The organism is Streptomyces sp. NPDC042336, from assembly GCF_055581985.1.
On record NZ_JBVJEA010000007.1, the window covers coordinates 1 to 54,063 of the forward strand.

At 72.4% G+C, this 54,063-nt stretch carries 60 protein-coding genes (1 of these 60 only partly in view); 29 read left to right on the top strand and 31 right to left on the bottom strand.

What is annotated here, in order from left to right:
- Positions 1-260 precede the first annotated feature (260 nt).
- The 5 genes from ACZ6IM_RS16790 to ACZ6IM_RS16810 form a co-directional block, all read right to left on the bottom strand.
- The gene (locus tag ACZ6IM_RS16790; protein ID WP_469557231.1) at positions 261-1,703 is read right to left on the bottom strand and encodes an amino acid permease; all 1,443 of its coding nucleotides are present in this window, start codon (positions 1,701-1,703) and stop codon (positions 261-263) included.
- Between the two features lie 56 nt (positions 1,704-1,759).
- Positions 1,760-3,136 (bottom strand): diaminopimelate decarboxylase, encoded by a 1,377-nt coding sequence (locus ACZ6IM_RS16795; protein ID WP_469557232.1) that lies wholly within the window; start codon positions 3,134-3,136, stop codon positions 1,760-1,762.
- Positions 3,137-3,347: 211 nt separating this feature from the next.
- Positions 3,348-5,015, bottom strand: a complete 1,668-nt coding sequence (locus ACZ6IM_RS16800) for a PucR family transcriptional regulator (protein ID WP_469557233.1) — start codon at positions 5,013-5,015, stop codon at positions 3,348-3,350.
- 81 nt (positions 5,016-5,096) lie between these two features.
- A complete protein-coding gene (locus tag ACZ6IM_RS16805; protein WP_052838764.1) occupies positions 5,097-5,537 on the bottom strand; it encodes an OsmC family protein in 441 nt (146 codons plus the stop codon).
- 99 nt (positions 5,538-5,636) lie between these two features.
- Positions 5,637-6,230 (bottom strand): TetR/AcrR family transcriptional regulator, encoded by a 594-nt coding sequence (locus tag ACZ6IM_RS16810; protein ID WP_052838625.1) that lies wholly within the window; start codon positions 6,228-6,230, stop codon positions 5,637-5,639.
- A gap of 71 nt (positions 6,231-6,301) precedes the next feature.
- Between ACZ6IM_RS16810 and ACZ6IM_RS16815 the strand changes: the two genes are divergently transcribed.
- The gene (locus ACZ6IM_RS16815; protein WP_469557234.1) at positions 6,302-6,862 is read left to right on the top strand and encodes a GNAT family N-acetyltransferase; all 561 of its coding nucleotides are present in this window, start codon (positions 6,302-6,304) and stop codon (positions 6,860-6,862) included.
- A gap of 362 nt (positions 6,863-7,224) precedes the next feature.
- Here ACZ6IM_RS16815 and ACZ6IM_RS16820 read toward each other — a convergent pair whose 3' ends face one another.
- The gene (locus ACZ6IM_RS16820; protein WP_469557236.1) at positions 7,225-7,362 is read right to left on the bottom strand and encodes a hypothetical protein; all 138 of its coding nucleotides are present in this window, start codon (positions 7,360-7,362) and stop codon (positions 7,225-7,227) included.
- Positions 7,356-7,637: a hypothetical protein gene (locus tag ACZ6IM_RS16825; protein ID WP_469557238.1), complete on the bottom strand. Its 282-nt coding sequence runs from the start codon at positions 7,635-7,637 to the stop codon at positions 7,356-7,358. The genes ACZ6IM_RS16820 and ACZ6IM_RS16825 overlap by 7 nt, the downstream gene beginning before the upstream one ends.
- 319 nt (positions 7,638-7,956) lie before the next feature.
- Here ACZ6IM_RS16825 and ACZ6IM_RS16830 point away from each other — a divergent pair, with 319 nt between their 5' ends.
- From ACZ6IM_RS16830 to ACZ6IM_RS16845, 4 genes are all read left to right on the top strand, one after another.
- Positions 7,957-9,078: an FAD-dependent oxidoreductase gene (locus ACZ6IM_RS16830; RefSeq protein WP_469557240.1), complete on the top strand. Its 1,122-nt coding sequence runs from the start codon at positions 7,957-7,959 to the stop codon at positions 9,076-9,078.
- Between the two features lie 99 nt (positions 9,079-9,177).
- Positions 9,178-9,636: an SRPBCC family protein gene (locus ACZ6IM_RS16835; RefSeq protein WP_052838629.1), complete on the top strand. Its 459-nt coding sequence runs from the start codon at positions 9,178-9,180 to the stop codon at positions 9,634-9,636.
- A gap of 32 nt (positions 9,637-9,668) precedes the next feature.
- Positions 9,669-9,971, top strand: a complete 303-nt coding sequence (locus ACZ6IM_RS16840; protein ID WP_052838630.1) for a winged helix-turn-helix domain-containing protein — start codon at positions 9,669-9,671, stop codon at positions 9,969-9,971.
- Positions 9,968-10,360, top strand: a complete 393-nt coding sequence (locus ACZ6IM_RS16845) for a VOC family protein (protein WP_052838631.1) — start codon at positions 9,968-9,970, stop codon at positions 10,358-10,360. The genes ACZ6IM_RS16840 and ACZ6IM_RS16845 overlap by 4 nt, the downstream gene beginning before the upstream one ends.
- A 21-nt stretch (positions 10,361-10,381) precedes the next feature.
- On the opposite strand, the gene ACZ6IM_RS16850 is transcribed toward ACZ6IM_RS16845, so the two are convergent.
- Together ACZ6IM_RS16850 and ACZ6IM_RS16855 are read right to left on the bottom strand one after the other, a co-directional pair.
- Positions 10,382-11,065, bottom strand: a complete 684-nt coding sequence (locus tag ACZ6IM_RS16850; protein ID WP_052838632.1) for a hypothetical protein — start codon at positions 11,063-11,065, stop codon at positions 10,382-10,384.
- A 96-nt stretch (positions 11,066-11,161) separates the two neighbouring features.
- Positions 11,162-11,713, bottom strand: coding sequence for a GNAT family N-acetyltransferase (locus ACZ6IM_RS16855; RefSeq protein WP_052838633.1), 552 nt, complete (start codon positions 11,711-11,713; stop codon positions 11,162-11,164).
- Between the two features lie 50 nt (positions 11,714-11,763).
- Here ACZ6IM_RS16855 and ACZ6IM_RS16860 point away from each other — a divergent pair, with 50 nt between their 5' ends.
- Positions 11,764-12,366, top strand: coding sequence for a TetR/AcrR family transcriptional regulator (locus ACZ6IM_RS16860; RefSeq protein WP_469557244.1), 603 nt, complete (start codon positions 11,764-11,766; stop codon positions 12,364-12,366).
- A 54-nt stretch (positions 12,367-12,420) separates the two neighbouring features.
- On the opposite strand, the gene ACZ6IM_RS16865 is transcribed toward ACZ6IM_RS16860, so the two are convergent.
- Both ACZ6IM_RS16865 and ACZ6IM_RS16870 read right to left on the bottom strand, forming a co-directional pair.
- On the bottom strand, positions 12,421-12,915 hold the full coding sequence (locus ACZ6IM_RS16865) for a potassium channel family protein (RefSeq protein WP_469557246.1): 495 nt from the start codon (positions 12,913-12,915) through the stop codon (positions 12,421-12,423).
- Between the two features lie 144 nt (positions 12,916-13,059).
- Complete coding sequence (locus ACZ6IM_RS16870) at positions 13,060-14,511, bottom strand: alpha/beta hydrolase (protein ID WP_052838636.1); 1,452 nt, start codon at positions 14,509-14,511, stop codon at positions 13,060-13,062.
- Positions 14,512-14,695: 184 nt separating this feature from the next.
- Here ACZ6IM_RS16870 and ACZ6IM_RS16875 point away from each other — a divergent pair, with 184 nt between their 5' ends.
- Positions 14,696-15,889, top strand: coding sequence for a sensor histidine kinase (locus ACZ6IM_RS16875; protein ID WP_469557248.1), 1,194 nt, complete (start codon positions 14,696-14,698; stop codon positions 15,887-15,889).
- Positions 15,890-16,567 carry a response regulator gene (locus tag ACZ6IM_RS16880; protein ID WP_052838637.1) on the top strand — a complete coding sequence of 226 codons (678 nt, stop codon included), beginning with the start codon at positions 15,890-15,892 and terminating at the stop codon, positions 16,565-16,567.
- Positions 16,568-16,610: 43 nt separating this feature from the next.
- On the opposite strand, the gene ACZ6IM_RS16885 is transcribed toward ACZ6IM_RS16880, so the two are convergent.
- From ACZ6IM_RS16885 to folE, 3 genes are all read right to left on the bottom strand, one after another.
- Positions 16,611-17,363, bottom strand: a complete 753-nt coding sequence (locus ACZ6IM_RS16885) for a pyrimidine reductase family protein (RefSeq protein WP_469557250.1) — start codon at positions 17,361-17,363, stop codon at positions 16,611-16,613.
- On the bottom strand, positions 17,363-18,238 hold the full coding sequence (gene folP / locus ACZ6IM_RS16890; RefSeq protein ID WP_052838638.1) for a dihydropteroate synthase: 876 nt from the start codon (positions 18,236-18,238) through the stop codon (positions 17,363-17,365). The genes ACZ6IM_RS16885 and folP overlap by 1 nt, the downstream gene beginning before the upstream one ends.
- 70 nt (positions 18,239-18,308) lie before the next feature.
- Positions 18,309-18,905, bottom strand: coding sequence for a GTP cyclohydrolase I (gene folE, locus ACZ6IM_RS16895; protein ID WP_469557252.1), 597 nt, complete (start codon positions 18,903-18,905; stop codon positions 18,309-18,311).
- Positions 18,906-19,000: 95 nt separating this feature from the next.
- On the opposite strand from folE, the gene ACZ6IM_RS16900 reads away from it, so the two are divergent.
- On the top strand, positions 19,001-19,666 hold the full coding sequence (locus ACZ6IM_RS16900; protein WP_052838640.1) for a helix-turn-helix transcriptional regulator: 666 nt from the start codon (positions 19,001-19,003) through the stop codon (positions 19,664-19,666).
- 6 nt (positions 19,667-19,672) lie between these two features.
- Here ACZ6IM_RS16900 and ACZ6IM_RS16905 read toward each other — a convergent pair whose 3' ends face one another.
- The 3 genes from ACZ6IM_RS16905 to ACZ6IM_RS16915 form a co-directional block, all read right to left on the bottom strand.
- The gene (locus tag ACZ6IM_RS16905; RefSeq protein ID WP_469557254.1) at positions 19,673-19,966 is read right to left on the bottom strand and encodes a hypothetical protein; all 294 of its coding nucleotides are present in this window, start codon (positions 19,964-19,966) and stop codon (positions 19,673-19,675) included.
- Positions 19,967-20,527: 561 nt separating this feature from the next.
- A complete protein-coding gene (locus tag ACZ6IM_RS16910; protein WP_052838642.1) occupies positions 20,528-22,576 on the bottom strand; it encodes a CocE/NonD family hydrolase in 2,049 nt (682 codons plus the stop codon).
- Between the two features lie 16 nt (positions 22,577-22,592).
- Positions 22,593-23,897, bottom strand: coding sequence for an ATP-grasp domain-containing protein (locus ACZ6IM_RS16915; protein ID WP_469557257.1), 1,305 nt, complete (start codon positions 23,895-23,897; stop codon positions 22,593-22,595).
- Positions 23,898-24,049: 152 nt separating this feature from the next.
- On the opposite strand from ACZ6IM_RS16915, the gene ACZ6IM_RS16920 reads away from it, so the two are divergent.
- Positions 24,050-24,811: a ZIP family metal transporter gene (locus ACZ6IM_RS16920; RefSeq protein WP_052838644.1), complete on the top strand. Its 762-nt coding sequence runs from the start codon at positions 24,050-24,052 to the stop codon at positions 24,809-24,811.
- 94 nt (positions 24,812-24,905) lie between these two features.
- Here ACZ6IM_RS16920 and ACZ6IM_RS16925 read toward each other — a convergent pair whose 3' ends face one another.
- Both ACZ6IM_RS16925 and ACZ6IM_RS16930 read right to left on the bottom strand, forming a co-directional pair.
- The gene (locus ACZ6IM_RS16925) at positions 24,906-25,859 is read right to left on the bottom strand and encodes a phosphotransferase family protein (RefSeq protein ID WP_052838645.1); all 954 of its coding nucleotides are present in this window, start codon (positions 25,857-25,859) and stop codon (positions 24,906-24,908) included.
- Between the two features lie 54 nt (positions 25,860-25,913).
- Entirely contained in the window at positions 25,914-26,573 is a 660-nt protein-coding gene (locus ACZ6IM_RS16930; protein WP_052838646.1) for a hypothetical protein, read from the bottom strand.
- A 127-nt stretch (positions 26,574-26,700) separates the two neighbouring features.
- On the opposite strand from ACZ6IM_RS16930, the gene ACZ6IM_RS16935 reads away from it, so the two are divergent.
- From ACZ6IM_RS16935 to ACZ6IM_RS16945, 3 genes are all read left to right on the top strand, one after another.
- The gene (locus ACZ6IM_RS16935; protein WP_052838647.1) at positions 26,701-27,138 is read left to right on the top strand and encodes an Hsp20/alpha crystallin family protein; all 438 of its coding nucleotides are present in this window, start codon (positions 26,701-26,703) and stop codon (positions 27,136-27,138) included.
- 100 nt (positions 27,139-27,238) lie between these two features.
- A complete protein-coding gene (locus ACZ6IM_RS16940) occupies positions 27,239-27,670 on the top strand; it encodes a DUF2267 domain-containing protein (protein WP_469557259.1) in 432 nt (143 codons plus the stop codon).
- Positions 27,671-27,731: 61 nt separating this feature from the next.
- Entirely contained in the window at positions 27,732-28,172 is a 441-nt protein-coding gene (locus tag ACZ6IM_RS16945) for a DUF2267 domain-containing protein (protein ID WP_469557261.1), read from the top strand.
- 20 nt (positions 28,173-28,192) lie between these two features.
- Here the strand turns inward: ACZ6IM_RS16945 and ACZ6IM_RS16950 are convergent, their stop codons facing one another.
- The 4 genes from ACZ6IM_RS16950 to ACZ6IM_RS16965 all read right to left on the bottom strand — a co-directional run bounded on the left by ACZ6IM_RS16950 (position 28,193) and on the right by ACZ6IM_RS16965 (position 31,822).
- Positions 28,193-29,083: an SDR family oxidoreductase gene (locus ACZ6IM_RS16950; RefSeq protein ID WP_052838650.1), complete on the bottom strand. Its 891-nt coding sequence runs from the start codon at positions 29,081-29,083 to the stop codon at positions 28,193-28,195.
- Between the two features lie 123 nt (positions 29,084-29,206).
- Positions 29,207-29,818 carry an HD domain-containing protein gene (locus ACZ6IM_RS16955; RefSeq protein ID WP_469557263.1) on the bottom strand — a complete coding sequence of 204 codons (612 nt, stop codon included), beginning with the start codon at positions 29,816-29,818 and terminating at the stop codon, positions 29,207-29,209.
- Positions 29,815-30,759 (bottom strand): NADP-dependent oxidoreductase, encoded by a 945-nt coding sequence (locus ACZ6IM_RS16960; protein WP_052838651.1) that lies wholly within the window; start codon positions 30,757-30,759, stop codon positions 29,815-29,817. Before ACZ6IM_RS16960 ends, ACZ6IM_RS16955 begins: the two co-directional genes overlap by 4 nt.
- Positions 30,760-30,961: 202 nt before the next feature.
- A complete protein-coding gene (locus tag ACZ6IM_RS16965; RefSeq protein ID WP_052838768.1) occupies positions 30,962-31,822 on the bottom strand; it encodes a UbiA family prenyltransferase in 861 nt (286 codons plus the stop codon).
- On the opposite strand from ACZ6IM_RS16965, the gene ACZ6IM_RS16970 reads away from it, so the two are divergent.
- From ACZ6IM_RS16970 to ACZ6IM_RS16985, 4 genes are all read left to right on the top strand, one after another.
- Positions 31,823-33,040, top strand: a complete 1,218-nt coding sequence (locus tag ACZ6IM_RS16970) for a type III polyketide synthase (protein ID WP_469557266.1) — start codon at positions 31,823-31,825, stop codon at positions 33,038-33,040.
- Between the two features lie 9 nt (positions 33,041-33,049).
- Positions 33,050-33,565 (top strand): isoprenylcysteine carboxyl methyltransferase family protein, encoded by a 516-nt coding sequence (locus ACZ6IM_RS16975; RefSeq protein ID WP_052838652.1) that lies wholly within the window; start codon positions 33,050-33,052, stop codon positions 33,563-33,565.
- Positions 33,562-34,593 carry an NAD(P)/FAD-dependent oxidoreductase gene (locus ACZ6IM_RS16980; RefSeq protein ID WP_469557268.1) on the top strand — a complete coding sequence of 344 codons (1,032 nt, stop codon included), beginning with the start codon at positions 33,562-33,564 and terminating at the stop codon, positions 34,591-34,593. Before ACZ6IM_RS16975 ends, ACZ6IM_RS16980 begins: the two co-directional genes overlap by 4 nt.
- Before the next feature lie 252 nt (positions 34,594-34,845).
- Positions 34,846-35,271 (top strand): DUF6003 family protein, encoded by a 426-nt coding sequence (locus tag ACZ6IM_RS16985; protein WP_469557270.1) that lies wholly within the window; start codon positions 34,846-34,848, stop codon positions 35,269-35,271.
- A gap of 50 nt (positions 35,272-35,321) precedes the next feature.
- Here the strand turns inward: ACZ6IM_RS16985 and ACZ6IM_RS16990 are convergent, their stop codons facing one another.
- Both ACZ6IM_RS16990 and ACZ6IM_RS16995 read right to left on the bottom strand, forming a co-directional pair.
- Positions 35,322-35,594 carry a DUF4190 domain-containing protein gene (locus ACZ6IM_RS16990; protein WP_052838655.1) on the bottom strand — a complete coding sequence of 91 codons (273 nt, stop codon included), beginning with the start codon at positions 35,592-35,594 and terminating at the stop codon, positions 35,322-35,324.
- Positions 35,595-35,682: 88 nt separating this feature from the next.
- Positions 35,683-37,335 carry a TlrC/CarA/OleB/SrmB family ABC-F type ribosomal protection protein gene (locus ACZ6IM_RS16995; RefSeq protein WP_052838656.1) on the bottom strand — a complete coding sequence of 551 codons (1,653 nt, stop codon included), beginning with the start codon at positions 37,333-37,335 and terminating at the stop codon, positions 35,683-35,685.
- Between the two features lie 421 nt (positions 37,336-37,756).
- On the opposite strand from ACZ6IM_RS16995, the gene ACZ6IM_RS17000 reads away from it, so the two are divergent.
- The 3 genes from ACZ6IM_RS17000 to ACZ6IM_RS17010 all read left to right on the top strand — a co-directional run bounded on the left by ACZ6IM_RS17000 (position 37,757) and on the right by ACZ6IM_RS17010 (position 40,386).
- Positions 37,757-39,088: a hypothetical protein gene (locus ACZ6IM_RS17000; protein ID WP_052838657.1), complete on the top strand. Its 1,332-nt coding sequence runs from the start codon at positions 37,757-37,759 to the stop codon at positions 39,086-39,088.
- A 201-nt stretch (positions 39,089-39,289) separates the two neighbouring features.
- The gene (locus ACZ6IM_RS17005; protein WP_469557273.1) at positions 39,290-39,559 is read left to right on the top strand and encodes a DUF6355 family natural product biosynthesis protein; all 270 of its coding nucleotides are present in this window, start codon (positions 39,290-39,292) and stop codon (positions 39,557-39,559) included.
- Between the two features lie 89 nt (positions 39,560-39,648).
- Positions 39,649-40,386: a VOC family protein gene (locus ACZ6IM_RS17010; RefSeq protein WP_052838659.1), complete on the top strand. Its 738-nt coding sequence runs from the start codon at positions 39,649-39,651 to the stop codon at positions 40,384-40,386.
- A gap of 78 nt (positions 40,387-40,464) precedes the next feature.
- Here ACZ6IM_RS17010 and ACZ6IM_RS17015 read toward each other — a convergent pair whose 3' ends face one another.
- Together ACZ6IM_RS17015 and ACZ6IM_RS17020 are read right to left on the bottom strand one after the other, a co-directional pair.
- Entirely contained in the window at positions 40,465-41,301 is an 837-nt protein-coding gene (locus ACZ6IM_RS17015; RefSeq protein ID WP_469557276.1) for an esterase-like activity of phytase family protein, read from the bottom strand.
- Complete coding sequence (locus ACZ6IM_RS17020; RefSeq protein ID WP_469557278.1) at positions 41,190-42,809, bottom strand: hypothetical protein; 1,620 nt, start codon at positions 42,807-42,809, stop codon at positions 41,190-41,192. Before ACZ6IM_RS17020 ends, ACZ6IM_RS17015 begins: the two co-directional genes overlap by 112 nt.
- Before the next feature lie 273 nt (positions 42,810-43,082).
- On the opposite strand from ACZ6IM_RS17020, the gene ACZ6IM_RS17025 reads away from it, so the two are divergent.
- Both ACZ6IM_RS17025 and ACZ6IM_RS17030 read left to right on the top strand, forming a co-directional pair.
- Positions 43,083-43,820 carry a hypothetical protein gene (locus ACZ6IM_RS17025; RefSeq protein ID WP_052838661.1) on the top strand — a complete coding sequence of 246 codons (738 nt, stop codon included), beginning with the start codon at positions 43,083-43,085 and terminating at the stop codon, positions 43,818-43,820.
- A 125-nt stretch (positions 43,821-43,945) separates the two neighbouring features.
- Positions 43,946-44,914, top strand: coding sequence for a DUF3500 domain-containing protein (locus ACZ6IM_RS17030; protein WP_469557279.1), 969 nt, complete (start codon positions 43,946-43,948; stop codon positions 44,912-44,914).
- A gap of 6 nt (positions 44,915-44,920) precedes the next feature.
- Here ACZ6IM_RS17030 and ACZ6IM_RS17035 read toward each other — a convergent pair whose 3' ends face one another.
- Together ACZ6IM_RS17035 and ACZ6IM_RS17040 are read right to left on the bottom strand one after the other, a co-directional pair.
- Positions 44,921-45,202, bottom strand: a complete 282-nt coding sequence (locus tag ACZ6IM_RS17035) for a DUF1905 domain-containing protein (protein WP_052838770.1) — start codon at positions 45,200-45,202, stop codon at positions 44,921-44,923.
- Positions 45,203-45,353: 151 nt separating this feature from the next.
- Complete coding sequence (locus ACZ6IM_RS17040) at positions 45,354-45,986, bottom strand: dihydrofolate reductase family protein (protein ID WP_469557281.1); 633 nt, start codon at positions 45,984-45,986, stop codon at positions 45,354-45,356.
- Between the two features lie 275 nt (positions 45,987-46,261).
- Between ACZ6IM_RS17040 and ACZ6IM_RS17045 the strand changes: the two genes are divergently transcribed.
- Entirely contained in the window at positions 46,262-47,419 is a 1,158-nt protein-coding gene (locus ACZ6IM_RS17045) for an ROK family transcriptional regulator (protein WP_052838663.1), read from the top strand.
- Between the two features lie 110 nt (positions 47,420-47,529).
- Complete coding sequence (locus ACZ6IM_RS17050; protein ID WP_052838664.1) at positions 47,530-48,795, top strand: Gfo/Idh/MocA family protein; 1,266 nt, start codon at positions 47,530-47,532, stop codon at positions 48,793-48,795.
- On the opposite strand, the gene ACZ6IM_RS17055 is transcribed toward ACZ6IM_RS17050, so the two are convergent.
- Positions 48,780-49,379 carry a TetR/AcrR family transcriptional regulator gene (locus tag ACZ6IM_RS17055; RefSeq protein ID WP_052838772.1) on the bottom strand — a complete coding sequence of 200 codons (600 nt, stop codon included), beginning with the start codon at positions 49,377-49,379 and terminating at the stop codon, positions 48,780-48,782. The two genes, ACZ6IM_RS17050 and ACZ6IM_RS17055, sit on opposite strands and share 16 nt — an antisense overlap.
- A gap of 55 nt (positions 49,380-49,434) precedes the next feature.
- Between ACZ6IM_RS17055 and ACZ6IM_RS17060 the strand changes: the two genes are divergently transcribed.
- The 4 genes from ACZ6IM_RS17060 (at position 49,435) to ACZ6IM_RS17075 (ending at position 53,215) form a co-directional block, all read left to right on the top strand.
- Positions 49,435-49,899: an SRPBCC family protein gene (locus ACZ6IM_RS17060; protein WP_469557284.1), complete on the top strand. Its 465-nt coding sequence runs from the start codon at positions 49,435-49,437 to the stop codon at positions 49,897-49,899.
- Between the two features lie 153 nt (positions 49,900-50,052).
- Positions 50,053-51,438, top strand: a complete 1,386-nt coding sequence (locus ACZ6IM_RS17065; RefSeq protein WP_469557286.1) for a cellulase family glycosylhydrolase — start codon at positions 50,053-50,055, stop codon at positions 51,436-51,438.
- A gap of 125 nt (positions 51,439-51,563) precedes the next feature.
- Positions 51,564-52,139 (top strand): snapalysin family zinc-dependent metalloprotease, encoded by a 576-nt coding sequence (locus ACZ6IM_RS17070; RefSeq protein ID WP_469557288.1) that lies wholly within the window; start codon positions 51,564-51,566, stop codon positions 52,137-52,139.
- A 155-nt stretch (positions 52,140-52,294) separates the two neighbouring features.
- Entirely contained in the window at positions 52,295-53,215 is a 921-nt protein-coding gene (locus ACZ6IM_RS17075) for an endo-beta-N-acetylglucosaminidase H (RefSeq protein WP_469557290.1), read from the top strand.
- Positions 53,216-53,404: 189 nt separating this feature from the next.
- Here ACZ6IM_RS17075 and ACZ6IM_RS17080 read toward each other — a convergent pair whose 3' ends face one another.
- Positions 53,405-53,866, bottom strand: a complete 462-nt coding sequence (locus ACZ6IM_RS17080) for a MarR family winged helix-turn-helix transcriptional regulator (RefSeq protein WP_052838669.1) — start codon at positions 53,864-53,866, stop codon at positions 53,405-53,407.
- Positions 53,867-53,975: 109 nt separating this feature from the next.
- Between ACZ6IM_RS17080 and ACZ6IM_RS17085 the strand changes: the two genes are divergently transcribed.
- Positions 53,976-54,063, top strand: partial view of a quercetin 2,3-dioxygenase gene (locus ACZ6IM_RS17085; RefSeq protein WP_052838670.1) — the 5' portion only. The gene runs 470 nt beyond the window's last position; only the first 88 of its 558 coding nucleotides appear in the window; it begins with the start codon at positions 53,976-53,978; the stop codon falls past the right edge of the window.

Here is a 54,063-nt window from a genome sequence, read left to right on the forward strand (position 1 = left end):
AGCGCCGTCCGGTTGCTCAGTTTCTCGTCAGTGACGCGTTCGGTGGTGAGCGGTCTGCCGAGCAGACGCCGCTTGACGCGGTACATCGGCCGATCGAGAGTCATACGGCCATGAGACCTGGTGCCCGGCCCGGAACCGGGGAGAACACCACCGGCGGGCACCACACTCACTCACCGGGCCCCGTGCCCGGCCAGGAGCAGGCCCCGACCGGTGTGCCGCGCGACCGGTCGGGGCCTGCGCCCGGGCGCGGGGCGGCCCGCTCAGCGGGTGGGCAGGACCTGCGCGCCGGGTCCGTCCGTGACCGCTGCGCCGACGGCGCCCGGCGGGCGCTTGCCGCGGACCCTGCGCACCGCGTAGGCGATCAGGACGACGACCAGGCTGCCGATGCTGGTGAGCAGTTGGGTCCGCTGGTCGCCGATGACGGCCATGGCCACCAGGACGGCGGCGAAGCCCGCCATCACCACCCAGGTCAGGTAGGGGAAGAGCCACATGCGCAGTGAGAGCCGGTACGGCGCCTCGCGTTCCAGTCGGCGGCGCATCCGCAGCTGGGACGCCCCGATCATGAGGTACATGAAGATGGCGACGGCGCCGGAGGAGTTCACCAGGTAGCTGAACACGGTGTCCGGGGAGAGATAGGCGAACAGCACCGAGACCCAGCCGACCACGGTCCCGGCGAGGATCGCGCGGGCCGGGACGCTGCGCCTGTTCGTCGCCACCAGCCAGGCCGGGGCGTCGCCGTGCGTGGCGAGGGCGCGCAGCATGCGCGAGGAGACGTAGACCGAGGAATTGAGCACGCTCAGCACCGCGGTGAGGATCACGATGTCCATCACGAGGCCGGCGCCGGGCAGTCCGATGATGTTCCAGGCCGCCACGTAGGGGCTGGCGAGGACCTTGGCGCTGTCCCACGGCACGATGGTGACGACCAGGACGATCGATCCGACGTAGAAGAGGATGATCCGCCAGATGATGCCGGTAGTGGCACGGGCGACGGAGCGTTCCGGTTCCTTGCTCTCGGCCGCGGCGATGGTGACGATCTCCGCTCCGCCGAAGGCGAAGATGACCACGACGATCGCGGAGAAGATCGCGGTGAAGCCGTTGGGGGCGAAGCCGCCGTGCGCGGTCAGGTTCGAGAAGTCGAGCGAGGCCCCCGGCCAGGCGCCGAAGACGTGGAGTCCGCCGACGATGAGGAAGGCGACGATGGCGGCGACCTTGACGGAGGAGAACCAGAACTCGAATTCGCCGAAGGACTTCACCGACAGAAGATTGGTCGCGGTCATCACGACCATCAGGCCCATCGCCAGCACCCACAGCGGCAGTCCGATCCACGCGTGCAGGATCGCCGCCCCGGCGACGGCCTCGACGGCCACGATGATGACGTAGTAGTACCAGTACAGCCAGCCGATGGTGAAGCCCGCCCACGGGCCGATGGCGGTGCGCGCGTAGTCGGCGAACGAGCCGGAGGACGGCCTCGCCACGACCATCTCGCCGAGCATCCGCATCGTGCACAGAACGAGGGCGCCGGCCAGGCAGTACGACACGATCGCGGCGGGGCCGGCGGTCTTGATCACCGAACCGCTGCCGACGAACAGGCCGGCGCCGATCGCACCGCCGATCGCGATCATGGACATGTGGCGGTTGCGCAGCGAGCGGCTGAGTTCCGGCTGCGGGCCCCCCGGTTCTCCGTGCGACGCGGGGTTGGTCATGGCGGCTCCGGTCCTGGCGGCGGGTGAGACGGGCGCGGCGGGTTTCCTTCCGCGCGTCATTCGGCCACCTCCTCCGCCTGTGCCACGGCGGTGTCGGGGCGCAGCGACACCAGGGCGTCCGCTTGCGCGAGTCCGCTCTCCTCGACCACGTCGCGCACGCTCTGGGCCTCGCGCACGAGCGCGAAGGCGACCCGTCCGCCGGAATCCGTCCGGTAGCCGTACACAGCGGGTCGTGGCAGGGAGTTGTAGGAGAAGTGCGAGGAGAAGTAGTACGCCCCGGTGTCGTACAGCGCCACTACGTCGCCGGGCTCGACCACCGGCAGCTCACGCCCGGTCGCCGTCAGGTCGCCGGCGAAACAGCACGGGCCCGCGATGTCGACGACCTCGGTCGGGCCCTGCTTGGGCCGGCCCGCGGCGTCGAACACCCCGACGCGCAGCGGCCAGGCGTCCGGCATGAAGACCGTGCGGGTGGCCACCTGGGCACCGGCGTGGGTGACCGCGATCCGCCGGCCGCCGGCCGACTTGGTGTATTCCACGATCGAGCCCACGGTGCCGCTCTTGGCGAGCAGGGAACGGCCGAATTCGGTGATCAGGGCGTAGCGGCCGTCGAAGAGGCCGGGTACGGCGGTGCGGAGTTCGGCGACGTAGTCCGCGTACGTCGGACGGTCGTCGTCGCTGTCGAAGTTGACGGGCAGACCGCCGCCGATGTCGATTCCGGTGATCTGCGCACGGCCCAGTTCCGTGTTGATGCGCTCGGCCAGCTCGTACGCCGTCCGCACCCCCTGGGCGATGAGCGGCAACGGGCAGCCCTGGGAACCGACGTGGGCGTGCAGCCGGTTGAGCCACGGCCGGCGCGCGAACGCCTCGATCACCGCGTCGACGGCTCCCTCGTCGCGCAGCGCGACGCCGAACTTGGAGGTCGCGGTCGCCGTACTCATCGCACCGATGGCACCGGCCCCGACCTGCGGGTTCACCCGCAATCCGATGGGCCCGGAGGCCTCTTTGCCGGCCAGCAGGCGGTCGACGCGGGCCATCTCCTGGAAGTTGTCGAGGTTGATCGCGATGCCGTGGGCGAGGGCGAAGTCGAGCTCCTCGACCGTCTTGGCCGGGCTGTCGAAGACCAGCCGGTCGTGGGTGAATCCGGCCGCCAGCGCCTGTTCCAGCTCCCCCGGCGAGGCCACTTCGCACCCCATGCCCGCCTCCGCGAGAAGCCGCAGCACGGGCACCAGCCCGCACGCCTTCGCCGCGAAGGTGTGCTGCACCGCGGCCGGCCCCTCGAACGCCTCGTTCAGCGCATCCACCGCGGCAAGCACACCGTCGACGTCGAGGAGACCCACCAGAGGCGCCTGCGGGCCCAGCAGTCCGTCCTCGACAGCCCGTGCGAGCGCGGCCTCGCGGGCGCTGCCGCGTTGGTGGAGGGAACCGGAAGTCACTGTCAACACACTCCAGACGCGTCGGTCGTGCACGGCGCTCGTCGGGCCGCGGCCGTTCTGTCCTGCACAGCTTCGTCCCACGGAACCCGTCACGTCTTCGTTCGAGACGACCACGGTCAGGTCGCTCTCTTGTGCCGGGCCACAGCTGAATGATCTACAGCTCATGACCACTGCACCCTGCGCGGCCACGACGCCCGAGGGGCCGAGTCCCTCACTGCGTGCGCCGCGCCAGCCGCAGTCCGAGGTCCGCCAGGAGCCGCAGGGTGGGGTCCGCCAGGTCGACGCCGAACAGCTCCCGGGCCCGCCGCAGCCGGTACCGCAGGGTGTTCGGATGCACGTTCAGCCGCCCGGCGGCCGTGCCCGTGTCACCGAACGCGTCGATGTAGGCGGCGACCGACGCGCCGTACTCGGAGCCGTGCGCCCGATCGTGCTCCACCATCGCGTGCACGGGGCCCGACAGGCTCTCCCACAACGGCGCGATCCGGTCGAGCACCCGCAGTGCGGTCACCTCGGGAACCAGTTCGCCGAACGCCGCCACCGCGGACGCCACGTCCGCGGCCGGCAGTCGCGCGGCACGCTCCGCCAGCACCCGCACCACCAGCTCCGCGGCCTCGCGCGACGCGGGCAGTCCCGACAGGTCCGCCGTCACCGGGCCGACGCCCGCGAAGACCACACCGCGCGGCACCGAGCGAGCCAGGGCCGGCAGGGCACGCGCCGGGTCCGTCTCGTCCTCCCCCGCCGGAAGCAGGACGTACAGCCGCCGCCCCGACCGCGCCGTCACACAGCCCGGCCGGTACGCCGCCGCCTGCAACGCGAGCACGTCCAGCACCCGCTGCTCGGCGGCGCCACCGGCTGCCGCGGCGGGCACACCCGTCAGGTCCCGGCTGTCGTACGCCTCCGCGACCATCACCGTGTACGGCCGGCCCGGCGCGACCCCGGCTTCGTGCGCGGCGCGTGCCGCCTGCCCGCTCCCGTCGAGCAGTGCGTGGACCGCGCCCTCCCGCGCCCTGGCCGCGGCCCGGCCCCAGGTCTGGTGGTGGGACAGGTGCGGCACGGCGGCCCGTGCCGCCGTGTGCAGCGCCGCCGCCGCGTCCTCGGCCAGCGGCCGGCCGTCGGCGGCGGCCCAGAGCGACCCGAGGACCTCCGACCCGTGGCGCACCGCGACGGCCAGCCGTTCCGCGTACCGGTCGTCGGCGGGCAGCCGTACGACGCCGTCGGTGCTCCACAGGGCTTGGAAGAAGCCGCTCTCCCGCAGTTCGTCCACCCGCCAGCGAGGGACCTCCTGGCCGAGGATCGTCAGCCTGCGCATCGGGTCGGGCTCATGGTCCATCCGCGAGTAGGCGAGCACCCGTGACTGGGGGTCCTCGATGGTGATGGCGCCGCCGACCAGGGCCGCCACCGTGTTGGCGAGGCCCGGCAGGTCACCGAGCCGCAGTCCCTCCACCCCGGTCGTTCCGGTCGGGGCGCTGTGCGCCAGGGCGGTGCGCAGCTGACCGAGCACCTCCGTCCACCCCTGGCCCGGCCGCCGGGTGAGCAGCGCCGTGCGCCCGGAAGCGGCCGCCTCCAGCAGCGCGGCCCGCGGCCCGCGAGCGCCCCGCCTCAGCACCACGGCCGCGGCTCCGGCCCGGTCGGCACCGCGCAGCACGTCGATCGCCTCCGACGAGGCGGCGTCCACACCGACCGCGAGCAGGATCAGCCCGGACGCCGCCCAGGTGTCGTCGTCCCGGTCCTCACCCGGGTCGTACAGCGCCACGTCGGCCACCGGCACACCGGAGCCGCGTGGCGCCACGGCGACGTCCAGCATGCCGGGGGCGACCAGACCAAGGATCTGCTCCAGCGACGGCCCACCGTCGGGCCGCTCGCGTTCCTGTGTTGCCATACGTCCATCATGGTCGGCCGCCGCGGCGGCACCGGGTTCGTGGAGCACCGCGGCAGCCTTCCGGCACCCCGGGGGCCGGTGTCAGGCGTCGGTGACCGTCGTGGTCACCGGTGTGCCGATCTCGACGGTCCTGCTCACGGTGCACAGCCGGTCGTGGGAGGCCTTGACCGCGCGAGGCAGGATCGCTCGGGCGCGCTCCGCTCCCTCGTCGTCCGGGAAGGCCACGGTGAACGCGACCTCGAGATTCGTCATGCGGTTGCCCTGGTCGTCGCTGACCTTGTCCCCCCTGACGGTCACGGAGAACCGGGTGGGCTCCGCGTGACGGCCGGTGGCGAGATCGACGTCCACAGCCGTGCAGCCGCCGATCGCGGCCAGGAACAGCTCGACGGGGGTGAACCCGGCGTCCTGGCCGCTGTCCGGGGCCGTACCGAAACGGATCGATCCGCCGCGGGTGTTGGTCGCCACGAACTGGCCGCTGCTGGTGCGTTCGACGACGACGGAACGCTCCGAGTGTTCGCTCATGTCGTTCACACTAGTCACATCGACCTGGTCACATCGACGCACCGGCCCACGGCGTCGCTGGGAAGCCACGCCCGCGTGACCCCCGTGGGTCCGTTCCGGCTACCGCGTCCGTACGGCGTCGCGCAGCAGGGCGAGCTGGTGCGCGACGGCCGCGGTGAGCCGCTCCTCGTCGTCCGTGGCGAGAAGGTCGAGCAGCGCGCCGCGCAGGACGGCCAGGGCCAGCGTGCGGCGGGTGACGCCGTCCCCGCTGTCGCGTTCGGACGGCGGCTGGAAGCCGGCCAGGACGCCGAGCCAGTCGTCCACGGTCGCACGGGCGAACCCGGCCCAGGCGCCGTCGGGCTGGTTGAGGGAGCGCGCGTAGGCCTCGGCCCACAGCCGCAGCAGCGGCCGGTGCTCCTTCGCGGCGAGCCACGTCCAGACCCGCTCGACGGCCGGCGCCAGTCCCGCGGGGTGATCGGGTCGTCCGGCCCGCTCCAGGAGCGCCAGCTGGTCGGCGCGGGCCCGTGCGAGCAGCGCGCGCAGCAGGCCGTCCTTGCTCTCGAAGAGGAACAGCAGGACCCGCGGGCTGGAGCCGATGGCCCCGGCCAGCGGGCGCAGGGACAGGTCGGCCAGCCCATGGGTGAGGGCGTACTGGTAGGCGGCCTCCAGCAGTTCGTTCCGCCGGGCGGAGGGGGTTGGCGCTTCCTGGGGCATGCGGCTAGCCTAACTGAAACGACTGTTTCAGTGATGTCGAGGGACGACCGCGGGGGCCGGGAGAACAGCACATGCCGCAGCAGGATCAGAAGAACGCCGTCGTCCGCCGCGCCGACCGGCCCGGCGACCTGGGGTGGGTGGTCATGGCCCACGGTGAGACCTACGACCGGCAGTTCGGCTGGAACACCGACTTCGAGGCTCTGGTCGCCAAGATCGTCGCCGACTACGCCACCCGGCACGACCCCGCTCGCGAGGCGGGCTGGATCGCCGAGGTCGACGGCCGGCGCGTGGGCTGCGTCTTCCTCGTCGCGGGCGACCGGCCCGAGGTGGCCAAGCTGCGGATCCTGCTCGTCACCCCGCCGGGCAGGGGCCTGCGCCTCGGAACACGTCTGGTCGGGGAGTGCCTCGCGTTCGCCCGTGCGGCGGGCTACGAGCAGGTGACACTGTGGACCAACGACGTGCTCATGGCGGCGCGCAGGATCTACCAGAGCTTCGGCTTCACCCTCGCCGACGAGGAGCGCCACCACAGCTACGGCCAGGACCTCGTCGGCCAGAACTGGACCCTCGACCTGCACCCCGACACGCCGGAGCCTTCCGCACACCCCGCAAAGCCGAGGAGAGCCGGCCGGTGAACCGACCGACTCCGCCGGTGACACCGCCACCGGTCCGACCTCCGCACCGTGACCGGGGTGGGCGTCCGCCTCTACGCCGCGCACGCGCGCGGCCTCGCGACGCGCCGCGCGACGGCCGGCGGCCGGCGGCCGGTCGGGCTCAGCGGCTACGAAGGCTTCAACATCTCCGTGGAGCCGCGCTTCTCGGCGGCCAACGCCGCCTGGCTCCGGCTCGCGGGGTTGCCGGCCCACGCCACCGTGCGCGGCGGCGGCGAGTACGGCCGGGCCAGGCACGAGGCGGCCGTGGGCGTGCGCCGGCAGAGCGCCTTCGACGACTGCATCGCCCGCGCTCGGCGTCCCTGCGTCGTCCGGCTGACGGCGGGTCAGTTGTCGACGTCCTCGTTGAAGTCGTCCGCGCAGGCGTCCCGCTCGCTCTGCGTGTCGGCGTGCCGCACGCAGTCGTCGAAGTCCTTGAACTCGTCCGAGTTCAGGATCGACGCGCCGATCGCGATGATCACCACGGAGCCGACGACCCCGAGCACGCCCAGTACCGCCCCGGCGAGGACATCTTGCGGCGCGGTGCCCGGCCGCCCCGGGCTCTGCGGGCGCCGATGATGCCGAGGACCAGCGCGAGGAGGCCCAGCACCACACCGCCGATGACGGTCCAGAAGAGGACCACGGCCAGGATGCCGAGCACCAGCGCGGCGATCGCCAGTCCGTTGCCGCGCCCGGCTCCGGCCCCGGCGTGCGGCTGCGTCGAGCCGGCGGGCGTGGCGGGGTGTTCGGGGAAGGACACGTCATCACGCTCATCTCTGTGTCTGTCGCGGGGAGTTGCCGTGAACTGCGACTGCCCCGCCGAACGTGACGGATGCCTGCCGCCTCGTACGGGAGTCCGTTCGCCCCGCCCGGCGATCGGTGTCGCCGCAGGCCGGCCTCGGCCGGAGACGGTGGTGGACGGTACCTCTGACCTGCGGTGTCGGTGCCGTGTCGGTACCGCGTAGGAGGGCTGTCGGTAGCTGTCGGCCGGCTGTCGGTGGCTCGTCGGCGGTGGCTGGCACCTTTCGAGGGGTGGCCGGCCCGAGCCGATCGGGCGGCCCGATACCGAAGGAGTCACCATGCACACCCCTGTCACGATCATCGGCGCCGGGCTCGGCGGACTGACGCTGGCCCGCGTCCTGCACGTCCACTCAATCCCGGTCACCGTCTACGAGGCCGACCCCTCCCCTTCGGCGCGCCCGCAGGGCGGACTGCTCGACATCCACGACTACAACGGGCAACTCGCGCTCAAGGCAGCCGGGTTGACGGACGACTTCCGGGCCGTCGTACTGGAGGGCCGCCAGGCGATGCGGGTGCTCGACCGGGACGGGACCGTTCTGCTCGACCGGCCCGACGACGGCACCGGCGGGCGTCCGGAGGTGCAGCGCGGTGACCTGCGTCGGATCCTGCTCGACTCGCTCCCGGCAGGCACCGTGCGGTGGGGGCACAAGGTCGGCGGTGTCCGTTCCCTGGGCGACGGTCGCCACGAGGTGACGTTCGCCGACGGCAGCACGGTCGTCACCCGCCTGCTGGTCGGTGCGGACGGCGCTTGGTCGCGGGTCCGGCCGCTGCTGTCCCCCGCCACACCCGAGTACATCGGCAAGTCGGTCGTCGAGACCTACCTGTTCGACTCCGTCTCACGGCACCCCGCCGCCGCGAAGGCCGTCGGCGGCGGCATGCTGATCGCTCCTTCGCCGGGCAAGGAGATCTTCGCCCACCGGGAGAAGGACGACACCCTGCACGCCTATGTGGGGCTGTCCCGGCCGCGGGACTGGTTCGCCGCCATCGACTTCGCCGATGCCGCCGCGGCCACCGCACGGATCGCCCGGGAATTCGACGGCTGGGCGCCGGAGCTCACCGCGCTGATCACCGACAGCGATGTCGCACCGGTCCTGCGCTCCCTCTACGCCCTGCCGACCGGGCACCGGTGGGACAGGGTGCCGGGGGTGACTCTGCTGGGTGACGCCGCCCACCTCTCCGCCCCCAACGGCGAGGGCGCCAACCTGGCGATGCTCGACGGCGCGGAACTGGGCACGGCCCTCGCCGCGCACCCCGACGACGTCGAGGCGGCGCTGGCCGAGTACGAACGGGCCATGTTCCCCCGCAGCGCCGAGTGGGCCACCGACGAGATGCCCGGGCTCGACTCCGACGACAACACGGCCCAGGGCCTGATCGACCTCTTCACCGAGCACGGCCTGTGAGCCCGTGACCAACGCGCCGCCCGCGCCCGGTGAGGCGGCATGCCTCCGGGCCGGGCCGGGCAAGCGGATCCGTCACCGACTGCGCAGGAGTCCTGCACCATGCACAAGTACGACGTCACCGTGACGACCGGCGCCTCGCCGGAGACCGTGTGGAAGCTGCTGGTGGACGCGTCCAGTTGGCCGCTGTGGTCCAAGGTGGACAGCCTGGACACGACACGGTCGGTCGGCCTCGACCCGGGTGGCGACGACGGTGTCGGGACCGTCCGTGCCTTCCGGACGGGACGCACCGTGACCGGCGAGAGGCTGACCGAGAAGGCCGAGGGACGCGTCCTGGCCTACGAGGGCGCGTTCAACCCGTCGCTGCGCGACTACCGCGCCCGCATCGAGCTGACCCCGGCAGCCGGCGGCTCGGGCACGGTCGTCCACTGGTACGGCGAGTACGCGACGAGCCGGCTGCTGGGCTGGGTCATGCCTCGCTACCTTCAGAAGTTCATGCAGCAGATGGCGGAGGGGCTGGCCCGCTACGCCGAGGAAGCCGAGGAAACCGGCCCGCCTTGATAGGCAAGTTTACACTTGCCTATAGTGGCGATGTGGCCGACGAACTCTTCAAAGCCCTGGGCGACCGCACGCGCCGCATCATCCTCGACGAACTCGTGCAGAAGTCCGGACAGACCCTGTTCGAGATCTGCTCGCGGCTGAGCATGAAGCACCAGCTGGCCATCTCCCGCCAGGGGGTCTCCCAGCACCTCGCCGTGCTCGAGGCCGCCGGGCTCGTGGAGTCCCGACGTGAGGGCCGCTACAAGTACCACGACCTGAACACCGCGCCGCTGAAGCACATCACCGAGCGGTGGCCGGCCCCCGGCATGTCCGAACCGAAGGAGAACACCCCATGAGGATCCACCTGACCAGCGTCTTCGTCGACGACCAGGCCAAGGCGCTGGAGTTCTACACCGAGGTGCTCGGCTTCGTGAAGAAGCACGACGTACCGGTGGGGGAAAAGGACCGGTGGCTGACCGTCGTCTCCTCCGACGAGCCCGGCGGCACCGAGCTCCTGCTGGAGCCCGCGGGCCACCCGGCCGTCAAGCCCTATCGCGACGCCCTCGTCGAGGACGGGATCCCCCTCGCCCAGTTCACCGTCGACGACGTCCAGGCCGAGTACGCGCGCATGAGCGCCCTCGGGGTCCGCTTCACCCAGGAGCCCCTGGAGATGGGCCCCGTCATCACCGCCGTCTTCGACGACACCTGCGGCAACCTGATCCAGATCTCCACCCAGCCCCGGTGACGGCCCGTCGCCGTCCCGCGCTCACTTCGGGTGCGCCGCGGCGGGCCCGAGGGAGGGCGGGGACGGCTCGTCGGCCGCCCACTCGGCATCGCCGGTCCCGCGGTGCGGATCGTAGGCGCAGGGCACGGTGCTGCCGCCGGTGAAGTAGCCGCGACCGGGGTCCCAGTTGAAGGACATCCGCTCGTCTCCGTCCGCCCGTTCGACGTACAGGGACCACTCGTCGGCCTCGCCGCCCTCGCGGTATGAGTTGATCTTCCAGCCTCGGTCCTCGAGCCGCTGTCGCAGCCGGCGGAGTCCGGAGCCGGCCTGGTCGGCGGGGACGTGGTTCAGCGCCCAGGCGTGGTGCATCCGGTAGGCGCCCTCGACCACCTTGTCCTCCATGCCGAGGAAGCCTCCGTCGTAGCAGGGTCCGGAGTCGAAGGCGTTCTCGGTACCGACGCCGCGGTCCCGGGCCCCGGGCTCCACCGTGCGGTCGAATCCCAGGACGTCGTACGCCTCCCGCGAGGCCCCGAAGGCACGATCCGCCATGTCCTCCCGTGCGACGCGGGGGAAGTCGGCGCCTCCCCGGTTGTTCCAGGCGAGTGGGACGAGGACCGCGAGGACGGCGGCGACGATCGCGAGGCAGCCGCACCCCAGGGCTCCCGGGAGGGAGGAGAGCCCGGAAGGGGCCGTGGTGGACTCGGTCGTGGCGGGAGCTGCTGGCATGCGACGACGGTAGGTCCGCGCGGCATCGCTGCGGATGGGGGCTCGTACCGGGCCCCGGCAGGTACAGGTACTCAGGCTCCCCGGCCCGGACCTGCCTCACCGCCCCAGGGCTCGCCATTCGCGGGCCAGGACCGCCCAGACCTGCTTGTCGTGGCGCACACCGCCGTACGGCCACGCCTCGCGTCGCACGCCTTCCAGGGTCATGCCGAGCCTCTCGGCCACGGCGGCGCTGCGGTCGTTGTCCGCCCGGCAGTGCCATTCGGCCCGGTGCAGTCCTCGGGTGGTGAAGGCCCAGTCCAGCAGCAGGCCACAGGCCCGCGTGATCAGACCGTGCCCCTCGGCCGACGGCTCCAGCCAGCAGCCGATCTCGCAGTTGCCGAAGGCCACGTCGAAGTCGGTGAACATCACACCGCCGACCAGCACTTCCTCGCACCAGATGCCGTACAGGCGGGCACCGTCCCCGGCCTGGCGTGCGGCATACCGCTCCAGTGTGGCCCGCGCTCCCTCGATGTCGTCGGTGACGAAGGCGGGCCCCACCCAGGGGCGGATGTGTTCCCGAGCCCGGTCCAGATGACCGGCGAACTCCTCGGCGTGCCACACCTCCAGCGGACCGAGGCGAGCAGCGCCACCCAGCGACACCGAGAACATGCGGCCTCCCCTTTTGCACAACGCTTGTTATGTCAATGTACCGTGGCGGCATGCCACGCACCAAGGGAGATCACGAGGCACGACGTCGGGACGTCTCCGCGGCGGTGTGGCAGGTCATGGCCACCCGCGGTTTCGCCGGCCTGACCCTGCGCGCCGTCGCCGCCGAACTCGGTGCGACCACGGGCCTGCTCACGCACTACTTCCCCACCAAGCGCGCCCTGGTCGGATACGCCCTCGACCTGCTGGAACAGCGCACCCTCGCCCGCCCCCGCCGCCGCGCGGGCCAGGGCCTGGCCGCCCTCAGGGACGCCCTGCTGGACATCCTGCCGCTGACTCCCGAGGCCACCGACAGCAACCGCGTCTGGGTCTCGTCCTGGGACGCCGCGCTCTCCGACCCGGCCCTGGCCACCGACTACGCCCGCAAGTACGCCCAGGGCCGCGAGAGGCTGCGCACCCGGGTGGCAGCCGCACAGGAACGCGGCGAACTGCCCCCGGGCGACCCCGCACGGATCGCGGCGAGCGCGCAGTCGTTCGTCCTCGGACTGGTGGTCCAGGCCCTCTTCGACCCGGCGGCGTTCACACCGGACCGGCAGGTGGAGCTCCTGGACGGCTACCTGGCCGCCCTGTCCGCCGAGGCCCCCGGCATGCCCTAGGCCATGCGCGGGGCTGTCCGCGGCACGGGCCCCTTCGCATCCGCGCGGACGCCGTCACGCGGACGGACCGCCGCGGTTGTCGCCGAGCAGACGCTCCAGCCGGTCGAAACGCTCGTGCAGCGCTCGGGCCGTCTGCGCGTACACCTCCTCGGCGGCCTCCTCGGTGTGGCGCACGAAGTGACCCCGGCGGTCTTGTTCCCTTCCGACGAACCAGGTGGCCAGCGCCGCGGTGACCAGGCCGAAGGAGGTGATTCCGGCGACCATCACCACCACGGCCACGACCCGGCCCCACAAGGTCACGGGATACAGGTCGCCGTAGCCGACGGTCGTCGCGGTCTCCACGGACCACCACAGGGCTCGCGGATAGGTGGTCAGCTGAGCCCCCGGTGCGCCGCGCTCGGCGAGGACGGCGAAGTACGAACCCGCGAGGATCACGATCACCAGGAGGACCGTCGCGGCACACGAAGCCTTCAGGTGCAGCGAACCGCCGTGGCGTCCGAGCAGCAGTTTGACCAGCCTGGCCAGGAGTCCGGACAGCATGCGTGGCATGCTCCGCCACCGGCCGGACCGACGGTGCGGCAACGCGCCGGTGCGCGCCGAACCCACCCGAACAGAGGCGAGGTGAGCGGAGCCGTCGGGCCGGCGGTCAGGTGAGGTCCGGTCCCCGACGCGCCGGCCCGGTCCCGCCGTGGGTCACTGCGCGCACGCGAGGTCCCGCGCGGGGCGTTCTCCGGTGGTCAGGAACCTCGTGGCCGCGTCGTTGACGCAGGTGTTGCGGCCGTACGGATAGACACCATGGCCGCCCTGGTCGGCCGTCACCAGCGTGGCCCGACCGCCGAAGGCCCGCCGCAGCTCCCGGGCGCCGACGAGGGGTGTGCCCGGGTCGCGCTCGTTCTGCACCATCAGCACGTTGGACGGTCCCCTGCCGGTGATGCGTACCGGCGGTTCGGTCCGCTCCCGCGGCCAGAAGGCGCAGGGGTTGATGCTCGCCGTGGAGCCGCCCAGCATGGGGTATTCGTGGCGGTCGCGGGCGGCATTGCGCTGGTACGCCCGGAGCGTCCCCGGCCAGCGCGTGTCACCGCAGACCACGGCGAAACGCGAGGCCATGAGGTTCTCCAGGTCCGCGGGCAGCTCCGGGAGCGGCAGTGGTCCGCCCGAGTCGACGGCCTGCCAGAACTCGGCGAGCCGCGGCATGGAAGCGTCGGCGTAGAGGCTGTCGAAGGTGTGGGCGCGGAACGCGGTCCCGTCGACGCCTTGCTCCGGCTTCGCGTCCAGTCGCGCCGCCAGCTCGAAGAACTTGGCGGTGACCTGCTCCGGCGTGGAGCCCAGACGGTATTCCGGGTGCGCGACGGCGAAGGCGGCGAAGTCGGGGAAGCGGTCCTCCAGCCCGCGGGCGAACCGCCGCATGGCCGTGATGTCGTAGCCGCCGGGCCCCAGGTTGCTGTCGAGCACGATCCGGTCGCCGCGCCGCGGGAACAGCGTCGTGTAGACCGCGCCGAGGTAGCTGCCGTAGGAGGCGCCGAGGTACGACAGCCCCGGCTCGCCCAGTGCCGACCGGATGCGGTCCATGTCGCGCGCCGTGTTGGCCGTGGTCGTGTACGGCAGCATCCACGCCGTCCGCGAGCTGTTGCACTGTTCGGCGATCTTCCGCGCGGGCCGGGCCTCCCGCGTGACGTCGGCCGCGGTGTGCGCGTACCGCGGGAAGTTGCCGCGCCACTGCTGCTCCTGCGTCAGATCGCAGGTCACCGGCGTGCTGTGGCCGACGCCGCGCGGGTCGAAGCCGATGATGTCGTAGGTGTCGAGCACCTTCTGCGGCAGGCCCGAGGCGGCGAGGACGGCCGGGTACGTGAGGCCCGTGCCGCCCGGGCCGCCCGGGTTGGTCAGCAGGACGCCACGCCGCTGTGACGGCTTCTCGCTCGCCAGCCGGGAGACGGCGATCTCGATCCGACGGCCGTCCGGGTCGCGGTAGTCCAGCGGCACCCGGAGCGTCGAGCACTCCAGGCGGGGGGCGGACGCGCCCTCGGGGCACGGACCCCACTCCAGGGTGCTCGCCGGTGTCGTCGCGGCCGCCGCCGACGACGACGTCGGCAACCCGGTCGCCGCCAACGCGACGGCGGCGAGGGCGAGGGACAGACTTCTGCGCATGCGGTGTCCTCCTGTGGGGGTGACCGGAACGTGAACGAGTCTGTTCAGCGGGAGCGGCCGGCACATCGGCCCGGCGGACCGGTGCCGCCTCCGACCGTGGGAGAGGCGCCGGTCAGACCTGGGGCCAAGGCGCATCCGTCTTCGGTCTGATCCGCCGGTCGCACGGTGTGGCGACAATGGCACGGTGAACAAGGACGTCGTGCCGCGGCTCGGGGCGTGGCAGCACGCATGGCGGCTGCTGGTGGCCGCGGTCGTGAGCGTGCCGGTCTGGCTCTCGACCCTCGCGCTGATGCGGAACGGGTCCGGCGACCCGGGCTCCTGGATCCTCGTCGGCGATCCGCTGGTGGCGGCGGGCTGCCTGACGGTGCTCGGTTGGCGGCGGCGGTGGCCCCGGACGGTCGCTCTGGCGGTCACGGTCGCCTCGAGCGTGTCGGCGCTCGCCACCGGCGCCGCGCTGTTGGCGCTGTGCTCGGTCGCCACCCGCCGCCGCCCGGTGGAGATCGGGACCGTCGTCGTGGCCTACGTGGCCGCGACCCACCTCGCCGGCGAGGTCTACCCGGCACAGGGTTCGGCCGAGGCGTTGTGGTGGGTCCAGATCGTGGTGTCTGCGCTGACCGCGGGGATCGCGGTGGCCGCCGGCATGGCGATCGGGGCGCGACGGGTCGAGGTGCGGTCCCTGCGCGAACGGGCGGAGAGCGCGGAACGCGAGCAGAGCGCGCGGGCGGCTCAGGCCCGGGCCCTCGAACGCAACCGGATCGCCCGCGAGATGCACGACGTCCTCGCGCACCGCATCTCCCTGGTCGCCATGCAGGCCGGGGTGCTCGACCACCGCAGTGACCTCTCGGCCGACGAGAACCGCGTCCTGGTCCGGGGTATCGCCGAGGGCTCCCACCAGGCGCTGGAGGAACTGCGAGAGGTCCTCGGCGTGCTCCGCGCCGATCCCGGCCGGCCGGAACCCCCGCAGCCGTCCCTCGACCGCGTTCCCGACCTGGTGGCCGACACCCGCGCCTCCGGTCTCGACGTCAGGCTCACCAACGCCGTGACCGCGACCCCGCCGGACGGCGTCGGACGGACCTGCTACCGCATCGTTCAGGAAGCGCTGACCAACGCCGCCAAGCACGCCCCCGGCGCGGTCGTGTGGGTCACCCTCGACGGCGCCGCAGGCGGCACTCTCGACATCGGCGTCCGCAACGGCCCGGCCGCGCTGCGTCCCGCACGGCCGCCGGCCTCCGGCTTCGGTCTGCTGGGCCTCGGCGAACGGATCACCGTCGCCGGCGGCGAACTGGGCCACCGCCCGACATCCGACGGCGGGTACCTTCTCACCGCACGGCTTCCCTGGCCGGACGGCCCCGCCCACCGCCACGAAAGGGGCGCATGAGTGGACACCCGACGCGATCCCGTACGGGTCGTCATCGTCGACGACGAAGAACTGGTCCGCATGGCCCTGCGGCTCGTCATCGACGGTGAACCGGACCTGACCGTCGTGGCGGAGGCGGCCGACGGTAACGCCGCGCTCGCCGCGGTCGCCGAGCAGCGGCCCGACGTGGTGCTGATGGACGTACGGATGCCGGGCCGGGACGGTCTGGACACGACCCGGGAGCTGCTCACCCGGCCGGATCCGCCGCGGGTGCTGATGCTGACCACCTTCGACTCCGACGACCTGGTGCTGGGGGCGCTGCGCGCCGGTGCGCTCGGCTTCGTCCTCAAGGACACCCCGCCCGCAGGCATCCTCGACGCGGTGCGGACCGTCGCGGACGGCGTCCCGGTCCTGTCCCCGGCGGCCACGGCACGAGTGATCGCCGCGGCCACGGGGCCTGAGTCCCCGCACGTCCGCGACCGTTCCCGTGAGGAGGCGCGCGAGCGGCTGTCCGTGTTGACGGAACGGGAGCGGGAGACCGCCCGGGCCATCGCGGAGGGACTGGGCAATCCGCAGATCGCCGAGCGGCTGCGCATCACCGTCGCGACGGTGAAGGCCCACACCGGCAGCCTGTTCGCCAAGCTGGCGGTCGAGAACCGGGTCCAGGTCGCGCTCCTGGTGCGCGACGCCGGGGAGTAGGCGGGTCGGCTCCGGCGGCGTTGCCGTCGCGCCGGACGGACCGTCAGGGCGTTCCGCCGGGTCGTGTGAGGTAGCGCAGGAGCAGGGTGCCGTCCTCGGCGAGTGCGGTGGCCAGGTGCAGGTCGGTGGGCTGGACGGGCGGGCTGGTCGCGATGCGGCCGGCGGGGCCTGCCGCCAGCAGCGGGGAGACGGTCAGCCGGAGTTCGTCGACCAGGCCGGCGGCGGTGAGCGCTCCGAACAGGTGAGGTCCGCCTTCGCAGTCGATGCGCCGCAGTCCGCGCCGGGTGAGTGCCGAGACCGCTGCGCCGAGGTCGACGGCGTCCTCGCCCGCGACGACGACCTCCGCCCCGGCATCCTGCCAGGCCAGGCGGGTGGGCGCGGGCACGGAGGCGCAGGTGAGGACGATGGTGGGGACGCGTGCCCGGGTGATGACGGGAGCGTCGGGGGGCAGCGTTCTGCCGGTGCTCACGACGGCGGTGGGCGGGATGTCGGCCAGGTCGTGGCGGCGTCGGCGGTCGAGGGTGTGCTGGTCGGGGTGGACGCCGCGGAAGCCCTCGACCATGGCGGTGGTGGCGCCGATCAGCAGGACGTCGGCGAGGTCGCTGCCGAGCCGCAGCACCTTGCGGTCGGGCGGGGTGGACAGGGGCCTGGCCAGGCCCCCGATCTCCACGGCTCCGTCGGCACTGGCGACGAAGTTGACGGCGAGCCAGCGCTCACGGTCCGGGTAGGTGTAGAGGCGTTCCAGTTCCTCGTCGTCGATGGGACGGGCCTGTTCGGTGGGCCAGATCAGGTGCATCAGGCGATCCAGGTGGCGGTGCGGGCGGGGGGACGGCTGCCGTTGATGCCCGCGGCCATCTCGACGACCTGCCTGGTGGGCCGGACCTGGTGGGCCCGGAAGACGGCGGCGCCGTCCCTGGCGGCGATGGCGGTGGCCGCCAGGGTGCCGGTCAGCCGGTCCTCCAGTTCCACGTCCAGCATCTCGCCCACGAACGCCTTGTTGGACAGGGCCATCAGGACAGGCCATCCGGTCTGGGTGAACTCGCGGAGGTTGCGGAGCAGGAGGAGGTGGTCCGTGGTGTTCTTGCCGTAGCCGGTGGCGTCGATGAGGATGCCGCCGCGGGGCACGCCGGCGGCTTCGGCCCGCTCGGCGAGCCGGACGACAGCGGTACGGACCGCGGCCACCACGTCGGGGTAGCCGGGGCGGAAGGGCTCGGCGCGGGGTGTCCGGCCGCCGGTGTGCGTGCACACGTAGCCGGCACCGTGGGCGGCGGCCACCTCGATCAGTTCGGGGTCGGCGGCGGCCCATGCGTCGTTGAGGACGTCCGCGCCGGCCCGGCAGACCGCGTCGCCGACCTCGTGGCGCCAGGTGTCGACGCTGATCAGGAGATCGGGATAGCGCTCGCGGGTCCATTCCACCAGCGGGACGATACGGGCGGCTTCCTCGGCGGCGGTGACCTCCTCGCCCGGACTGGCCGCCACTCCCCCGAGGTCGATCATGTCGGCGCCCTCGGCGACGGCCCGGGCGACGGCGGTCTGGGCCGCCTCGACGGCGAAGGTGGCGCCTCGGTCGTAGAAGGAGTCCGGTGTGCGGTTGACGATCGCCATCACCAGGGGCCGGTCGCTGACGACGCGGCGGCCGCGGAATTCGAGGTCGACTGCTGGGGTGGACATGGGGTGTGCGGCTCCTGTCGCCGGTCGGGCGGGGGTTGTCACCGCGGTGGTGTGACGTGGGGTCGTCCTTCTACCGCTGGACGCCGGTGAGCGCGAGGAACTCCTGCAGTGACGCCGCGTCGTCGCGCAGGGTGCCGAGCATGGTGGAGGTGACCGTTCTGGATCCCGTGGCCTGTACTCCGCGCAGGGTCATGCAGGTGTGCTCGGCTTCGATGACCACGCCGACGCCCCGGGGCCCGAGCTGTTCGGCGAGCCAGTCCGCCGTCTGCTTGGTGAGCCGTTCCTGCACCTGGGGGCGGCAGGCGAAGTGCTCCACCACCCGGGCCAGCTTGGACAGTCCGAGGATCCGGGCGCCGGGCAGGTAGCCGACGTGCGCCACTCCCACGAAGGGCAGCATGTGGTGCTGGCAGACCGAGCGCACGGGGATGTCGCGGGCCAGGACCAGCTCGTCGTACCCCTCGTCATTGGGGAACGTGGTCATCCGGAAGGGGCGCGCGGTGAGGAGTTCGGCGTAGCCGCGGGCCATCCGCCCCGGGGTGTCCCTCGTCCCCTCGCTGTCCACCGCGACCCCGAGCGCCCGCAGGAACTCCCTCGCGGCACGCTCGGCGGCCTCCAGGTCCGGCCCGGCGACGTCCTCGATCACCTGCAGTGCGACTGTCGCAGTCATCCCGGCGCCCTCCCTGTATCAACAAGGTTCGTTGTTTTTACAGGCTGACCAGGGCGTCGTAATTTGTCAAATCTCATTGGTGTTACATTGACGGTGTGGGTACGAACGAGGACCACGGCAGGGACGCCATCAGCGAGCTGAGCAGCCTGGACGACCCGGTGCGGCGCCGGCTGTACGACTACGTGCGCACCCGCGACGAGCCCGTCGGCCGGGAGGACGCCGCGAAGGCGGCCGGGATCAGCCGCACACTGGCCGCCTACCACCTGGACAAACTCGCCGACGCGGGCCTGCTCGACACCAGCTACGGCCGGGCCGCCGGACGCGGTGGCCCGGGCGCGGGCCGCCCGGCCAAGCGCTACACACGCTCCGACGAAGAGCTGTCCGCCAGCGTGCCGCCCCGCGACTACGGCCTGCTGGCCGGGGTGCTGGCCGAGGCCGTCGCCGCCGACGGCTCCGGTGCGGTGCGGGAGGCGGTGGCCGCAGCCGCGCACGCGGCAGGCCGGTCGGCCGGCGGCGAGGACCTGACGGCCGCGCTGCGCGGCTGCGGCTACGAGCCCGCGACGACCGCCGAGGGAGGCGTGGACCTGCGCAACTGCCCCTTCCACCGGCTCGCCCGGGAGCACACCGAACTGGTGTGCTGGCTGAACCTGCACCTGGTACGAGGCCTGCTGGAAGCCGGCGGGCAACCGCCCGGCCGGGCGGTGCCGACGCCCCGCCCCGGCCGCTGCTGTGTGGTCGTCGAGCCGCCCGGCACCGCGTGAGCCCGTTCACCACGACATCGAATTGATCCCGTCCACCACGTCGTTGATGTCGATGCGGCCGGTGAGCACCAGCAGCCAGAAGACCGCGAGCCCGGCGTCGAGCAGGAGCCCCACGGTCAATCCGGTCATCGGCATGCCCTGTACGGGGCGGCGCGCCAGCCCGACGACGGCGAGCACGACACCGACCGCGGCCGAGAACATGCTGAGGGCCGGCCATGCGTACTCCTCGCCGACGAACCCGGGGATCGCCACCACCACGTAGAGCAGTACGAGGCTCTGGGGCAGTCCGAGCCAGATCACCCACCACACGGAGGGACGTCGGGGGGGCCTCCTGGAGCACCGGCGGCCGCACCAGCAGGGGCACATACCCGGGCAGCGCCGGTGCCGGCGGCCGGTCGACGGCCGGGGCGAAATCCGGCCGGGGCGGCACGGACGGGGCGGCCGTGAGCGCCCGCTCCCCCAGGACTCGGACCAGCGTCTCCCTCAGCTCCGACGCGAAGGCGGCGTCCGCGTGCACGGCCTCGGCCAGGACCACCCGCGCCACCGCGTCCGCGTCTTCGCCCGGGCTGTCCTCCAGCCGGGCCAGAGCCATGGCTCCCAGTTCGCTGCCGGCGAGCCGCTCGGTCACCAGCTTCCTGAGCCGGGCCCGTTCCCCACCGTCTCCGCGCGGCGGCCTCGCGATCTCCTCCAGCGCGGCTCTCGCCAGTGCCGTCCCCTGCATGCCGCCTCCCCCGCCCCGTGCCGCGAACGCCGCGCCGCCGACGCTTCCCCCCTCGGGTGCCGCCGCTTCACTGTGCCGGGAGGAGACGCCCCCGTCGTCGGCGGGGAGCGCAGGCCTCCTTGCCGCGGAGTGCAGCACGCTCAGAGCAGGTCCCGCGGCACCGTTTCGTTCCAGGTGCGGGAGAACACGCGGCGGTCCGCCTCGTAGCCGTCGAGGGTGGCGTCCACGAAGAAGCTCTGTTCGTCGCACCTGAGCCGGGTGCGGGTCACGACGCTGACGTCCCAGTCGTCCCGCCCGAAGCGCATGGTCCAGGTCGACTCGCCACGCGCCGAGGTGAAGTCGTCGGCCGTCGCCGCGTACCGTTCGTGGGCCCGGCAGCCGACGTCCATGCCGATGTCGTCGCAGCGGACCAGGCCCCGGTCCTTGACGATGTCCAGTTCGGCGGCGTAGTCGATCAGGTCGCGCCGCACCTCCCAGCGTTCCTCCGGAGGGGTCAGCGTGGTCGTCGTCAGCGGCGGTGTCCCCTCCGGGACGCCGAACGGGTCGGCGGGTGTGTCGTCGGGGCGGTGCGTCGGCCGGACCGGCAGGGTGAGGGTGCTGGACCGCTCGTGGACGCTCAGCTCGGCGGGCCTCGGCGGCGGCCAGGCGAGCGGCCAGTAGGAGGTGGACAGGGACAGCCTGATCCGGTGTCCGGGCGGGAAGGACTGCGCCACTCCGTTGAGGTGGACGGTGGCCCGGTAGCGGCGGCCGGGTTCCAGCGGCTCGGGCTGCTCGGTGCTCTCGCAGCGCGTGAGGTTGAGCAGCCCGTAGGTCACCCGGGTCGCGGCTCCGTCGGGGCGTACGTCGGACAGGCGCGCGGCCACCATGGCGACCGGTTCGGCGACCGACAGGTCGAGTTCCACGGTCGGTGAGCCCAGGATCTCCAGCGGTTCGGTGAGCGGATCGGTCTCGAAGACGAGGGAACCGCCGTCCTCCTCACGCTGGTCGTAGGGCAGGTCGGGGGGCGCGTTGTAGGAGGCCCACTTGCCCGCGAACTGACCGACGGACAACGGCGACCGCACGGTCAGTACGTCGCCCGCCCCGGCCGTCCCGCCGTGGTCCGACGGCTGCGCCACCGGGTCCTCGATGCGGTGCCGGCTGAGCGGGTGCGTGACCGGGTGGACGTTCGGCGAGGGCCAGGACGGCTCCGCCACCCAGCGTCCCGGCCGTTCCTCGTACGACGTGGACGGCGGCACGCTGTCCTGCATCCAGGTGCGCAGCATGGGGCCGTCCATGACTCCGTTGTCGACGCCCTTGAGCCAGTGGTCCCACCAGCGCACCACCTCCTGGAGGTAGCCGATGGCGGGACCCGGCTCGCCAAGGTGGGGGAACTTGTGCGACCACGGGCCGATCAGCCCCTTGCGGGGCACGTCCAGGTGGGCGAGCAGCCGGGTGACGGCGTTCGAGTAGCCGTCCGCCCAGCCGCTGGAGGCGAGGACGGGGCACTGGACGGCCTGGTAGTCCTCGGCGACCGAGGCATGCCGCCAGTAGTCGTCGCGGCGTTGGTGCCGGAGCCATTCGAGCACCCAGGGCCGGGTGTGTTCCATACGTTCGTGCCACATCTCCCGCCAGCGGTCGCCGACGACGGCCGGGTCGGGCGGGCAGGTGGCGTAGGCGAACATGGTGCCCGCCTCGGCCAGGTTGTCGGACAGCATCGCGCCGCCCATGTAGTGCATGTCGTCGGCGTGCCGGTCGTCCGTGAAGGAGGCGATGACGATGGCCTTGAGGCTCGGCGGCCGCCTGGCCGCCACCTGGAGGGCGGCGAAGGCGCCCCAGGAGATGCCCATCATCCCGGTGCCGCCGTCGCACCAGGGCTGGTCGGCGAGCCACGCCAGCACCTCCTCGGCGTCGCGCTGTTCCTGCTCCAGATACTCGTCCCGGAGCACCCCCTCGGACTCACCGGTGCCGCGCAGGTCGACGCGGACGCACGCGTAGCCGTGCCCCGCGATGTACGGGTGGTGGACGGAGTCGCGGACGGCGGTGAGGTCCCGTTTGCGGTAGGGGATGTACTCCAGTACCGCGGGCACGGGTTCGTGGTCGGACGACAGGGGCCGCCACACACGCGCCGACAGGCGGACGCCGTCGGACATCGGGATGACGACGTGCTCTTCTTCCCTCGTCTCGTGGGGCAGTTGGGTCACGTAACGCATGGGTACGGCGTACTCCTTATCCTCGCGCTCCGGCGTCGGGCTCGTCGAAGGTGAGCCCGAGGGCCGCCACGCAGTGGTCGTACTTCCGGCGCAGCTCGTCCTCGTCGTCCCCGCCGGTGAAGATGTGCGCGACCTCGTAGCTGTAACTGTCCTGCTGGGAGAGGTCGGACAGTCGCTGCCCCGCCTCGGGGAGGACGTGGATGCGCACGCCCGGTGTCTCCCGTTCGATCCGCGCGATCGTCTCGGGCGAGGGCACGTTGCGCACCACACCGTCCGTGAACCAGCGGTGGTACCACTTCGCGGCCATGGCGTAGGGCCCCTGACGGTGCGGCATGGCCGGGTCGTCGCCCAGGGCGAGGGCCAGCATGGGGTGGTGGTTCGGCACCCCGTCCACGTACTGGAACAGCTCGGCGTGCGACTGGGAGTGACGCGGGTTGATCTCGAGCAGGTTGATCCGCTCGCTGCTCGGGTCGTAGAAGTACTCCACGCTGAAGGTCGCCGAGTCGAAGCCGATGCGGCGCATCACGCGCTCGGTGACGTCGTGCAGCCGCCCGATGACCTGTGGGGGGAGGGTGGAGGGGTACTGGTGGCGCAGGAAGCACGCCGAGTCCGGATAGTCGATGGAGTCCAGGGTGCCGTAGACGGTCACCTCGCCCTGGTGCACATAGCCTTCCACGGCGACCTGGAGGCCCGAGCACTCCTCTTCGGCGAGGCACACCCGGCCGCCGACACCGTCCATCTCGGGCGGGAGGTCGATGCGGTCGAGGATGCGCTCGAAGGGGCGGCCGACGCGGGAGATGCCCTCCCGGATCTCCGTGACGGCCTTGCGGAACTCCTCCTCGTCAGCGACGCCGAAGGCGAGTTCGGAGGAGTAGGACAGTGCGGGCTTGAGCCACATCGGGAACCGCACGCCTTCCGGCGGGCGGGGCGGGTCGGCCCGCAGGTCGACGCGGCCGAAACGCGGGTGGCAGTCGGTGACCTCCCGCTGTTCCAGCCGACTCCAGTACTTGTGCTCGCACTTGACCACCGACTCCAGGCTGGTGGTGCGGGTGCCGTAGCGCTCGCCGAGGATCGGCACCAGGGTGCTGACCGGGAAGTCCCAGTAGCCCACGACGGCGTCGATGCTTCCCTCGAAGGCGTCCAGCTCCCGTTGGGCCTTCTCCAGGATGTCGGGTACCGAGACCTCGCCGTCCTGGAGCTCCTCCACCGTCAACAGGCCGTGGAAGCGCAGTGATCGGGCGCCCGGTACGGCCTGGAGCGTCGGCAGGTTCGCCTCGTCGAGGCCGACGACGAAGACGTTCTTCACATTCTCTTCGGACACGTCTCTCCTCTCAAGACACGTCGCTCCTCTCAAGATCGACTGGGTACCCCGCTGCGTCCCGGACAACCTCCGGCCGTCGCTGCTGGATACGTCTGCACCCTCTTCCACGGGTGTCGGACTCGACGGGGGGGCCGCGGGGTACCGGCCCACGTATGACCGACGTGGTGCAGGCGGGACTGTGGGGATTGCTGGCGGGATCGGCGCTGTTGCTGGGCGCGGTGGTCGGGTTCGGAGTGCGGGTGCCGCAGAAGGTGATCGCCGCGGTGATGGCCTTCGGCGCCGGTGTGCTCCTCTCCGCGGTCTCCTACGAACTCGTCGGTGAGGCCTACGACCAGGCGGGACTGGGGCCCGCGGCGATCGGCACGATCATCGGCGCGACCGCCTACACCCTCGGCGGCCTCTGGCTGGCCCGCCGGGGTGCCCGGCACCGGAAGAGGTCCGGCCACCACACCGCGCACACGCAGCCTTCCGAGGCCCAACAGGGCGGCTCGGGACTGGCTCTCGCGCTCGGGGCGCTCCTGGACGGTGTGCCGGAATCGGCCGTGATCGGGGTGAGCCTCCTCGACGGCGGCGCGGTCAGCACGGTCACGGTGGCGGCCGTGTTCATCAGCAACGTCCCGGAGGGCCTGTCGAGCTCCGCCGGTATGAAGCGAGCGGGCCGCGGCGCGACCTACGTCTTCGGGGTGTGGGGCGCGATCGCGGCCGCCAGTACCGTGTCGGCGGTCCTCGGCTACGCCGTCGTCGGGGCCCTCTCCCCCGCCGTCGTCGCCGCCGTCACCGCGGTGGCGGCCGGAGCGATCCTCGCGATGATCGCGGACACCATGATCCCGGAAGCCTTCGAAGACGCCCACCTGGCCATCGGGCTGGTCACGGTGAGCGGCTTCCTCGTCTCCTTCGCGCTCTCCCACGCCTGAAGCAGGCCGGTGCCTCCATCAGCGCCGTCGGTACCGCGGCGGCCTCGCCTGACCGGTCGTGGCGGCAACCGCGCCGTGCCCTCATCGGCCGGGCTCAGCCCAACGTGTCCAGCAGGAGGGTGACATAGGCGTCCAGCCGCTCCTCCACGACCCGTGGCGTCAGGTCCGTCCTGCCTGCCTCCCGCCAGGGCCGGGACACCGACCGCACTTCTTCCGAGGACGCCAGCCCGTCCCGCACCTGCCAGTACAGCCGCTCGCTCGCGGACGCGGCCAGCACCCCGCCGGCCTCCTCGTACTCCTCGGCGAACCGCAGGCCCCAGACCGGACCGTGCAGCAGCGCGAGGATGGTGGAGCAGTGCGCGACGTCGAGGTCCGCCGGGCCCCAGGAGCAGCCTGCCCAGTCGACGACTCCGGTGATCCGGGGTCCGGCAGGGCGGGTGGGCGCCTCCTCGAACAGCACGTTGCCGGGTTGGAAGTCGCGGTGCAGGAACCGCCCTTCCCAGGGCGGCGCCGGCCCGCGGATCACCTTGATCGCCGCGTCCCATGCCGCCGTGTCGGCGCCCCTGGGAATCACGACGGTGTCGGCGGTCGTCAACGCCACATGGCCCCGGGGCCGCTCCGCGGGTCGCAACGCATGGATCGACACCAGGTGACGGGCCAGCGCGGGCAGGCGCAGCCGCACTCCCTCGTCGTCGAGGACCGTCCGGCCCGCCAGATGCGTCATGAGGAGCGACGGGTACTCGCAATGCGCGGCGGCAGGATCGACCGCGACCAGTCCGGGGGCCGGCACTCCGGTCCCCGCGAGCGAGGTCAGAGCCCCGGCCTCCCTGTGCAGCCAGTCCTCGGCGTGTTCCACGTCGACGAAGGTCCGCAGCACCAGGTCACGGGTGCCGCCGTCTTGCCCGGCGATGGTCAGCCGCCGCATCTCGGCGGTGATGCCGCCGTGCAGCGCCTCGGTTCCGACGATCCGCTCGCCGCTCTCCAGGTGCCGGCTCACCCAGGCCAGGGCCGACGGCCGTACGGCCGCCGCATCGTCGCGCGTGCTCACCGAGCCACCCCATCATCCGGACGGCGGTATGCGCAAAGCCTTTCGTCGTACGGCTCATTCCCCGGGCGGCCGGTCCTCGCTGCCGCCGGTGCGACGGAGCCGGTCGGTGCGCCGGGTGAGGGTGTCGATGCGGTCCGCCAGCTCCGGGTGGTGTGCGCTGAGGTGCTCACGGGCACCGGACAGCGGCCCGATCAGTCCGGCGGCGTCGTCGTGGCCCAGTGCCTGGACCAGCGGAGTCCGGGCCCGGGCCGGGAGGCCGGCGAGCGCGGTGATCTGGCCGGCGAGCTGACGCAGGTCCGCGGCGTTGCCCCGGGCCCAGGTGGTGACGGCGCGGTCGGCGGCGCGGCGGTCGCGGGCGGCCTGGACGCGCTGTTCGCCGGTACTGCCGGGGGCGCCGGGGCGCAGGCGCAGGTAGCGGCGTTCGGCGGCCTGCCGGCTGGCGACGCCGAGGGGACGGGCCAGGTCGGCCCAGCTCGCGCCCGCCTCGCGGGCGGTCTCGATCAGGCCCGTCTCCCACCCGGCGAGCTGGTCGCGCATCTGGCGCAGGAGCAGCAGTGCGGCGAGCGCCTGGTCGGAGCTGACCTCGCCGCCGGGCTGCTTTCCGCGCGGCGGTTCCTGGGCGCTGTGGACCGCCTCCTCGATCGCCGCCAGCGCTGCCTCGGCGGCGAGGAAGGACACGGGCTGGGATACGGGTTCCTGCGGGTCTACGGCCATGGTCACCTCCCGACGCCGGTGTCACCCTTGTGACGACACCGTCGCTTGTCATCGTTCCGATGACATGCTACAAGAAAAGCAAGAAGCAGCGCATGAGCGGATCCGCTCGAACTGGAGGTGTTTCACGATGCTGATGCGCACCGACCCCTTCCGTGAGCTCGACCGGCTCACCCAGCAGTTGCTCCCCAGCACGTCCGGCACCTGGTCGCGGCCGTCCGCGATGCCCATGGACGCCTACCGCGAGGGGGACGTGTACGTGATCGCGCTCGACCTCCCCGGGGTGGACCGGGACGCGATCGACATCGACGTCGAGCGCAACATGCTGACCGTCCGGGCCGAACGCCGTCCCGCCGCCAAGGGCGACGACGTCCAGATGGAGCTCTCGGAACGCCCCTTCGGCGTCTTCTCCCGCCAGGTGGTGCTCGCGGACACTCTCGACACCGAGCACATCAGTGCCGACTACGACGCGGGTGTCCTCACCCTGCGCGTCCCGATCGCCGAGCGGGCCAAGCCGCGCAAGATCTCGATCGGCGCCGGCGCGGACCACAAGGAGATCTCCGGCTGAGGCGGGAGCCGCGCTCCCGGCGGCGGAGGGCGGGACATCCCGTGCCTCCCGCCCTCCGCCCGCCCGCGGGTACGCACTGCCCAGGGGAAGGAGGATTCCGATGACCATGCCGTGGAACGTGTTCCTCGACCGAGTACAGGAACTCGGTGAGTACCCGACCCGTGCCGAGGCCGACCGCGCGGCGCGCACCGTGCTGGCCCTCCTGGGCGCCCACCTGGTGGGCGAGGTGCGGGCCGAACTGGCTGCGAGGCTCCCGGAGGGCTTCGCCCTGATTCTCCTCAATCCGCTCCAGGCCACCGAGCCGCTGTCCGCCGACCGGTTCGTGCGGGCCACCGCGGCGTGGATCGAGGGAGCGACCGAACAGACCGCGACCTGGGACGTCGGGGCCGTGCTCAGCGTGGCCGCCGACGCGGCAGGCGAGGAACTGACCCGCCGCATCCTGTTCCAGCTCCCGCCCGGATACGACCTGCTGTTCGGCCGCGCGCAGGACGGCACCGTCCCGCGCGCGGCTGCCCGCACCCCCGGAGCCTGACCCTTCCCGTTCCATCGACCAGGGGCCACCGCCCCACAACTGAGAAAGGCACCCTTCACCGATGCAGTCCCAGACGGCGCCGACGCCCCTCGTCACCGAGCCGGCCATGTCGTTCGTCCAGATGTTGGAGCAGGTCCGCTACCACGGCGCCTATCCCACCCGGGAGCGGGCCGAGGACGTCGTGACCAGGGTCCTGGCCGCCCTCGGGCGCCGTATCACCGGCGAGGAGCGCGTCGAGCTGGCTGCGCGTCTCCCCCGCGAGGCGGCGCAGATCTTCGCCGCCCAGATCCCCGCCACCGACTCGATGACCGGCTGGGCCTTCGTCAGGGACCTCGCCACCCGCACCGGCGGCACCCTGGCCACCACCCGCTGGGACGTCGGCTCGGTCCTGGCCGTCGTCGCCCGCCTCGCCGGTCCGGACCTGCTCGACCGCATCCTCGCCCAGCTGCCCTCCGGCTACGCGATCCTCTTCGGGCGCGCGGAACTCACCCAGGCGGCCTGAGCACCACCGGCGAAGCCCTCTCAGGGCAGCGGCGTCCCACCGGTGGCGTTCAGGATCTCCGCGGTGACGTATCCGGCCTCCTGGGAGGCGAGGTAGACGTACGCCGGTGCCAGCTCGGCCGGTTGCGCGGGGCGGCCCAGCGGGCTCTGCTTCCCGAACTCGGCCGTGTCCGGCAACGTCGCCGGGATCAGCGGAGTCCACACCGGGCCGGGCGCCACCGCGTTCACCCGGATTCCGCGTTCCGCGACCATCTGGGCGAGTCCCTGGGTGAAGGTCACGATCGCGCCCTTGGTCATCGCGTAGTCCAGCAGGTGCGGGCTGGGCTTGTACGCCTGCACGGAGGTGGTGTTGATGACGCTGCCGCCCTCGGGAATGTGCGGCAGCGCGAACTTGGTCAGCCAGAACATGCCGTACAGGTTCGTCCGCACCACCCGGTCGAACTGCTCCGTCGTGATCGCTTCGATGCCGTCCGGCTGGGACATCTGGTAGGCCGCGTTGTTCACCAGGATGTCGATGCCGCCGAACTCCTCCACGGCCCGGTCGATGAGCGTCCGGCAGTTCCGCTCCTCACGGATGTCGCACGAGACGGCCACGGCCTTCTGCCCGGCGTCCTCCACCAGGCGGGACGTCTCCCGTGCTTCGTCCCGCTCCTGCTCCAGGTGGGTGAAGAGCACGTCGGCGCCCTCGCGCGCGAAGGCCAGGGCCACCGCTCGGCCGATGCCGGAGTCACCGCCCGTGATGACGGCCCTGCGGCCCCTCAGACGCCCCGACCCGCGGTACGACTCCTCACCGTGGTCGGGCGGCGGGTCCATCGGCCCGGTCCAACCGGGGTGCGGCTGGTCCTGGCCGGCGAAGTCCGGACGAGGGTACTGATCAGTGGGGTCCTGTTGGCGATGCGGGTCGTCCGCCACGTCGATCTCCCGGGTCTCGTTACGGCGCGGTCAGCGACCGTGTGCCCTGGCCGGGCGGTCCGAAAAGTCCCGGCCTCGCAAGACGGTCCGGTTCCCGGCCGAGCGCCGTGGCCGTCGCGGGACTCAGGCGGGGGAGTCGAGCGGGTTGCCGGCCATTCTGTCCGCGAGCCCCGACCGCACCGCTGCGGCCGCCGAGCTGTCGGGCTTGCGCGCCGCCTGGTCCCGGAAGCACGCCAGGAACGATGCGGCGAGGTCCAGCCTCGGGTAGCGGTCCAGCACCTCGTCGCGGAAGCGGGGCGGGTAGGCGTCCGCCTCCTTGCCGACGACCTCGGTCGCGGTGGCGCGGGCCAGCAGGTGGCCCTCGGGGTCCGTGGCGACGTCCACCTGTGGCCACATGTGGCGCACGATCACGTCCGACAGGCGTGCCCGGCGCTCGGCCGGCCATCCGGCCCCGGCGGCGAAGACCCGGGCGACGTGTCCGCCCGCCTCCTCGAAGGCGACGGTGTGGCTGTCGAAGACCGGCACCAGCCCGATGTCGTGGAAGAGCGCGGCGACGTAGAGGAGTTCCGGGTCGAAGGAGACGCCGTTGGCCGTGCCGCGGGCCGCCGCCCACGCGTAGGCACGCAGGGAGTGGTTGAGCAGTGCCGGGGAGAGGTGGGCGGTCGCCACGTCCAGGGCGGCGGCCGCCGTCGGCGTGCTCGGCACGGGCAGGGCGTCGAGCGAGATGTCGTTCACCGGGCGCCTGCCACAGCGGGGCTGTCGGACGCGACGCGGATGATCGTCCTGCCGTGCCGGCCGCGGCCGGGCGCGAAGGCCGCGGGGGCGTCTGCCAGCGGCCGTACCTCCCCGACGGCCGGCCGGAGCCGCCCGTCCCTGACCCGCCGCACGAGTTCGGTGAGCCCGGCCCGGTCGGGTTCGACGACGAAGAAGACCGCCCGGCCGTTCTCCGGCCGGACCTCGGGGGGCGCGGCGATGGTGACGAGGGTGCCGCCGGCACGTACGAGCGCGGCCGAGCGGTGGAGGATGTCTCCGCCGATGACGTCGAACACGACGTCGGCCTCTCCCGCGTCCTCCAGCCGCTCGGACTCCAGGTCGAGGAAGACGTCGGCGCCCAGGGCGAGACCGGTGTTCCGGTCGGCGGCACGGCCGGTGGCGATCACCCGCGCACCCGCCTCGCGCGCGAGCTGGACCGCGACCGATCCGACACTCCCCGCGGCGCCGTGGATCACGACGGTCTGCCCAGCGGTCAGCCGACCGTGGTCGAACAGGCCCTGCCACGCGGTCAGCCCCGAGATGGGCAGGGCGGCGGCCACGGTGTGGTCGACGTCCGCGGGGAGGGGCGCCAGGTTGCGGGCCTCCACGGCGGTGTACTCGGCCAGCGATCCGTTGCGCGTCCAGTCGGCCATGCCGAACACCCGCTGGCCGACGGTGAGGCCGGTGGTGCCGTATCCCAGTTCCTGGACCACCCCGGACAATTCGTGTCCGGGAACGCTCGGCGTCCGGTCACGACCGGCCCGGTCGGTCCAGGTACCGGGCCAGTCGAGTTCTCCGCGGGTGAAGCCCGCGGCATGCACCCGCACGACGACGTCGTTCTCGGCAGCGTGCGGATACGGCAGTTCCGTCAGGGCGAGCCCGTGGGCACCCGCCTCGCGGTCGTGGACGGTGATGGCTTGCACAAGGGATCCTCTGGGGCAGCGGCGGTCGTCGGGCACACGATGCCCGTTCGCGCTGACGCGGGCACACCGTGCGTCGTTCTCTCGACCGTATGCTCCTGCCGCTTGCCCCGTGTGGGCCACTTCGACGGCGGACGGACGAGCCACTTCCGGACGGCGCGGCGGAGCGTGGAACCACTCCCTCGGATCGTCATGGACCACTCCCTCAGGTCATGTCGGAAGCGAGCGGCAACAGTCGCGCCACGGCGATGCCGGCCACCACGATGGCCGCCCGGAACGGCCACCGGCTGCGCGACCCCGACCTCACGGCCGTACCCGCGACGGCGGCGACCACGGCCGCCGCCGTCAGCGCCCAGCCCGTGATGCCGGTCGCGCCGGGCGGTCCCGCGGCCAGCACACCCACCGCCGTCAGCATCACGGCCGGCGCCAGCCACCGGCACGTCCGCCGGTTCAGCCGCTGGGGCAGCCCGCGCACACCGGTCGCGAGGTCGTCCTCGATGTCCGGCAGCACGTTCGACAGGTGGGCTCCCACGCCGAGCAGGGCGGCCGCCGTCGTGGCCCACCAGGCGGGCCAGGCCGACGCGGGCGGACCGAGGGTGACGAAGGCCGGAAGGGACGCGAAGCCCACGGCGTACGGCAGCGGTGACAGGACCGTCTGCTTCAGCCACAGGTTGTACGTCCAGCCGGCGGCGACGCCGACCAGGTGCACCGCCCCCGCGGCGGCCCCGCACGCCAGGGACAGCGGTACGCACAGGAGCAGGGCCGTTCCCGCCGCGCCGGCCGCGGCCGCACGCGGAAGCTCCCCGGTGCCCACCGGCTTGTCACCGCGTCCGCAGGCCGTGTCGCGCCGTGCGTCGACGGCGTCGTTGCACCAGCCGATCGAGAGCTGGCCGGCGAGGACGGCCAGGGCCACGGCCACCGACCCGGCCGGCCCGCGGCCCGCTCCCACGGCCAGGACCGACACGAAGACGGTCACGGCGATCGCCGGTTCCGGATGGCAGGAGCGCAGGAGCGCCAGGACTCTGCTCGGCGAACGCGGGAGAACCCCGGACGGGTGGAGTGACACATGCGCACGGTAGTGGGACCGCCGGCCGAGGAAGGCATGCACGACATGCGTGTCCCCGTGATCGTCGAGCATGCCCCTCCCCCGCCCGCTTCCCCCTCCACCGCGCGGCCCCCGACGCCGCCGCCCACCGCGGGGCCCACCGTCGCCGCCGTGCGGTGCGCGCTGCCGCCGCACCGCTACGCCCAGAGCCAGCTCACCGAGCCGATCGGCGACCTGTGCCTGCCCCCGGGAGCGGACCGCGCCGTACTGCGCCGTATGCACGCGTCCGCCGGGGTGCGTACGCGTCACCTCGCGCTGCCGATCGAGCGGTACGCCCTTCTCGGTGACTTCGGGCGCAGCAACGACGCGTGGATCGAGTCGGGCCTCGCACTGGGCGAGGAGGCGCTCACGGGCGCGCTGCGCGAGGCGGGCCTGGAACCGGCCGACGTCGACCTGCTGGTGTTCGCCTCCGTCACCGGCGTGGCCACTCCGTCGCTGGACGCCCGGCTGGCCGGGCGCGTGGGCCTGCGGCCCGACGTCAAGCGGCTTCCGCTGTTCGGCCTCGGCTGTGTCGCGGGCGCCGCCGGGCTCGCCCGGGTGCACGACCATCTGCGCGGGCATCCCGACGACACCGCCGTCCTGCTCACCGTGGAACTGTGCTCGCTGACCCTCCAGCGGGGAGACGGCTCGCGTGCCAACCTCGTGGCGGGCGCGCTCTTCGGCGACGGAGCGGCAGCACTCGTCGCACGCGGCAGTGCGAACGGCAGCGGTGGCGGCAGCGACCGCACGGCGGCACAGGCGGGTCGACCGCAGGTGGTCGCCACGCGCAGTCACCTCTATCCGGGGACGGAGGGGCTCCTGGGCTGGGAGATCGGCGCCGGCGGCTTCCGCGTCGTGATCGACGCCGGTGTCCCGGACATCGTCAGGGGCCACTTCGGTCGGCATCTGCGCGCGTTCCTGGCCGAGCACGGCCTGACCGTCGACGACATCGGGAGCTGGATCTGCCATCCAGGAGGCCCGAGGATCCTGTCCGCGGTGAGCGAGACCCTGGGCCTGCCCGACGAAGCCCTCGACTCCGCACGGCACTCCCTCGCGGCGGCGGGGAACATGTCGTCCGTGTCCGTGCTGCACATCCTGCAGAGCCTGCGAGCACATCGTCCACCGGAGCCCGGTACGTGGGGCCTGCTGATGGCTATGGGCCCGGGGTTCTGCTCCGAACTCGTGCTCCTGCGCTGGTGAGGTGATCTCATGTCGTGGTACGCGCTGCTCGTCCTCGCCGTCGCCGCCGAACGCGTCGCCGAACTCGTCGTCGCCCGCCGCAACGCGGCGTGGACGCTGGCCCGCTCCGGAGTGGAGCACGGTCGTGGCCACTACCCCGTCATGGTCGTCCTGCACACCGGGTTGCTCGCCAGCTGTCTGCTCGAACCCCTGCTCGCCGACCGCCCGTTCCTGCCCTTCCTGGGATGGCCCATGCTGGCCCTCGCGCTCCTGGCGCAGGCGCTGCGCTGGTGGTGCATCGCGACGCTCGGGCCGTACTGGAACACCCGGGTCATCGTCGTTCCCGGAGCGCGACTGGTCGGTGCCGGGCCCTATCGGTTCCTGCGGCATCCCAATTACATCGCGGTCGTGGTGGAGGTGGCCGCCCTGCCGCTGGTGCACTCGGCGTGGCTCACGGCGGCCGGCTTCAGCGTGGCCAACGCTGCGCTGCTCACCGTCCGCCTCCGCTGTGAGAACACGGCACTCACTCAGGCGGCGCCCGCGTGAGTGCCCTTCACGACCTGCTGATCGTCGGAGGCGGGCCCGCCGGTCTGGCCACCGCCCTGCACGCCGCGCACGCCGGTCTCGACGCCGTCGTCGTCGAGCCGCGCCCGGCGCCGGTCGACAAGGCATGCGGTGAAGGCCTGATGCCGGGCGCCGTCCGTTCCCTCGCCGCGCTCGGCCTGGAGGTCCCGGGCGTCCCCCTCACCGGTATCCGCTACGTCCAGGGTGCCCGCCAGGTCCAGGCCGTGTTCCGCCGCGGTCCCGGGATGGGTGTCCGCCGCACCGACCTGCACGGCATGCTGCACCGCGCCGTGCAGGCGGCCGGGGTGCCCGTGCTGCCGCTGCGCGTGGCGGAGGTCAGGCAGGACGGCGCGGGCGTGAGCGTCCCCGGTACGGGGCTGCGCGCCCGGTGGCTGGTCGCGGCGGACGGACTGCACTCACGGGTGCGCCGCTCCCTCGGCCTGGAGGTGCGGACCCGGGGCGCGCCCCGTTACGGGCTGCGCCGGCACTACGCGGTGCCGCCCTGGTCGCCGTACGTCGAAGTGCACTGGGGCCGGGACGCGGAGGCGTACGTCACCCCGATCGGCCCCCGGCTCGTCGGCATCGCCGTGCTGACGACGCGGCGAGCCTCTTTCGCCGCCCAGCTGGGGAACTTCCCCGAACTGGCCGACCGTCTCCCGCCGGACCTGGCGACCACCTCGGTGCGCGGCGCCGGGCCCCTGCGGCAGCGGGCCCGCACCCGGGCCCACGGGAGGGTCCTGCTCGTCGGCGACGCCGCCGGCTACGTCGACGCCCTGACCGGTGAGGGTGTCGCCCTCGCGCTCATCGGCGCCGAGGCTCTGGTCACCAACCTGCGCCGGGGCACACCCCGCCGCTACGAAACCGACTGGAGGCAGGCGACCCGCCGTCACCGGCTGCTGACCGAAGTGCTGTTGAGAGCCCGGCTGCAACCCGCGCTCGCCCCCCACATCATGCCCACGGCCGCGCGCCTGCCCCGCCTGTTCACGGCAGCCGTGAACGCCCTGGCGTGAGCTGTTCCGCGGCGGCCGCTTCGAGATCGGCGCCCTCGCCGAGGATTTCCGCCATTTCAAACTTCGTGAACCGGGTGAGGCGCACCGCTGTCGGTGACACGGATGCTCCCCGCGTGACCGTGTCCCGGGACCCACCTTGACGAGCCGCGGTGCCAGGAGTGGCCGGCTCGTGCGGGAGCTGGTGAAACGGGCGGCAGCGGGTACAGGTGTGATCGTCAGGACACCACCCCCTTCTCCCGTGAGGAACCGAGGATGACCGACGACGCCTACCTCGTGCTGCTGAACGGCACGGCTCCGACGCTCGGCGTGCCGCTCGCCGCGGTACCCGGCATCGCCTGCCTGGAGACGCCCGCGGTCCGCGCCTGGCTGGACGCGCAGGGGGTCACGGTCTCGTCCCCGGGCCTTCGCCTGCTGCCGCCCGAGGAGGCGTCGGCCATCCCCGAGGAGGCCGAGCGCCTTCCGGTCCCCCTCAGCGAGGAAGAGCTGAGCCAGGTCCGTCACCGGGCCGCGCCGGAGGATGTCGCACGGCTGGAGGAGGAACTGCTGGCCTACCGTTCCCGTGTGGAGGGGCGCGAGGCGCTGCTCGTACGTGCGCTGGCGGTCGGCGTGCCGGCCCACCGCATCGCGGAGCTGACCGGGGAGGACCTGACCACCGTGACGGCGATCGCCCGCCGTTAGCCCCCGGCGGGGACGGCCGTCACGCCGATGCGTACCGCGATGGAGCGGCGTCAGCCGATGTGCCAGGAGAGACTGCCTCCGTTGCCGGCGGCGACGGCGAACATCACGATCATGAGCAGGATGTCGACCACACCCAGGCCGAGCGCCCACTTGGCCATCGCGGACCCGGTCTGACGCAGTGCGACGGCACCGAAGACGATCGCGAGCGGCCCCAGGATGATCGGCATGATGAAGAGTCCGACGATGCCGCAGACCAGTCCGGCGATCGCGAGTCCGCTGGTCCGGCCGCCCCTCCGGGCTCCCGTTCTGCTGTAGGTCGACATGATTTCTCCCAGGTTGTCGTGGATCGGTTGGTTTCTCCTTGGGTGACCTTCGAGTTGCCCGTGGGAGTGACTTCACACCTACGTGCCGTCACATACGGCCGCCACGCCTGGAGTTGGAGCTCGCCCCTTCCGCTGTCGCCGGCAGTTCCAGATGATCGCCCCGGAATCGCCTCCGGAGCGCGCGATCGTGGGTGACCAGCACGACCGCCCCGGTGAACCCGGACAGGGCCTCCTCCAGCTCCTCGACCAGCGCCGGCGACAGGTGGTTCGTCGGCTCGTCGAGGAGCAGGAGGTCGGCCGGTTCCGAGACCAGCCGGGCCAGGTCCACACGGCGGCGTTGGCCGTACGACAACTCACCCATGCGCAAGCCGAGTTCCGCCGGGCGGAAGAGGCCGAGGGCAAGCAGGCCGTCGGCGTGTTCGTCGGCGGCACCCACGCGGCCCAGCCCGTATGCCTCGGCCACCGTCAGGTCCGGCGGCCACGGCGTCTCCTCCTGGCGCAGATGCCCCACTCGGCCCGGCACCCGCACCGAGCCCTCGTCCGGCCTCAGTTCACCGGCGAGCAGCTTCAGCAGCGTCGTCTTGCCGGCACCGTTGCGGCCGGTGACGAGAAGCCGGCCGCGACGGCCGAGGGTGAGGGAGCCCAGGTGCAGGCGGTCACCCAGGCGCACGTCCGACAGCCGTACGGCGGGAAGCTCCGCGAGGGCGTCCCCGGCGGCGGACATGTGCGGCGTGAAGACCAGCGGGTCGGGCGGCGGTGCCACCGGGTTCTCGGTCAGCCGCTCGACCCGCTCCCGGGCGTTGCGGACTCGGGCCATGGCGCCGTGTGCCCGGCCACGGGCCCGGAATCCGCCGTGGCCGAAGTTGGCCAGCGATGCCTTGCGCGGGATCGCGTCGAGGCGGGCGGCGTGACCGGTGGCCAGCCCGTCGTTGCGAGCCAGCTCGGACCGCCACTCCTCGTACTCCTGGAGACGGCGTCGGCGCTCCGCCGCCTTGGCCGTTCGGAAACCGGTGTAGCCGTCGCCGTAACGGGTCGCCCTTCCCGCCTCCACTTCAAGAACCGTGGTGGTCAGACGTTCGAGGAAGAGGCGGTCGTGGGTGACGACGAGCACCGTTCCGCGGTGCGCCCGCAGCTGTGCCTCCAGCCATTCCACGGCCTGATCGTCCAGGTCGTTCGTCGGCTCGTCCAGAAGCAGGACTTCCGGGCGGCCGGCGAGGACACCGGCCAGGGCGAGGCGGGAGCGCTCCCCTCCGGACAGGGTGCCGAGCCGGCGTTCGCGGCTGAGCGCCGGCAGGCCGAGGCGGTGCAGCGCGATGTCCACCCGGCGGTCGGCGTCGTAGCCGCCCCGGGCCTCGTAGCGCCCGAGGAGCACGGCGTACGCGGCGAGCGCCGCCGGATCCTCACCGCCGCCGAGGGCCTGCTCGGCCCGGCGCAGTTCCGCCTCCAGTGCGCGCAGGTCCGCGAGGGCCAGGTTGACGGCGTCCTGGACGGTGGCGGTCGGGGGGAGCGGGAGGGTCTGCGGCAGATGGCCGACCCCGCCGGAGGCGGTCACGGTCACGTCGCCGCTCTCCGGGCGCTCCTGACCTGCGATGACCCTGAGGAGGGTGGACTTGCCGGCGCCGTTGTCACCGATGAGCCCCGCCTTCTCGCCCGGCTTGAGCGCGAAGGAGATCCGGTCCAGAACGGTGCGGCCCGGGTAGCGCTTGGTGACCTGGCAAAGGGTGAGTTGTGAGGTGTGCAAGATCGGGTCCCTCCTGGCCGCACGCGTTTCGGCGCGGGCCGGATCGGGGTGGATGGCTGCACGGCGAGGCGCGACGACGGCGGAGCGGTGCTCTACGCGGTCGGCGCCGGTGATCTCACAGGGAGCCCATGCGAAGGACGGTACGCCACCACAGGCCGATGGGCAAGACGATACGTCTCGACTTGCTCCCGGGTCCTCGGCCGCGACGAGGACCGCGTTCCCGAGTCGGCGGCCCTGGCCGCCGGGCCGGCGCACCTCCTGTGCGGCCCGGCCAACTCCCCCACCACCGTGCCGAGTCCGCGAAAGCGCCACCCGGTGATCGGTGGCCCCCTAGGCTGCTGCCCCACACGGATGCCGGCCGGAGGGGGACGTTGTGCCACGGTCCGACGCAGCGGTCAGGAATCGCACCCGCCTGCTGTTGATGTACAACCTCACGCCGCAGGTGCAGGTGCCCGACGACATGCTGCGACCGCTGTCGGAGGCGTTCGGTCTCGGCCGGTTCACCGCCCACGTCGAGGCCGCCGAACTGCTGCTGCCCCGGCTGGTGCTGCACGAGCGCGTCCTCGAGATCGCGCTGCCGACGAGCGCGGTCCGGGTCGAGGCTGCGGCCATCACCCTGGCCGTCACGCCTCGCCGGGACCCACTGCTCTTCGTGGACGTCGAGATCGCGGACGACGCCACCGGTTCGGACGCGATCGCCGAGGCCCTCTACGCCACCTGGCAGAACCGATCCGCCACACGCGTCGAGGGCGTGCCGCTGACCGAGTGGCTCGACGCCCGCCTGCGCGCGTACGGCATCCCGGACCGGCCCGCCGACCGGACGCCGCTCGAGTTCGGGCGGAACGTCCACCAGAGCGTGTTCCCCGGAGCGGCCCTGGCCCGGGCACTGTTGGCCGAGCATGTACCCGGCGACACGGTCGGCCAGGATGTGGTGACCATCGTGCTGCGCGGCACGCTGGACAGCGACACCGGCGCCACCCTGGGCATCCGGCGGCCCGAGACGCTGAACAACGCCGGCCAGACCATGGTCGCGCACGGCAGAGGCGTGTCGCTGATCGTCGGTTACGCGCCGCCGGTGGAGAACGCGTTCGGGCTGGCCGCCGCCGGCATCCTCACCGCGGTCGCGGCCGTGCACCGCATCCGGCGGCAGGCGTTCGAGGCGCTGGAGCTCGACCGGGCGGCGGCGGTCGAGACGACGGACGACGCCCGTGCCCTGGTCGCGCAGCTCTCGCGCCGGCTCAACGATCTCCAGCTGGACCTGAGTTTCAGCGTCGAGGCGTACGCCGACACGATCCTCATACCGGAGTTGCTGGTCGAGAGCTTCCACTCGTCCCTGCGCGACGTCTCGTCACTGGCGGACGCGCTCGCCAACACCTCCCGCATCGTCGAGCGCGTGAACGCCGTGCTCGCGACGCGCCGCGTCGACCTGGAGACGGCGGCCCAGCAGTACGCCGAGGACCGGGACCGCGTGCTGGCCGCGGTGATCGCCGTCGGCTCGCTCATCGCGCTCCCGCCCGCGTTGCTGCTGGCGTACTTCGGCGTCAACAGCAGCGATGTCGACCCGAGCCGGTCGATCCTGGACATCCGCCACTACGGCGTCGCCTACGCGATCGCGTGGTTGCCGTTCCTGCTGCTGATCGCGGTCGGCCTGGTGGCACGCCGTCGAACATCGCTGCGTCTGTCCGCCCCGGACGCCGCCACCCCCGAGCGGCGAGCCCGGCGTTCACGGCGTGGCGCTCCACGGCGTCCGTGACGAAATCCGGTGAACCCGCGGAGATCAACTGATCGGCGCAGCAGTAAATCGTTTCGCCGGGTGAACGGGGCTCCCGGCGATCACAACGGCGGCCCCGAGCTGTGAGTCTGGGCGACGCATCGGCAACGGATCGGCAGACACCGGCAGTCCCGGCTGGCGATCCCCTCATGTTTGGAGCCCTCCTTGTCACTTCGTCGTATCGTGACCAGCACCCTCGCCTCCTTCGCTCTGGCACTCGCCTCCGCCGGTGCCGTCACCCTGACCGCGGGTCCGGCCGCGGCGAACCCCTGCGGCTTCTACGAGACCGCCTCCGACGCCTACTACAACCACTGCACCTCGGACGGCTCGCACATCGTCATCGAGATCGACGACTGGGGGCCCAACAGCGAACGGTGTGTGGTGCCCGGCGTGACCTGGATCGGCTCCAGCTCCGACATCGACGGCGCCTGGTACACCGGCCGCACCTGCTGAGCCGAACAGCGAGAGGGCCAGGCCCGGACAGTTCGGTCCTCCCGGGAGGACCGAACTGTCCGGCCGGCCGTGCGGCTAAGGTGTGCGGGATGACGTTGGAACTCGTACAGGTGAACTTCAAGGCCCGGGACGACTCGGCGCTCGGCAGGTTCTGGGCGGAGGCGCTCGGCTGGAGCATGTCGAGCGAAGGGCCGGGCGTCACCAACCTGGAACCCGAGGGCTTCGACTGGCCGGACCCGTCGGCCGTCTGCATCGATCTCGTCCGCGTCCCGGACCCGGAGACGGTCAGGTACCGAGTGCACCTCGAACTCGCCACCGCCTCCGACGCCCATCAGGCCGAGCTGGTCACCCGCCTGGAGGGACTCGGGGCGACGCGCGTCGACGTGGGCCGGGGCGAGACGCCGTGGAAGGTGATGGCCGACCCGGAGGGCAACACCTTCAGCGTCCTGGAGCCCCGCGAGCTGTACCGGGACACGGGGCCGATCGCCGCCGTGGTCGTCGACTGCGCCGCCCCACGGGACATGGCCCGGTTCTGGGGCGAGGCGATCGACTGGACCGTCCACCAACTGACGGACGACCGTGCTCTGCTGCGCTCCGCCAAGGGTGTGGGACCGTACCTGGAGTTCCGCCGTACGTCCGAGGACGAGATCGTGTGGAACCGCGTCCATCTCGACGTGATGTCCGACCCGGTCGAGGACCAGGCGAAGGAGGTCACCCGGCTCGAAGGTCTCGGCGCGACACGGACGGACGTGGGTCAGGGCGACGTGTCCTGGGTCGTCCTGAGCGACCCCGCGGGCAACGACTTCTGCGTACTCGGCCGGGGCTGACGAGGCGCTCGGCACTCGGCACTCAGCACTCGATCCTGTGACGGAGGGCCCGTTGACCGGGCCCTCCCCGTCCTGGTGTCAGTGGCGGTGGCCGAAGACCCGGCGCTCTGCGCCGAGATCCAGGAAGACGGTCTCCCCGGTCGCGTCGTCCATACCGTCGTTGTCGGTGACGGCGTAGACGTGGCCGTCACCGCCCACCGTCAGCCCTTCGAGCTTCTCCTGTGTCCAGCCGTTCGTGGCTCGCAGGTCGGGCAGCACATCGTGGGCGAGCCTCTTCGGCAGGACCCGCAGGGCTCCCGAGGGGGCCGCCGACGTCGGCAGGTCCACGGTGTAGATCCGCTTGACCTCGGCGGCCGGGCCGTTGAGCTTGTCGCGCTCGATGACCGCGAGCCGGTCGCCGACCACGGTGATCTCGGAGAGCCCCAGCCAGTCGCCGGGCGTGCCGGTGGATTCGAGCCGGTAGCCGTACCAGCTCCAGGTACCCGCGCTCACGTCGTAGCGTCCGAGCCGTGCGACGCCCGCCGGATCGCCCGCGACCTCGCGCTGGAGGGCGGCCCAGAGGATCTCGTGGCCACGCCGGTCCGTGGTGGCGGTGACGCCCTCGAAGCCCTGCTTGCCGAGACCCGCGGCGACGTCCGCCGGGAGCGGGACGACCTGCCGGGTCACGCCCCGCGCGTCGAGCCGGACGAGCTTGTTGTCCGCGCCCTTCCCGCCCTCGACGGCGAGCCAGAAGCCGCCCTGCGGCCGGGCGTGGATGCCCTCGGCGTCATAGCCGACGGGCCGCCCGTCGGCGTCCTTGACTGTCAGTTCCCGGGTGATGACGGCAGGGCGGCGGGCCGTGTCCACGGTGAGCACGCGGGTGGTGGAGTAGGCGGCGTCGGTGACCGTGTAGAGCTGGTGCGGCCTGCCGGGCACCGCGGACAGCGCGCCCAGCGCTCCCCAGCCGATGGGGCCCCGTGGGCGTCGTCGGCCGAGACGATGCCGGGGACCGACGGGGTGTGGCCGGTGCCCCGGCCCAGGCGGAACAGGCTCACCGACGCGCGCACGCCCGCCTCGGCGTCGTCCTCCTCGCTGGAGACCGCGAGCAGTCCGCGCGAGGGGATCGGCAGCAGGCCCTCGGGGCCGTTGGTGGCAGGCAGCAGCTGGCGGAAGACCGGCCGGGTGGGCCGGCTGACGTCGTAGACCGCGACGAAGTTGCCGCGCTCCGAGCCGACGAAGGCGTAGGGCACACCGGCGTACTCGGCGATCGCGACGCCCTCCGGCTCGGCGCCCTTCTTCCCCGCACGGCCCTCGTCGTGCAGGCCGTGGCGTACGGCGAGCCGTTCGAAGCCGTTGCCCGCGTCCCAGGCCGACTCGCCGGTGCGGCTGTCGAACACGGACCAGCCGCGGGTTCCGCCGCGCCAGTCGCCCTCGTTGGCGGTGGCCAGGTAGCGGTCGTCGATCCAGCCGACGGCGTCGGGCTCGCGCGGAACGTCCCCGAGGGAGCCGGTCTGGTCGATCCTGCCGTCGTCGACGGTGTCGATGCCGCGCACGGAGGCCGTGCCGGCGCTGAAGGCCTTGGTGATCCGGCCGGTCGGCAGGTCGACGAGGACGACGCCGTTGTTCTCCTGGAGCGTCACGGCGAGCTGGTTGCGGCCGTTGACGGAGACGTACTCCGGCTCCGGGTCCGTGGGTTCGGTGATCCCGGCCTCGGCCAGCACCGGGAGCGCCCGGCCGTCGGCGCGGGTCAGCGGAACCGCCCGGGTCCGCCAGTGCGCGGGCGTGGCGCCCCGGCCCAGGTCGAGGATCTGCACGAAGCCGGCCGGTGCCTGCGGCAGGTCGCCCTTGCCGCGGCCGGGTGGTGTCGCGTCCTCGTCCCGCTCGTTCTCGATCGCGACGGCGGCGTACCGCTTGTCCTTGCCTAGGGCGATGGAGTCGGGCTGCCCGCCGAGGTCGAAGCTCGCCACCCGCTCGCGGTCGCGCAGGGAGACGACGTCGAGCCGCCCGGAGGGCTGGGCGTGGCTCGCACTGGTGTTGACGACCACCAGGACGTACTGGCCGGCCACGGTCACCGAGGTCGGCTCGTCTTCGGCGTCGCCGAGCCGGGCCAGTGACAGGGTGCCGAGGCCGCGCGGGTGACCGGGGTCGGTGATGTCCAGGAAGCCGATCTGCCGGGCCACCGCGTCGGTGTGGACGAGGGTGCGGCCGTCCTCGCTGACCGCAGAGATCTCCGCGACGGTCCCCGCCGCCGCGTCGTCACCGGACGGACGGTTCTGGAAGACCGGGTAGGTGGCCGTCCGCTCGAACAGACCCGGCCGCGGCTGCCGGTGCTGCTGCCCGGGGTGCGGCTGCTCCGCCCGCGTGGCTCCCGCGGTCGCCAGGGTGCCGGCTGCCACGACCAGGGCGGCCAGTGCGGCGCGGGTTCTCTTGCTCTTCGGGGGCATCTTTCCTCCGGTCCGGTCCACTCGGTCGCCGCACCCTTTCAGCCGGGGGCGAGTGCTCAGGGGACAGCGGGCGAACGGCGGGCGAAGCCCAGGTGACCGAGGGCCGGGGCCGTACGGTCCGGAACGCGCCGCGATCCGGTCCGCGCCGCCGGGACCGACCTGCGCTCGACGGCTGCGTGGTGGGTGGCCGGGCGATACCGTACGTCGTACGGAGCTGACACCGCGCTCGGCGTTCCGACTCGCTGAACCCAGACGTCAAGGAAGGACGGGCGCGTGCGCCGAATACTCCTGCTCGCACCGGTGTTGCTGTTCACCGCCGTCGGCTGCGGAGCGGCCCAGTCCTCCCGGGACGAGGCGACCGATGCCGCGCGGGACGCCGCCAGGGAGGTGGGCGAGCAGCTGTACGGCCCGCGCCCCCGCACGGCGGAGGAGGTCGGGCGGGCCGCCTCGCAGCTCGACGGGGTGGAGGTGATGCGGGTGCGGGGCACCTCCACCCACGACGGGGACGGCGTCGACGTGGTCGTCCGCACGTCCGGCTCCGCGTACAACAAGTGGTTCGACCTCGACGAGATCACCGTGCGGCGCTGCTTCACGGTACGGGTGTCCCCCGAGTCGCGGTGGCGCGAGGTCCCTCGCGACGTGGACTGCCCGGACGGCCCCGCGCTGGCCTTCGCCCCACCGCCCGAGCCGCCCCGGCTGCCCGACGCGGAGCTCCGGGCGAAACTCCCCCGGGTCCCGCAGGGCGGCCGGGTGGACGAGGCCGAGGTTCGCCGTACCCTCGCCGCGCTCGACATCGACCCGCGGATCCGTACGGAAGTGCAGGCGCACGGCGGCCGGGTCGGCGTCCTCCTCTCGGTCAAGGGCAACCACTTCGACCCGCAGGACTGTCTGCTCGCCCGCGTCGCCCCCGGCGCCACCGAGGTGTGGATGCCGCCCCGCATCCAGCGGATGCCCGGGGAGGGCGGCTGCACCGTCGCCAACGCACTGGACCCGGCTCCGCCACCGCACTGAGCGGAAACCGGTGGCGCGGTCGTCCGGAGCCGTGACGGGAAACGTGACACCGCATGACACCGCTCCGCACGCCACGCAGAATGAAGCCGGTCACCGGCCCGGTGGCCGTCGGCGGAGGGGGAGGCGTGGGCGGAATCACCTCGAAGGACGTCGCCGCCGGGATGCGGGAGGCGGCACGGGCACTGCTCGCCCTCCTGGAACCGGAGCAGGTCCGTGCCCTGCGCGCGGTGCCCGACCGGCTGGACGCGCCCGAGCTGCGCGAGTGGACGTATCTGCCGGGCCCGCGCCCCGGGCTTTCCACGGAGGGACTCGACGACCGGCAGCGCGAGATGGTCGACGCGCTCCTGGCCACGGCACACAGCGCGACGGGCGCAGAGCTGGTGCGCGGGGCCATCGACGTGGAGCGGCACCGTCGTGCCCAGCTGGGGGCCCTCGGCCCGGACCGCTACTGGGTGCGGCTGCTCGGCGACCCTGAGGGTGACGAACCCTGGGGCTGGCGGATGAACGGCCACCATCTCGCCGTACACGTACTGGTCACGGCCGCCGGGATCCGGGTGACCCCGCACTTCGTCGGCTCGGAACCGGCTCGCATCGGCAACGGGCCGCGGGCCGGGCACCGGCTCCTCGGCCCGGAGGAGGACCTGGCCAGGGAACTGGTCACGAGCCTGCACGGCACCGTACGGGCGTCGGCGGTCTTCGCCGCCGCGCCGCCGGACGACATCCTGACCCGGGCCGATCCGTTTGCCGATCCGGGTCTCCTTCCGGACGGTCTGGCCTACGACCGCATGGCACCCGGGCAACAGCGCCTGCTGGAGCGACTGGTGCGCCGGTATCTCGACCGCGCGCCCGCGGCGTACGCGCGGGAGTGCTGGTCGGACGCCGTGGCCCGGGGGCTGGGCACCCTCTCCTTCGCCTGGGCCGGCGGCCTCACACCCGGCGACCGGCACTACTACTGCGTGCGCGCTCCGGACTTCCTGATCGAGTACGACAACACCCAGGACGACGGCAACCACGCCCACTCGGTCTGGCGGCACGTCCGCCACGACTGGGGAGCCGACCTGCTCCGCGGGCACTACACGGAGCGGCACCCCTGACCACGTTCACTTCGCCGGTGGACCGTCCACCCGCTCCAGCAGGCGGACGGTCACGGTGTCGCCCTCGTCCTTGCCGATCGCCCTGCGCACCTGAGCCTTCACGGGCAGCTTGTGCGTGCCGTCGCCCAGGGCCATGAAGGACCCCTGGAACGGATGCCCGTCGATCGTGCCCCGGACCTTCACCAGGCCCCTGGTCCCGAAGTATCCGACCGACTCGGGCCACACGACGTAGGTCCAGCCGCCCTTGGCGGGGCTCTTCAGCAAAGTCGCGGTGAACTGCTCGTCCATCATGGATACCGCCTGTTTCAGGAGTGGTCGACAGGGTCACCGTGACCGCGGCGGGGAGGGGACGTCGGCCCCGTGCCCGCGCCGCTGTCTCGGTGTTCACCAGGTACGACCGGTGCGGGCGGGAGAACTCATCGCCGGCCACGAGGACCGTTCAGCCCACCACCCGATAGGTCAGGTGCGTGACCGCGGTCGCCGCCCGCGACGCGACCTGTTCGAGCGCCAGCGGCGGCACGCCCTCGAAGAGCCGGGTGCCCGCGCCCAGGGTGAAGGGCACGATGTGCAGGCGCAGTTCCTCGATCAGGCCTGCCGCCAGGTACTGGTTGACAGTGGTCGCGCCGCCCTGGATCGCGACATCGGCGCCGCCGGCTGCCGAGCGCGCCCGCTCCAGCGCCGGCTCGATGCCGTCGGTGACGAAGTGGAACGTCGTGCCGCCGTCCATCGGCTGCGGCTCACGCGCGTAGTGGGTGAGTACGAAGACCGGGGCGTGGAAGGGCGGGCTGCCGCCCCACCAGCCGTTCCACGGGCGGTCCCACGCGCCGCGCACCGGGCCGAACATGTTGCGTCCCATGATGAACGCCCCGGCGGCGGCCATTCCCTCGATCTCGGCCCGGTTCTCGTCCGGGTGGTCGAACATCCATGCGTGCAGCCTTTCACCCGTCCCGTCGCCACCGTCGTTCCCGAACGGGCGTTCCTCGGTCTGGTCCGTCCCGGCCGTGTAGCCGTCGGCCGAGATCGTGATGTCGCAGATCACCTTGCCTGTGCCTGTACCTGTGCGCGCTGCCATGAGCACGGTTCTACACCTGTACCGCCCCGACCGGGCCACAGGACGTGGCTTCAGCTTCTTATGCGCCAGCGTTGACAAAGTTTCACTGCATCACATCAATATGTAAGCCACGGTGCCGCTGGCAGGAGATGCGGCGCGGATACCTCCGGGAGGGGAACCATGGGAGACCACACCGCGGTTGCGCGACGACCGGAGGATCCCCCGGCTGTTCTCGGCGCGGAGAACTCACCGTGACCCAGCGGCGCGCAGGGCAGCCCTCGCAGGGAGCACCAAGCATGGCGACGACCGGAACGGACCTGTCCCGGATGCGCGAGATGAACCAGCTGTCCATCGTGTGGGCGCTGCGCGGCAACCCCCCGTCGACGGTCACCGAACTCGCGGGCCGGGCCGGTCTGTCGCGTCCCGCCGTGGACGTACTGGTGCAGGCACTGGTCACCGAGGGCTGGGCCGAGGTGCAGGAGCCCGGGGCCGGCAGCGTGGTGGGGCGCCCGGCGCGCCGGTACCGGTTCCGGGCCGACGCCGGCCATGTGCTCGGCATCGACGTCGGTGTGCACAAGGTCCTGGCGGTCCTCAGCGACCTGGAGGGCAACCTCGTGCGGACGCTGCGCCGGCCGGTCGACCCCGACGCGCCGCCCGCGGCACGGCTGTCGGAGGTCGACCGGGTGATCGACGACGTCCTCCGGGTCTGCGGGATGACACCGGACGACGTCTGGGCGGTGACGGTCGGGGTGACCGGCCCGGTCGACGCCGCGGGCCGGACCAGTCTGTCCACTCCGCTGCCCGGCTGGACCGAGGCCGACCCGGTCGGCCACCTCGCGGCCCGCTTCTCCTGCCCGATCCGGGTCGAGAACGACTGCAAACTCTCCGCCGTGGGCGAGCGGTGGAAGGGCGTGGCCCAGGACGCCGACGACATCGTCTTCCTCCTCGCCGGACTGCGCACCGGCGCCGGTCTCATCCTGGACGGCACCCTGCGCCGAGGCCACGGCGGCGCCGCGGGAGAGATCGGCGCCCTCAGGGCGGTGCGCTGGCTCACCGCTGCGGACCACCTCCGGTCCTGCCCCGGGATCCCGGCCACGGCCGCGCCCGGCGAGGCCGCCGCATGGGTCTTCCAGGCGGCCCGGGACGGCGACCGGGACGCGCGGACGGCGGTCCGCCGCTACACCCGCGACCTCGCGGTGGGGGTCGCCGCGCTGGTGCTGACCCTGGACCCACAGGTCGTCGTCTACGGCGGCGGCTTCTCGCGCTCCGCCGACGTGGTCCTCGAGCCACTGCGCCGCGAACTGACCAAGCACTGCCTGCGCCTGCCGGAACTGCGCGCCTCCACGCTCGGCGACGAGAGCGTGGCCCTGGGCGCGGTGCGCCTCGCGCTGGACGAGGTCGACGACCGGCTGCTGAGCGACGGGCTCTCCGCACCGACCGCACCACGCCGCTAGGCCCGCCCGGCCCGTCGGCACCGGGCTCCGGCGTGCCCCGCACACCACAACCCACCACTCCCCCGCAGGGAACGAAGGGACAGCACGTGAGCCAGCGTGACCAGACATCGATGCCGGAACTGCGCGTCGGCGTGATCGGCGTCGGCCAGCGCGCGCCCGTCGCCGCGCTGGCGAACCGCCCCGGACTCGCCCGGGTCGTCTCCTGCGCCGATCCGGACCCGCGAGGCCGCGACGACGCCAGGGCCCTGTTCGGACCGGACGTGGTGCTGCACGAGCGGTACGAGAAGATGGCCGACGACGACCTGGACGCCGTGTTCGTCCTCACTCCGGACCATGTGCACACACGGCCCGCGCTGTTCTTCCTGACCGCCGGGGTCCCGGTGTTCGTGGAGAAGCCGTTGGCGATCACCGTCGAGGACTGCGACGCCCTGCTCCAGGCCGCCTACGACTCCCGCAGCCGTCTGTACGTGGGCCACAATCTGCGCCATCTCCCGGTGCTGCGGCGGATGCGCGAACTGATCGACGAGGGTGCGACAGGGCGGGTGCGCGCCGTGTGGTGCCGCCACTTCGTCGGGCACGGCGGGGACTACTACTTCAAGGACTGGCACGCCGAGCGGGCCAACACCACGGGGCTGCTCCTGCAGAAGGGCGCCCACGACCTCGACGTGATCCACTGGCTCGCCGGGGGCTACTCCAGGAGCGTCGTCGCGCAGGGCGCCCTGTCGGTGTACGGCGACAACCCGCGGCGCGGGGCCGGCGACCCGGCACCGGCGGGCGGTCGCATGCCCGACTGGTTCGACCCGGAGACCTGGCCGCCGTCCGCGCTGCGGGAGCTGAACCCCGTCGTCGACGTCGAGGACATCAGCATGATGCTGACGCGCCTGGACAACGGCGTGCTCGCCAGCTACCAGCAGTGCCACTTCACGCCGGACTACTGGCGCAATTACACCGTCATCGGGGACGAGGGCCGGCTGGAGAACTTCGGCGACGGCATCGAGGGCGATCCCGCGACGATCCAGGTGTGGAACCGGCACCGTTCCGGCTATCGGCGCGACGCCGACCTGACCGTCCCGGTCCCCACCCCGTCCCAGGACGACCACGGCGGCGCGGACCGGGCGCTGGTCGACGAGTTCCTCCGCTTCGCCGCCGCCGGGGGCCGGACGGACACCTCTCCGGTGGCGGCCCGCGAGGCGGTCGCCGCCGGTGTCGCCGCGACGACGTCGCTGCGCTCGGGCGGCACCCCGGTCGACGTACCCGCACCGCCTGCGGCGATCGTCGACTACTTCCGGCAGCACCAGCCCGCGGGGCCCGCGCACCGGGGACCGCGCGCCCGACCCGGTGACAGGGAGGCGGCGCCGGATCATTCGGCGCCGTAGTACAGCCGGAGGAACTCCTCCATCGCCGCGTCGACGCCGGCCCGGTCACCGGTGGCGAGCAGGTCGAGCAGCAGGCCGCGGACGGTGGCGAGCCCCAGCCTGGCGCGGTTCCTGGCCGCGACGGGCGACGCCCCGGCCTCGGCCTCGGCGACCGCCAGGGGCTCCAGCCAGTCGCTCACCAGCCCTTCGAGGACCGGGGCGGCCTCGGGCCGGCCCCGCAGCGCATGTCCGCAGATCTCGAAGAAGAGCCGCTCCTGATCCGCCACGCCGGGATCGGTCAGCCGCCGCCACAGCAGCCGCGCCACATCGGCGGGGGCGGGACCGGGCTCCGCGCGGAGCCGGGCCAGCAACTCCCGCTGGCGCCGCTCCGAGGCCCGGACGATCTCGACGAGCAGCTGTTCCTTGGAGCCGAAGTAGTGGATCAGCATGCGGTGGCTCGCCCCGATCGCGGCGCCGAGCCGGCGCAGGCTCAGGTCCGCGATGCCGTGCGCCGCGACGTGGTCGGCTGCCGCCTCGATCAGTTGCGCGCGCCGGTCTTCCCGCGTCTCCCGCCCGGCGTCGGGCGCCGTCTGCGAACCGTCCATGGTGACCACGCCGCGAGTGTACCAATCGGTACACCCTCTGTGTACCGTGTGGTACATGAAGCCTGTCACTGTCTCGATCGACGTGCCCCAGTCACCCGGGCAGGTCTACGACTTCCTCGATGTCATGGCTCACCACGAGCGGTTCACCGATCACTACCTGTCCGGCTGGCACTGCGCCGGGCCCGCCCGCGGCATCGGTGCGCGCGCCTCCGTCACCGCCTCGCTGGGCGGCGCCAAGGCCGACGTCGACATCGAGGTCGTCCAGGCCGAGGTGGCGCGGCGCATCGTCGAACGCAACATCAGCGCGGGCGGGCGACGCCTGGCCCACGGGACCTACGCCATCGAACCGCTGGGGACCGGCGGGACCCATGTCTCGTTCACGTACTCCTGGGTCCGCGCTCCGCTCGCCGACCGTCTGCTGAGCCCCGCCGTACGCATGACGATGCGACGCGCCAACCGCACGGCCATGCGACGCCTGGCCGCCGAGCTGGCCCGTCACGCATCCGCCACCGGTCCCTGATCCCCGAACCCCGCACCAGCCGTGGGGAGTTGAACGGTCCGACATCTGTCGCGCACCGGCGTACAGGTGTACGGTCACGGCCCGAAGACTTTGGGAGCGCTCCCAAAACCGCCCTTCCGATTGTCATGTCCGCTCCACATGAGGAGGAATGCGTTGAAACGCCTTTTGGCCCTGCTCGCGACCGTCGCATCGACCGTCGGCCTCACGGCGATCGCCGGACCCCCGGCCCAGGCCGCGACCGGTTGCAAGGCCGAATACACGGTCACCAGCCAGTGGGAGGGCGGCTTCCAGGCCGGGGTGAAGATCACGAACCTGGGTGATCCCGTCAGCGGGTGGACGCTCCGCTTCACGATGCCGGACGCCGGGCAGAAGGTCGTCCAGGGCTGGAACGCCTCCTGGTCGCAGTCCGGCTCAACGGTCACCGCCGACGGCGTCGACTGGAACCGCACACTGTCCACCGGCGCGTCGGCGGACCTGGGATTCGTGGGATCCTTCACCGGGTCCAACCCGGCACCCACGTCCTTCGCACTCAACGGCGTGACCTGCACCGGGTCCGTCACCGATCCGCCGACGGACCCGCCGACCGACCCGCCCGCGACCGGCACCCCGACCGCCGTCAACGGTCGACTGCACGTCTGCGGCGTGCATCTGTGCAACCAGTACGACCGCCCCGTACAGCTGCGCGGCATGAGCACGCACGGCATCCAGTGGTTCGGCTCCTGCTACAACGACGCGTCCCTGGACGCACTGGCGAAGGACTGGAAGTCGGACCTGCTGCGTATCGCCATGTACGTCCAGGAGGACGGCTACGAGACCGACCCGGCGGGCTTCACCAGCCGGGTGAACTCCCTGGTCGACGCGGCCGAGGCACGCGGCATGTACGCGGTGATCGACTTCCACACGCTGACACCGGGCGACCCGAACTACAACCTCGACCGCGCCAAGACGTTCTTCTCCTCCGTGGCCGCGCGCAACGCGCACAAGGAGAACGTGATCTACGAGATCGCCAACGAGCCCAACGGTGTGAGCTGGGCGGCCGTCAAGAGCTACGCCGAGCAGGTCATCCCGGTGATCCGGGCCGCCGACCCGGACGCCGTCGTGATCGTCGGCACACGCGGCTGGTCCTCGCTGGGCGTCTCGGACGGCTCGAACGAGAGCGAGGTGGTCAACAACCCCGTGAACGCGACCAACATCATGTACGCCTTCCACTTCTACGCCGCGAGCCACAAGGACACCTACCGCGCCGCGGTGAGCCGGGCGGCGACGCAACTACCCCTGTTCGTCTCTGAGTTCGGCACGGTGAGCGCCACCGGCGGAGGCGCGGTGGACCGGGCGAGCAGCGTCGCATGGCTGGATCTGCTCGATCGGCTGAAGATCGGTTACGCGAACTGGACGTACTCCGACGCCGACGAGGGCAGCGCGGCGTTCGAGCCGGGCACCTGCGCGGGCACCGACTACGGCAGCAGCGGCGTACTGACCGAGTCCGGGGCTCTGCTGAAGAGCCGTATCAGCACCGCCGACGACTTCCCGACGAGCTGACCCCCGGCGGGGCTCCGGAGCCCTCCGGGCCCCGCACGAATTGACTGATTGACGGCGACACCCAGTGGGCAGGGAGGCAGATGATGTCATGAGCACGACTCCTCTCCCCCACAAGGAGGTCGACCATGCACGTCCGCACACTGACCGGGCACCTCGCCGCCGCCGCGCTGTTGTCGCTGCCGCTGCTGAGCGCAGAGGCCGTGGCCGCGGGCCCGTCGGGCGACGCCCCGGGTTCCCCGGCCGCGGCCCGGGTCCTCACCTACGACGCGAGCGGCTCCGCCGAGTTCAGGTCCGCGGTGGACCGGGGCGCGGCGATCTGGAACGAGAGCGTCGAGGGCGCGGAGCTGCGCCCGGCCACGGCGGGGCAGCGGGCCAACATCCGCGTGCTGGCCGACGACGGCTGGCCGCGCGCGCTCACCACTTCCCTGGGCAACGGCACCGTCTGGATCGGCCGCCAGGCCGTGAACGGGGGCTACAACACGGTGCGCATCTCGTCCCACGAGCTCGGTCACATCCTGGGACTTCCGGACCGCAAGCCCGGGCCGTGCTCCAGCCTGATGTCGGGGTCCAGCGCGGGCGTCCCGTGCACGAACCCGTATCCGAACGCGGCGGAGAAGGCGGAGGTCGAGGGCAACTTCGGCGGGGCGGCCGGTTCGCCGCCGGCGATCGCCGCACCGGCACCCGTGCTCATCGAGGACTGACCGGGCAGGGCCGCTGGAGTGCGCCGTGCGGGGAAGCCGTGAAGGGTTCGAGCACACTTCCCCGCCTTCGGCCGCAGCGGCGGAAGACTCGAAGGACTCGCTCGGCGCTTCCGGACAAGCAGGGCGCCGACCACGTATGGGGAGACCGATCAACCATGTTCACTCTGGTACGGACAAGAGTGCGGACGGCGGCGCTCGCACTCTCGGCCGCCGCGGCCCTCGTCTTCAGCGCGACCACCACCACGACCGGTGCGTCGGCGGCCCCCGCCCCCGTGAAACAGGGGCCGACCTCGGTGGCCTACATCGAGGTGAACAACAACAGCATGCTCAACGTCGGCAAGTACACACTGGCCAACGGGGGCGGCAACGTCTTCGACGTCGCCGTGATCTTCGCCGCGAACATCAACTACGACACCGCCTCGAAGACGGCGTACCTGCACTTCAACGAGAACGTGCAGCGCGTCCTCGACAACGTCGCCACGCAGGTGCGGCCGTTGCAGCAGAAGGGCATCAAGGTCCTGCTCTCGGTGCTGGGCAACCACCAGGGTGCCGGATTCGCCAACTTCCCGTCCCAGCAGGCGGCTTCGGCGTTCGCGAAGCAACTCTCGGACGCCGTGGCCGAGTACGGCCTGGACGGCGTCGACTTCGACGACGAATACGCCGAGTACGGCACCAACGGCACCGCCCAGCCCAACGACAGCTCGTTCGTGCACCTGGTGACGGCGCTGCGCGCGAACATGCCGGACAAGATCATCAGCCTCTACAACATCGGCCCGGCCGCGTCCCGCCTGTCGTACGGAGGCGTCGACGTCTCCGCCGAGTTCGACTACGCCTGGAACCCGTACTACGGCACCTGGCAGGTCCCCGGCATCGCGCTGCCCAAGTCGAAGCTGTCACCGGCGGCCGTCGAGATCGGCCGGACCTCGCAGAGCACGGCCGCCGACCTCGCCCGCCGCACCGTCGGCGAGGGGTACGGCGTCTATCTGACATACAACCTCGACGGCAGCGATCGCGGCGCCAACGTCTCCGCGTTCACCAGGGAGCTGTACGGCAGCGAGGCCGTCTACACGCCGTAAGGCGCCCGCCGCTTCGACAACGATGTCGGGGCGAGCGCGGGCGGTCGGGTCCGCCGGCCGTCGCGCGGTGTCGAAGTGCGGGGTCGGACGGTTCTCGGTCAGGGCGAAGGAGGTGCTGCGCCGATGGCGGTGGCGGCGTAGAGGTGGCCGCCGCCGCGTGATCCACTGGCTGGAGAGCGCGGCGTTCCCTCACGGGTGCGGAGGCGCGGTTGCGGGGCCATGGGTCGGCGCCGGGCCCCACGGCGCCTCGAGCGCGGCCCGCAGCGCGGCGACCGTGTCCCGGCCGATCCGCTCGGCGAGCGCCTCCTCCAGCCGTTCGAGGACGAGGTTGGCCTGCCGATGAGCACGCCGCCCCTTTGGGGTCCGCCGGATCAGCCGCCGTCGGGCGGAGGCGGGGTCGGGCGCCTGTTCCAGCAGTCCGAGGTGCACCAGGCCGTGGACTGCCTGGTGCGCGGTCTGCCGGGTGACGCCCATCCGCCGGGCCAGCTCCGACACCGTCGTGCCGTCCTCGTCCAGCACGCTGAAGAGACCCAGCTGCGTCAGCGACACGTGGGACGCGCCCGCCTCGTCCAGGGCGGCGAGCAGGGCCTCGTCGAACCAGCGCCGGGCGTCACCCAGCAGCTGCGGGAGGTTGCGGTCGGCGGGATGCATCAGTTCCTCACGGTGCGGTGGGCGGCGGGCCGGTCCGTCGGCCCACTTGGCGGCCGGCGACCTATTGTGTCAGGCTGCCTGACATTGAAGACGCCGACACGGGAGAGCCATGACCATCGAGTACGCCACACGCTACCGGCGCGCCTCGCGGATACCCGCCGAACCGGGCAAGCCGTACTTCATCGAGAAGGGCGAGG

Coding starts and splice junctions, on each gene's coding strand:
- ACZ6IM_RS16790 (WP_469557231.1), bottom strand. CDS start 1,703: ATGACCAACCCCGCGTCGCACGGAGAACCGGGGGGCCCGCAGCCGGAA.
- ACZ6IM_RS16800 (WP_469557233.1), bottom strand. CDS start 5,015: ATGGCAACACAGGAACGCGAGCGGCCCGACGGTGGGCCGTCGCTGGAG.
- ACZ6IM_RS16805 (WP_052838764.1), bottom strand. CDS start 5,537: ATGAGCGAACACTCGGAGCGTTCCGTCGTCGTCGAACGCACCAGCAGC.
- ACZ6IM_RS16810 (WP_052838625.1), bottom strand. CDS start 6,230: ATGCCCCAGGAAGCGCCAACCCCCTCCGCCCGGCGGAACGAACTGCTG.
- ACZ6IM_RS16815 (WP_469557234.1), top strand. CDS start 6,302: ATGCCGCAGCAGGATCAGAAGAACGCCGTCGTCCGCCGCGCCGACCGG.
- ACZ6IM_RS16830 (WP_469557240.1), top strand. CDS start 7,957: ATGCACACCCCTGTCACGATCATCGGCGCCGGGCTCGGCGGACTGACG.
- ACZ6IM_RS16835 (WP_052838629.1), top strand. CDS start 9,178: ATGCACAAGTACGACGTCACCGTGACGACCGGCGCCTCGCCGGAGACC.
- ACZ6IM_RS16845 (WP_052838631.1), top strand. CDS start 9,968: ATGAGGATCCACCTGACCAGCGTCTTCGTCGACGACCAGGCCAAGGCG.
- ACZ6IM_RS16850 (WP_052838632.1), bottom strand. CDS start 11,065: ATGCCAGCAGCTCCCGCCACGACCGAGTCCACCACGGCCCCTTCCGGG.
- ACZ6IM_RS16855 (WP_052838633.1), bottom strand. CDS start 11,713: ATGTTCTCGGTGTCGCTGGGTGGCGCTGCTCGCCTCGGTCCGCTGGAG.
- ACZ6IM_RS16860 (WP_469557244.1), top strand. CDS start 11,764: ATGCCACGCACCAAGGGAGATCACGAGGCACGACGTCGGGACGTCTCC.
- ACZ6IM_RS16865 (WP_469557246.1), bottom strand. CDS start 12,915: ATGCCACGCATGCTGTCCGGACTCCTGGCCAGGCTGGTCAAACTGCTG.
- ACZ6IM_RS16870 (WP_052838636.1), bottom strand. CDS start 14,511: ATGCGCAGAAGTCTGTCCCTCGCCCTCGCCGCCGTCGCGTTGGCGGCG.
- ACZ6IM_RS16885 (WP_469557250.1), bottom strand. CDS start 17,363: ATGCACCTGATCTGGCCCACCGAACAGGCCCGTCCCATCGACGACGAG.
- folP (WP_052838638.1), bottom strand. CDS start 18,238: ATGTCCACCCCAGCAGTCGACCTCGAATTCCGCGGCCGCCGCGTCGTC.
- folE (WP_469557252.1), bottom strand. CDS start 18,905: ATGACTGCGACAGTCGCACTGCAGGTGATCGAGGACGTCGCCGGGCCG.
- ACZ6IM_RS16910 (WP_052838642.1), bottom strand. CDS start 22,576: ATGCGTTACGTGACCCAACTGCCCCACGAGACGAGGGAAGAAGAGCAC.
- ACZ6IM_RS16920 (WP_052838644.1), top strand. CDS start 24,050: ATGACCGACGTGGTGCAGGCGGGACTGTGGGGATTGCTGGCGGGATCG.
- ACZ6IM_RS16930 (WP_052838646.1), bottom strand. CDS start 26,573: ATGGCCGTAGACCCGCAGGAACCCGTATCCCAGCCCGTGTCCTTCCTC.
- ACZ6IM_RS16935 (WP_052838647.1), top strand. CDS start 26,701: ATGCTGATGCGCACCGACCCCTTCCGTGAGCTCGACCGGCTCACCCAG.
- ACZ6IM_RS16940 (WP_469557259.1), top strand. CDS start 27,239: ATGACCATGCCGTGGAACGTGTTCCTCGACCGAGTACAGGAACTCGGT.
- ACZ6IM_RS16945 (WP_469557261.1), top strand. CDS start 27,732: ATGCAGTCCCAGACGGCGCCGACGCCCCTCGTCACCGAGCCGGCCATG.
- ACZ6IM_RS16970 (WP_469557266.1), top strand. CDS start 31,823: ATGCGCACGGTAGTGGGACCGCCGGCCGAGGAAGGCATGCACGACATG.
- ACZ6IM_RS16975 (WP_052838652.1), top strand. CDS start 33,050: ATGTCGTGGTACGCGCTGCTCGTCCTCGCCGTCGCCGCCGAACGCGTC.
- ACZ6IM_RS16985 (WP_469557270.1), top strand. CDS start 34,846: ATGACCGACGACGCCTACCTCGTGCTGCTGAACGGCACGGCTCCGACG.
- ACZ6IM_RS16990 (WP_052838655.1), bottom strand. CDS start 35,594: ATGTCGACCTACAGCAGAACGGGAGCCCGGAGGGGCGGCCGGACCAGC.
- ACZ6IM_RS17000 (WP_052838657.1), top strand. CDS start 37,757: ATGTACAACCTCACGCCGCAGGTGCAGGTGCCCGACGACATGCTGCGA.
- ACZ6IM_RS17010 (WP_052838659.1), top strand. CDS start 39,649: ATGACGTTGGAACTCGTACAGGTGAACTTCAAGGCCCGGGACGACTCG.
- ACZ6IM_RS17020 (WP_469557278.1), bottom strand. CDS start 42,809: ATGCCCCCGAAGAGCAAGAGAACCCGCGCCGCACTGGCCGCCCTGGTC.
- ACZ6IM_RS17035 (WP_052838770.1), bottom strand. CDS start 45,202: ATGGACGAGCAGTTCACCGCGACTTTGCTGAAGAGCCCCGCCAAGGGC.
- ACZ6IM_RS17040 (WP_469557281.1), bottom strand. CDS start 45,986: ATGGCAGCGCGCACAGGTACAGGCACAGGCAAGGTGATCTGCGACATC.
- ACZ6IM_RS17045 (WP_052838663.1), top strand. CDS start 46,262: ATGGCGACGACCGGAACGGACCTGTCCCGGATGCGCGAGATGAACCAG.
- ACZ6IM_RS17050 (WP_052838664.1), top strand. CDS start 47,530: ATGCCGGAACTGCGCGTCGGCGTGATCGGCGTCGGCCAGCGCGCGCCC.
- ACZ6IM_RS17055 (WP_052838772.1), bottom strand. CDS start 49,379: ATGGACGGTTCGCAGACGGCGCCCGACGCCGGGCGGGAGACGCGGGAA.
- ACZ6IM_RS17060 (WP_469557284.1), top strand. CDS start 49,435: ATGAAGCCTGTCACTGTCTCGATCGACGTGCCCCAGTCACCCGGGCAG.
- ACZ6IM_RS17070 (WP_469557288.1), top strand. CDS start 51,564: ATGCACGTCCGCACACTGACCGGGCACCTCGCCGCCGCCGCGCTGTTG.
- ACZ6IM_RS17075 (WP_469557290.1), top strand. CDS start 52,295: ATGTTCACTCTGGTACGGACAAGAGTGCGGACGGCGGCGCTCGCACTC.
- ACZ6IM_RS17080 (WP_052838669.1), bottom strand. CDS start 53,866: ATGCATCCCGCCGACCGCAACCTCCCGCAGCTGCTGGGTGACGCCCGG.